57 protein-coding genes and 1 tRNA gene (2 of these 58 running past the window's edge) are annotated in these 54,825 nt (G+C 63.3%); 25 read left to right on the forward strand and 33 right to left on the reverse strand.

Annotated elements, in window-relative coordinates; all coding sequences use genetic code 11:
• Nucleotides 1-313, forward strand: the 3' portion of a protein-coding gene (locus JQ553_RS25880; RefSeq protein WP_212502854.1) for a peroxiredoxin. The gene continues 173 nt to the left of window position 1, outside the view; 313 of the gene's 486 nt are visible here — the last part of the coding sequence; its start codon lies off the left edge, out of view; the stop codon is at nt 311-313.
• A 195-nt stretch (nt 314-508) separates the two neighbouring features.
• Here JQ553_RS25880 and JQ553_RS25885 read toward each other — a convergent pair whose 3' ends face one another.
• Entirely contained in the window at nt 509-898 is a 390-nt protein-coding gene (locus tag JQ553_RS25885; protein ID WP_212502855.1) for a cupin domain-containing protein, read from the reverse strand.
• Between the two features lie 206 nt (nt 899-1,104).
• On the opposite strand from JQ553_RS25885, the gene JQ553_RS25890 reads away from it, so the two are divergent.
• Nucleotides 1,105-2,355 (forward strand): acyl-CoA dehydrogenase family protein, encoded by a 1,251-nt coding sequence (locus tag JQ553_RS25890; RefSeq protein ID WP_249144586.1) that lies wholly within the window; start codon nt 1,105-1,107, stop codon nt 2,353-2,355.
• Here the strand turns inward: JQ553_RS25890 and rnhA are convergent.
• Genes rnhA through ispH form a run of 3 tightly spaced genes read right to left on the reverse strand, consistent with a single transcriptional unit; the run spans nt 2,350 to nt 4,759 of the window.
• Nucleotides 2,350-2,802: a ribonuclease HI gene (gene rnhA, locus JQ553_RS25895; RefSeq protein ID WP_212502856.1), complete on the reverse strand. Its 453-nt coding sequence runs from the start codon at nt 2,800-2,802 to the stop codon at nt 2,350-2,352. The genes JQ553_RS25890 and rnhA overlap by 6 nt on opposite strands.
• The gene (locus JQ553_RS25900; RefSeq protein WP_212502857.1) at nt 2,799-3,779 is read right to left on the reverse strand and encodes a homoserine kinase; all 981 of its coding nucleotides are present in this window, start codon (nt 3,777-3,779) and stop codon (nt 2,799-2,801) included. The genes rnhA and JQ553_RS25900 overlap by 4 nt, the downstream gene beginning before the upstream one ends.
• A 5-nt stretch (nt 3,780-3,784) precedes the next feature.
• A complete protein-coding gene (gene ispH / locus JQ553_RS25905; protein ID WP_212502975.1) occupies nt 3,785-4,759 on the reverse strand; it encodes a 4-hydroxy-3-methylbut-2-enyl diphosphate reductase in 975 nt (324 codons plus the stop codon).
• Between the two features lie 216 nt (nt 4,760-4,975).
• Between ispH and JQ553_RS25910 the strand changes: the two genes are divergently transcribed.
• Nucleotides 4,976-5,671 carry a DUF1013 domain-containing protein gene (locus tag JQ553_RS25910; RefSeq protein ID WP_212502858.1) on the forward strand — a complete coding sequence of 232 codons (696 nt, stop codon included), beginning with the start codon at nt 4,976-4,978 and terminating at the stop codon, nt 5,669-5,671.
• Nucleotides 5,672-5,879: 208 nt separating this feature from the next.
• On the opposite strand, the gene JQ553_RS25915 is transcribed toward JQ553_RS25910, so the two are convergent.
• The 4 genes from JQ553_RS25915 to JQ553_RS25930 form a co-directional block, all read right to left on the reverse strand.
• Entirely contained in the window at nt 5,880-6,086 is a 207-nt protein-coding gene (locus JQ553_RS25915) for a DUF6494 family protein (RefSeq protein WP_212502859.1), read from the reverse strand.
• A gap of 14 nt (nt 6,087-6,100) precedes the next feature.
• Nucleotides 6,101-6,373 carry a hypothetical protein gene (locus tag JQ553_RS25920; RefSeq protein WP_212502860.1) on the reverse strand — a complete coding sequence of 91 codons (273 nt, stop codon included), beginning with the start codon at nt 6,371-6,373 and terminating at the stop codon, nt 6,101-6,103.
• A gap of 161 nt (nt 6,374-6,534) precedes the next feature.
• The gene (locus JQ553_RS25925; protein ID WP_212502861.1) at nt 6,535-8,445 is read right to left on the reverse strand and encodes a propionyl-CoA synthetase; all 1,911 of its coding nucleotides are present in this window, start codon (nt 8,443-8,445) and stop codon (nt 6,535-6,537) included.
• A 78-nt stretch (nt 8,446-8,523) separates the two neighbouring features.
• Entirely contained in the window at nt 8,524-9,258 is a 735-nt protein-coding gene (locus JQ553_RS25930) for a hypothetical protein (protein ID WP_212502976.1), read from the reverse strand.
• Nucleotides 9,259-9,433: 175 nt separating this feature from the next.
• On the opposite strand from JQ553_RS25930, the gene JQ553_RS25935 reads away from it, so the two are divergent.
• Together JQ553_RS25935 and JQ553_RS25940 are read left to right on the forward strand one after the other, a co-directional pair.
• Complete coding sequence (locus JQ553_RS25935; RefSeq protein ID WP_212502862.1) at nt 9,434-10,978, forward strand: sodium:proton antiporter; 1,545 nt, start codon at nt 9,434-9,436, stop codon at nt 10,976-10,978.
• A 70-nt stretch (nt 10,979-11,048) separates the two neighbouring features.
• Entirely contained in the window at nt 11,049-11,819 is a 771-nt protein-coding gene (locus JQ553_RS25940) for a hypothetical protein (RefSeq protein WP_212502863.1), read from the forward strand.
• A 7-nt stretch (nt 11,820-11,826) separates the two neighbouring features.
• Here the strand turns inward: JQ553_RS25940 and JQ553_RS25945 are convergent, their stop codons facing one another.
• Complete coding sequence (locus JQ553_RS25945; RefSeq protein WP_212502864.1) at nt 11,827-12,633, reverse strand: SDR family NAD(P)-dependent oxidoreductase; 807 nt, start codon at nt 12,631-12,633, stop codon at nt 11,827-11,829.
• A gap of 242 nt (nt 12,634-12,875) precedes the next feature.
• Between JQ553_RS25945 and JQ553_RS25950 the strand changes: the two genes are divergently transcribed.
• From JQ553_RS25950 to JQ553_RS25960, 3 genes are all read left to right on the forward strand, one after another.
• Nucleotides 12,876-14,909 (forward strand): TRAP transporter fused permease subunit, encoded by a 2,034-nt coding sequence (locus JQ553_RS25950; RefSeq protein ID WP_212502865.1) that lies wholly within the window; start codon nt 12,876-12,878, stop codon nt 14,907-14,909.
• Between the two features lie 21 nt (nt 14,910-14,930).
• Nucleotides 14,931-15,905 (forward strand): TAXI family TRAP transporter solute-binding subunit, encoded by a 975-nt coding sequence (locus JQ553_RS25955; protein WP_212502866.1) that lies wholly within the window; start codon nt 14,931-14,933, stop codon nt 15,903-15,905.
• 768 nt (nt 15,906-16,673) lie between these two features.
• Nucleotides 16,674-17,891 (forward strand): EAL domain-containing protein, encoded by a 1,218-nt coding sequence (locus tag JQ553_RS25960; protein WP_212502867.1) that lies wholly within the window; start codon nt 16,674-16,676, stop codon nt 17,889-17,891.
• An 18-nt stretch (nt 17,892-17,909) separates the two neighbouring features.
• On the opposite strand, the gene JQ553_RS25965 is transcribed toward JQ553_RS25960, so the two are convergent.
• Nucleotides 17,910-18,389: a hypothetical protein gene (locus tag JQ553_RS25965; RefSeq protein ID WP_212502868.1), complete on the reverse strand. Its 480-nt coding sequence runs from the start codon at nt 18,387-18,389 to the stop codon at nt 17,910-17,912.
• Between the two features lie 191 nt (nt 18,390-18,580).
• On the opposite strand from JQ553_RS25965, the gene JQ553_RS25970 reads away from it, so the two are divergent.
• On the forward strand, nt 18,581-18,880 hold the full coding sequence (locus JQ553_RS25970) for a hypothetical protein (protein ID WP_212502869.1): 300 nt from the start codon (nt 18,581-18,583) through the stop codon (nt 18,878-18,880).
• A gap of 47 nt (nt 18,881-18,927) precedes the next feature.
• On the opposite strand, the gene JQ553_RS25975 is transcribed toward JQ553_RS25970, so the two are convergent.
• Nucleotides 18,928-20,127, reverse strand: coding sequence for a hypothetical protein (locus JQ553_RS25975; RefSeq protein WP_212502870.1), 1,200 nt, complete (start codon nt 20,125-20,127; stop codon nt 18,928-18,930).
• Between the two features lie 134 nt (nt 20,128-20,261).
• On the opposite strand from JQ553_RS25975, the gene JQ553_RS25980 reads away from it, so the two are divergent.
• On the forward strand, nt 20,262-20,501 hold the full coding sequence (locus JQ553_RS25980; protein ID WP_212502980.1) for a hypothetical protein: 240 nt from the start codon (nt 20,262-20,264) through the stop codon (nt 20,499-20,501).
• 3 nt (nt 20,502-20,504) lie between these two features.
• Here the strand turns inward: JQ553_RS25980 and JQ553_RS25985 are convergent, their stop codons facing one another.
• Nucleotides 20,505-21,473 (reverse strand): tripartite tricarboxylate transporter substrate binding protein, encoded by a 969-nt coding sequence (locus JQ553_RS25985; protein ID WP_212502871.1) that lies wholly within the window; start codon nt 21,471-21,473, stop codon nt 20,505-20,507.
• Nucleotides 21,474-21,484: 11 nt separating this feature from the next.
• Entirely contained in the window at nt 21,485-22,114 is a 630-nt protein-coding gene (locus JQ553_RS25990) for a CoA pyrophosphatase (protein WP_212502872.1), read from the reverse strand.
• Nucleotides 22,115-22,191: 77 nt separating this feature from the next.
• Between JQ553_RS25990 and JQ553_RS25995 the strand changes: the two genes are divergently transcribed.
• From JQ553_RS25995 to JQ553_RS26025, 7 genes are all read left to right on the forward strand, one after another.
• Nucleotides 22,192-22,617, forward strand: coding sequence for a PaaI family thioesterase (locus JQ553_RS25995; RefSeq protein ID WP_212502873.1), 426 nt, complete (start codon nt 22,192-22,194; stop codon nt 22,615-22,617).
• 12 nt (nt 22,618-22,629) lie between these two features.
• On the forward strand, nt 22,630-23,649 hold the full coding sequence (locus JQ553_RS26000; protein WP_212502874.1) for an aldo/keto reductase: 1,020 nt from the start codon (nt 22,630-22,632) through the stop codon (nt 23,647-23,649).
• Nucleotides 23,650-23,686: 37 nt separating this feature from the next.
• On the forward strand, nt 23,687-23,860 hold the full coding sequence (locus JQ553_RS26005; protein ID WP_212502875.1) for a hypothetical protein: 174 nt from the start codon (nt 23,687-23,689) through the stop codon (nt 23,858-23,860).
• A gap of 165 nt (nt 23,861-24,025) precedes the next feature.
• A complete protein-coding gene (locus JQ553_RS26010; RefSeq protein WP_212502876.1) occupies nt 24,026-24,253 on the forward strand; it encodes a hypothetical protein in 228 nt (75 codons plus the stop codon).
• 35 nt (nt 24,254-24,288) lie between these two features.
• A complete protein-coding gene (locus tag JQ553_RS26015; RefSeq protein ID WP_212502877.1) occupies nt 24,289-25,425 on the forward strand; it encodes a TRAP transporter substrate-binding protein in 1,137 nt (378 codons plus the stop codon).
• A gap of 105 nt (nt 25,426-25,530) precedes the next feature.
• The gene (locus JQ553_RS26020; protein WP_212502878.1) at nt 25,531-26,199 is read left to right on the forward strand and encodes a TRAP transporter small permease subunit; all 669 of its coding nucleotides are present in this window, start codon (nt 25,531-25,533) and stop codon (nt 26,197-26,199) included.
• Nucleotides 26,196-28,082 (forward strand): TRAP transporter large permease subunit, encoded by a 1,887-nt coding sequence (locus JQ553_RS26025; protein ID WP_212502879.1) that lies wholly within the window; start codon nt 26,196-26,198, stop codon nt 28,080-28,082. The genes JQ553_RS26020 and JQ553_RS26025 overlap by 4 nt, the downstream gene beginning before the upstream one ends.
• A 59-nt stretch (nt 28,083-28,141) precedes the next feature.
• On the opposite strand, the gene katG is transcribed toward JQ553_RS26025, so the two are convergent.
• Nucleotides 28,142-30,328, reverse strand: coding sequence for a catalase/peroxidase HPI (katG, locus tag JQ553_RS26030; protein ID WP_212502880.1), 2,187 nt, complete (start codon nt 30,326-30,328; stop codon nt 28,142-28,144).
• Nucleotides 30,329-30,447: 119 nt separating this feature from the next.
• On the opposite strand from katG, the gene JQ553_RS26035 reads away from it, so the two are divergent.
• Nucleotides 30,448-31,404: a LysR substrate-binding domain-containing protein gene (locus JQ553_RS26035; RefSeq protein WP_212502881.1), complete on the forward strand. Its 957-nt coding sequence runs from the start codon at nt 30,448-30,450 to the stop codon at nt 31,402-31,404.
• 821 nt (nt 31,405-32,225) lie between these two features.
• Here the strand turns inward: JQ553_RS26035 and JQ553_RS26040 are convergent.
• Both JQ553_RS26040 and JQ553_RS26045 read right to left on the reverse strand, forming a co-directional pair.
• A complete protein-coding gene (locus tag JQ553_RS26040) occupies nt 32,226-32,573 on the reverse strand; it encodes a hypothetical protein (RefSeq protein ID WP_212502882.1) in 348 nt (115 codons plus the stop codon).
• A gap of 323 nt (nt 32,574-32,896) precedes the next feature.
• Entirely contained in the window at nt 32,897-34,201 is a 1,305-nt protein-coding gene (locus JQ553_RS26045) for a sorbosone dehydrogenase family protein (RefSeq protein ID WP_212502883.1), read from the reverse strand.
• Between the two features lie 466 nt (nt 34,202-34,667).
• On the opposite strand from JQ553_RS26045, the gene JQ553_RS26050 reads away from it, so the two are divergent.
• The gene (locus JQ553_RS26050) at nt 34,668-34,958 is read left to right on the forward strand and encodes a hypothetical protein (protein ID WP_212502884.1); all 291 of its coding nucleotides are present in this window, start codon (nt 34,668-34,670) and stop codon (nt 34,956-34,958) included.
• Nucleotides 34,959-35,049: 91 nt separating this feature from the next.
• On the opposite strand, the gene JQ553_RS26055 is transcribed toward JQ553_RS26050, so the two are convergent.
• Nucleotides 35,050-36,315 carry a serine hydrolase gene (locus JQ553_RS26055; protein ID WP_212502885.1) on the reverse strand — a complete coding sequence of 422 codons (1,266 nt, stop codon included), beginning with the start codon at nt 36,313-36,315 and terminating at the stop codon, nt 35,050-35,052.
• A gap of 261 nt (nt 36,316-36,576) precedes the next feature.
• Between JQ553_RS26055 and JQ553_RS26060 the strand changes: the two genes are divergently transcribed.
• Complete coding sequence (locus JQ553_RS26060) at nt 36,577-36,831, forward strand: hypothetical protein (protein WP_212502886.1); 255 nt, start codon at nt 36,577-36,579, stop codon at nt 36,829-36,831.
• A 28-nt stretch (nt 36,832-36,859) separates the two neighbouring features.
• Entirely contained in the window at nt 36,860-37,306 is a 447-nt protein-coding gene (locus tag JQ553_RS26065) for a hypothetical protein (RefSeq protein WP_212502887.1), read from the forward strand.
• 172 nt (nt 37,307-37,478) lie between these two features.
• Here JQ553_RS26065 and JQ553_RS26070 read toward each other — a convergent pair whose 3' ends face one another.
• The 4 genes from JQ553_RS26070 to JQ553_RS26085 form a co-directional block, all read right to left on the reverse strand.
• On the reverse strand, nt 37,479-38,420 hold the full coding sequence (locus JQ553_RS26070) for a D-2-hydroxyacid dehydrogenase family protein (RefSeq protein WP_312015201.1): 942 nt from the start codon (nt 38,418-38,420) through the stop codon (nt 37,479-37,481).
• A gap of 12 nt (nt 38,421-38,432) precedes the next feature.
• The gene (locus JQ553_RS26075; RefSeq protein WP_212502889.1) at nt 38,433-39,272 is read right to left on the reverse strand and encodes an alpha/beta fold hydrolase; all 840 of its coding nucleotides are present in this window, start codon (nt 39,270-39,272) and stop codon (nt 38,433-38,435) included.
• Between the two features lie 278 nt (nt 39,273-39,550).
• A complete protein-coding gene (locus JQ553_RS26080) occupies nt 39,551-40,126 on the reverse strand; it encodes a carboxymuconolactone decarboxylase family protein (protein ID WP_212502890.1) in 576 nt (191 codons plus the stop codon).
• A 448-nt stretch (nt 40,127-40,574) separates the two neighbouring features.
• Nucleotides 40,575-40,808, reverse strand: a complete 234-nt coding sequence (locus JQ553_RS26085) for a hypothetical protein (RefSeq protein WP_212502891.1) — start codon at nt 40,806-40,808, stop codon at nt 40,575-40,577.
• 112 nt (nt 40,809-40,920) lie between these two features.
• Here JQ553_RS26085 and JQ553_RS26090 point away from each other — a divergent pair, with 112 nt between their 5' ends.
• From JQ553_RS26090 to JQ553_RS26105, 4 genes are all read left to right on the forward strand, one after another.
• Nucleotides 40,921-41,802: a LysR family transcriptional regulator gene (locus JQ553_RS26090; RefSeq protein ID WP_212502892.1), complete on the forward strand. Its 882-nt coding sequence runs from the start codon at nt 40,921-40,923 to the stop codon at nt 41,800-41,802.
• A 156-nt stretch (nt 41,803-41,958) separates the two neighbouring features.
• A complete protein-coding gene (locus JQ553_RS26095; protein WP_212502893.1) occupies nt 41,959-42,312 on the forward strand; it encodes a hypothetical protein in 354 nt (117 codons plus the stop codon).
• Nucleotides 42,313-42,465: 153 nt separating this feature from the next.
• Nucleotides 42,466-43,140: a peroxiredoxin-like family protein gene (locus JQ553_RS26100; protein ID WP_212502894.1), complete on the forward strand. Its 675-nt coding sequence runs from the start codon at nt 42,466-42,468 to the stop codon at nt 43,138-43,140.
• 81 nt (nt 43,141-43,221) lie between these two features.
• A complete protein-coding gene (locus JQ553_RS26105) occupies nt 43,222-44,325 on the forward strand; it encodes an alkene reductase (RefSeq protein ID WP_212502895.1) in 1,104 nt (367 codons plus the stop codon).
• A gap of 106 nt (nt 44,326-44,431) precedes the next feature.
• On the opposite strand, the gene JQ553_RS26110 is transcribed toward JQ553_RS26105, so the two are convergent.
• The 12 genes from JQ553_RS26110 to JQ553_RS26165 all read right to left on the reverse strand — a co-directional run.
• Complete coding sequence (locus JQ553_RS26110; protein ID WP_212502896.1) at nt 44,432-44,965, reverse strand: DUF1097 domain-containing protein; 534 nt, start codon at nt 44,963-44,965, stop codon at nt 44,432-44,434.
• A 72-nt stretch (nt 44,966-45,037) separates the two neighbouring features.
• Nucleotides 45,038-46,324: an amidohydrolase family protein gene (locus JQ553_RS26115; RefSeq protein WP_212502897.1), complete on the reverse strand. Its 1,287-nt coding sequence runs from the start codon at nt 46,322-46,324 to the stop codon at nt 45,038-45,040.
• Between the two features lie 23 nt (nt 46,325-46,347).
• Complete coding sequence (gene ggt, locus JQ553_RS26120; RefSeq protein WP_249144587.1) at nt 46,348-47,901, reverse strand: gamma-glutamyltransferase; 1,554 nt, start codon at nt 47,899-47,901, stop codon at nt 46,348-46,350.
• Between the two features lie 177 nt (nt 47,902-48,078).
• On the reverse strand, nt 48,079-48,714 hold the full coding sequence (locus tag JQ553_RS26125) for a response regulator transcription factor (RefSeq protein WP_212502899.1): 636 nt from the start codon (nt 48,712-48,714) through the stop codon (nt 48,079-48,081).
• Complete coding sequence (locus JQ553_RS26130) at nt 48,711-49,784, reverse strand: PAS domain-containing protein (protein WP_212502900.1); 1,074 nt, start codon at nt 49,782-49,784, stop codon at nt 48,711-48,713. Before JQ553_RS26130 ends, JQ553_RS26125 begins: the two co-directional genes overlap by 4 nt.
• 181 nt (nt 49,785-49,965) lie before the next feature.
• Nucleotides 49,966-51,261, reverse strand: a complete 1,296-nt coding sequence (locus JQ553_RS26135; protein WP_212502901.1) for a hypothetical protein — start codon at nt 51,259-51,261, stop codon at nt 49,966-49,968.
• Nucleotides 51,262-51,626: 365 nt separating this feature from the next.
• Nucleotides 51,627-51,702, reverse strand: a tRNA-Phe gene (locus JQ553_RS26140).
• 222 nt (nt 51,703-51,924) lie between these two features.
• A complete protein-coding gene (locus tag JQ553_RS26145; protein WP_212502902.1) occupies nt 51,925-52,902 on the reverse strand; it encodes a tripartite tricarboxylate transporter substrate binding protein in 978 nt (325 codons plus the stop codon).
• 114 nt (nt 52,903-53,016) lie between these two features.
• Entirely contained in the window at nt 53,017-53,199 is a 183-nt protein-coding gene (yacG, locus tag JQ553_RS26150) for a DNA gyrase inhibitor YacG (RefSeq protein WP_212502903.1), read from the reverse strand.
• 89 nt (nt 53,200-53,288) lie between these two features.
• Nucleotides 53,289-53,918, reverse strand: a complete 630-nt coding sequence (locus JQ553_RS26155; protein WP_212502904.1) for a Maf-like protein — start codon at nt 53,916-53,918, stop codon at nt 53,289-53,291.
• Between the two features lie 211 nt (nt 53,919-54,129).
• A complete protein-coding gene (locus tag JQ553_RS26160; protein WP_212502905.1) occupies nt 54,130-54,597 on the reverse strand; it encodes a low molecular weight phosphatase family protein in 468 nt (155 codons plus the stop codon).
• A gap of 54 nt (nt 54,598-54,651) precedes the next feature.
• Nucleotides 54,652-54,825: the final stretch of a UPF0262 family protein gene (locus tag JQ553_RS26165; protein ID WP_212502906.1), read on the reverse strand. Its footprint extends 330 nt past the window's final position; 174 of the gene's 504 nt are visible here — the last part of the coding sequence; its start codon lies off the right edge, out of view; the stop codon is at nt 54,652-54,654.

The raw sequence follows: 54,825 nt of genomic DNA on the forward strand, positions 1-54,825 counted from the left end.
TCTGAACGCGTACGCCATCAAGGACAAGGGCGTCAACACGATCGCGATCGTCTCGGTCAACGATGCCTTCGTGATGAACGCCTGGAAGCGCGACACCGACCAGCGCGACGAAGCGACCTTCCTCGCCGACGGAAATGCCGAATTCACCAAGGCGATCGGCATGGAGCTCGACGCTTCCGCCAACGGGCTCGGGATCCGCTCCAAGCGCTACTCGATGCTGGTCGAGGACGGCGTGGTGAAGAAGCTCAACCTCGAACCCGCTCCGGGCAAGGTCGAGGTTTCCGGCGGCGACACGCTGCTCGCTCAGCTCTGAATTAGGATCGGCTACAGCGTTTTTTCGAGCGAAATGGATGCCGGTTCGCGTAAACGAAAACGCGGGAATCGAAAGCTTCGGTTCTGATTCAATCAGAACCGACAATGCTCTAGCCAAAGTTAAAGCCGTCATCGCCCGATTTCGCAGGTGGTGACGGCTGGGCTTGCAGCAAGGTGCAACGCTCCACGCGCAAGTTCACGCAGTGGCTTTCCACACACCGTCGACGAAAATCGCCTCATCCGTGCCTGGCCATGGCGGCATCGTCACCCCGACGATCACCAGAGGTTCCGCATCGCCGGCGCGAAATTGAAAGTGCGTGCCGACCGGGAGCGCGATCGAAACTCCCGCTTCTACATCGTCGATCACTTCTTCGTCGTTGAGCTTGCGCCACATCCGCCCGCGGCCGGAAACGAAGTACCAGATTTCATCGACCGTCCGGTGAACGACGGCTTTCGACACCGCCTTCGCCGGCAAGGTGAACAGCGCCATACCTCCGCGAGTCGTCTGACACAACACGCGAACCTCCGATCCGTCCGGCGCCGTGACGTCAGGTGCAGCAGCAATTCGTTTGGTCGCAAGCATCATATTCTACTCTCCAGGCCAGTTCAGATATTTCCTTGTCGGTTCTGTGACGAGAGCGCGCCAGCCGATCGGTCGTCGATCGATGATCATTCTTACATGATCGTGACGACGATGGCTTTCGGCGTCGCGTTGAAATGAGTTGGCCGAAACTCATTTGCCGCGCATTTTGGCAAGAATTTGCGTCCCTTGGAAACTGGTGAGTCTTGTCCATGAATCCCACGAGCGTTGCTTTCGATCGCCTCGGACATCCCGATGCAAAGGCAAACGCCGTGCCCATGACAGATATAACCAACCGCCTGCTTTCAGATATCCAGGCGCTGGCACCGGAAGTCACGGCACGCACAGCGGAGATCGAGGCCGGACGTCGGATTCCTCTCGATCTGGTGGAAAAGCTGCGATCTATCGGGATTTTCCGCGCGCTCGCGCCGCGAAGCCACGGCGGGCTCGAGCTCGATATGCCGGCGGCGATCGCCATCATGGAAGCGCTCAGCAAGATCGACGGCTCGATCGGCTGGGTCACAATGATTGGGATGGGATCCGCTATCATTGCGCCTCTCACCTCGCAGAAAATTTTCGAACGTATCTACGCGAAGGGTCCCGATGTAATCTTTGGCGGCTCTGTCCAACCTGTAGGAACTGCCGAAGCGGTCGATGGCAGTTGGCGAGTCAATGGACGCTGGCCGTTTGCGAGCGGCTGCCAGCATTGCGACTGGATGTTCGGACTATGTGTCATGTCCGAAGGTGGCAAACCACTGCCTGGGCCATTGGGCGAGAACGGTCCGCCGATGGTCCGAAGCTTCGTGCTTCCGGCACGGGAGTGGCAGATCGAGGACACATGGTACGTCGCGGGCCTGAAGGGCACCGGGAGCCATCACATTTCGCTCAAGGACAAGATGGTCCCTGCGGACAATTTTCTCGATCTGGCGAACAGCCAATCGTGCATAGCGGGACCGCTCTACCAAACCGTATCGCAGTTTATTCCCCTTATGCACATTCCTGCTGCGACCGGCGTGGCTGCGGGCGCATTGGACGAACTCGTACAGCTTGCCAATACCGGGCGGCAACAGCAGCGCGCCGTCGCACCGATGCGGGATTTGGAGACCTTTCAGTATGAACTCGGCCGGATCGAAGCTGACCTAAAGGCAGTTCGGGCGTATGCGTATGCTCAAGTTGAAAGCCATTGGCGCCATGCGCTCGCTGGAACGCTGAAGGACAACGTGCTTCTCGCAGAAGGCGCCCAAGCCGCGACCTGGACTACGGCAGCCTGCGTTCGCATCGCCGAGGATTGCTTCAGGCTGGGCGGCGGCAGCGCGCTATATGAGTCTTCCCCGCTGCAACGGCGAATGCGCGACCTTCAGGCCGTGGCGCAACATGCCGCCGTGAATCAACGAAACTACGGAAATTCGGGCAGGCAGTTGCTGGGCATTTCGGACGGACGTATGGCTACAAGTCCGTTATAAGCGGCTGCGATTTTCCGCCAATCCGTCACGCGCCAGTTGATCGGCACGCTCGTTTTCGTCATGGCCGGCGTGCCCCTTGATCCAGTGCCAGCGCACCTCATGGGGCTTTAGGGCTGCATCCAATCGCTGCCACAGTTCGACATTCTTGACCGGCTTCTTGTCGGCTGTGCGCCAGCCGTTCTTCTTCCAGCCATGGATCCAGCCCGTGATGCCCTGGCGGACATACTGGCTGTCGGTAGTGACGTCGACGACGCACGGTTTCTTAAGCGCCTCAAGCGCCGAGATCGCCGCCACCAGCTCCATGCGGTTGTTGGTGGTGTGCGCCTCACCGCCCTTCAACTCCTTCTCGACGTCGCCGAATCTCAGGATCGCGCCCCAGCCGCCCGGCCCGGGGTTCCCGGAACAGGCGCCATCAGTGAAGATCGTGACATGCGGCTTGTCGTTCACGCCGCGCACCCTGCCGGCGTGACGCCGTAGTCGCGCAACCCCGCGACGTTCTGCTGGAAGCGCAGCTTGCGCACATATTCCAGCGGGTCCTTGGGCTTCACCAGCGCACCGTCCGGTACGTTGAGGAAATCAACCAGACGCGTGAGCAGAAAGCGCATCGCGGCGCCGCGCGCGAGCAGCGGAAGCGCAGCCTGTTCCGCCGCTGCCAGCGGACGCTCGCGACCGTAGGAATTGAGCAGCGCGCGCGCCTTGGTGACGTTGAAGGAATGATCCGGCTCGAAACACCAGGCGTTCAGGCAGATGGCAACGTCATAGGCAAGAATGTCGTTGCAGGCGAACGGGAAATCGATCAGGCCCGACAGCTTGTTGCCGAGGAAGAACACGTTGTCTGGAAACAAGTCGGCATGGATGACGCCGAGCGGCAGGTCATTCGGCCAATTCGCTTCGAGATGATCGAGCTCGCGTGTGATGAAATCGGAGAGGCCCGCCTGCACGCTATCGGCCCGCGCGCAGGCAAGATCGAACAGAGGCCGCCAGCCGCCGACCGACAGCGGGTTTTTCCGGATCAGGGGAAAGTCGCGCCCGGCGAGATGCATCCTGGCAAGCGCATCGCCGACCCCGGCGCAATGCATCGCGTTCGGCCGCCGCGGCCACATGCCCTCGAGGAAATTGATGATCGCGGCCGGTCGGCCGGCCAGCCGGCTATAGACCTCGCCGTTACGATTCCTCGCCGGCTGTGGGCAAGAGACGCCGCGCTCGGCGAGATGCGCCATCAGCGACAGAAAATACGGCAGGTCGCCCTCCGCCACGCGCTTCTCGTAGAGCGTGAGGATGTAGGCGCCCAGGCTCGTGTGCAGCAGGAAGTTCGAATTCTCCACGCCCTCGGCGATACCCTTGTAGGAGAGCAGTTCGCCGATATCGTAGCTCTTGAGGAATTCCGCGAGATCTTCGGCGGCAACGTCGGTGTAGACCGCCATATGGTTTATTCCGCGGCGGCAGCGTCGGGCCGCAGCGAGCGCGGCAGCGGAAAGAACTCGTTCTCTTCCGCGGCCGAGACCGTCTCCACGTGCAGTTCGTAGCGCTCGGCGAAGGCGCCCATGATTTCCTCGACGATCACCTCCGGCGCGGATGCGCCTGCCGTGATGCCGAGGCTCCTGATGCCTTCAAAGCGATCCCAGTCGATGTCGCTCGCGCGTTGGGCAAGCACGGCGATGGGGCAGCCCTCACGCTCGGCGACCTCGCGCAGGCGCTGCGAGTTCGACGAGTTCGGCGCGCCGACCACGATCAGAGCGTCGACCACTGGCGCCACCTTCTTCACCGCGAGCTGGCGATTTGTGGTGGCATAGCAAATGTCTTCCTTGTGCGGGCCGTTGATGTTCGGGAAGCGCTCCTTGAGCAGCGTCACGATTTCGGCCGTGTCGTCGATCGACAGCGTGGTCTGGGTCACAAAGGCGAGGTTGTCCGGGTCCTTCGGGGCGAAGGTCTTGGCGTCCTCGGCGGTCTCGATCAGCGTGACCGCGCCGGCCGGGAGCTGGCCGAGGGTGCCGACCACCTCGGGATGGTGCGAATGCCCGATCAGTAGGATTTCCCGACCCCGCTTGAAATGGATCGCAGCCTCGCGGTGGACCTTGGTCACCAGCGGGCAGGTCGCGTCCAGCGAGAAGAAATTGCGGGCCTTGGCCTCGGCCGGCACCGATTTGGGAACCCCGTGGGCGGAAAACACCACGGGCGCGTTGGTATCGTCGGGGATTTCGGCCAACTCCTCGACAAAAATCGCCCCCTTGGTCTTCAGGCTGTCCACGACGTATTTGTTATGGACGATCTCGTGCCGGACATAGACCGGAGCGCCATAAATGGTGAGCGCCCGTTCCACCGTGTCGATGGCCCGGACAACCCCGGCGCAGAAGCCACGCGGGGAACAAAGCACGATTCTAAGCTCTGGTTTTTTCGCTGACATGGGCCAATCCCGGGACCGAATCACCCCTCGCCGGCGGGCGGGGAACGGCCAATTCGATAAGCACTTGGGACTGCTTTCGGGCGCTGTCAAGGCACTTTTCGTGGCCCATTGCGCCATTACCCCAGGAAGGCTTATATAGGCCGCATAATTCCCGTCATCACCGATGACTACCAGCTTCGCCTCCGAGAGGTGGGCGAAGCGCCAAGGAGATTTGCCATGAGCAACGCACCGCTGATGCCGAAGGCGACTGCCGTGTGGCTGGTTGATAATACCGCTCTGACCTTCGATCAGGTGGCCGATTTCACCAAGATGCACCCGCTGGAGGTCCGCGCCATCGCCGACGGCGACGCCGCCCAGGGCATCAAGGGCATGGATCCGATTTCCAACGGCCAGTTGACCCGCGAGGAGATCGAAAGGGGCGAGAAAGACCCGAACTACCGCCTCAAGCTCGAGCAGAGCAAGGTGGTGCTGCCATCTTCGGCCAAGAAGAAGGGCCCGCGCTACACGCCGGTGTCGCGCCGCCACGAGCGCCCGAGCGCGATCCTGTGGCTGGTGCGCAACCATCCCGAACTGAAGGACGCGCAGATCATGCGGCTCGTCGGCACCACCAAAACCACGATCGCCAGCGTGCGCGACCGCACCCACTGGAACGCCTCGACGCTGACGCCGATGGATCCGGTCACCCTCGGCCTGTGCTCGCAGATCGAGCTCGATTTCGAGGTGCAGCGCGCCGCCAAGGAAAAGCCAGCCGCGACTGTCTATGGCGGCGCCACGCTGCTGCCGGCCTCGGAGACCACGCGCAAGGAGCCCGAATACGAGCACACCGAAAAGCAGCAGGACGACCTCAATGTCGATGCGGTGTTCGCCAAGCTGAAGACGATCGGCGGCAAGAAGGCCGACGACGAAGAGTGAGCGCGTAGCCCACGGCCATCGAAATACCAAACGCGGCGGCAACCCGCCGCGTTTTTTGTTGTGGCATAGATGAACGCGGCGGACCGGAGGAAAGCTTTAGCTAAACCCGGAATTTTGATTCGAGGAGCAATACCGCTTTCGACAAGCGTCCCGCCCGCGCTCCGGGCAGTCCACGAGCATCGGCATCGCGAGAGTGCGTCGGCTGGTGTCAGCCGAGTTCGATCTCGCCGGATATTTCATGTGTAAGACTGAGACCATCGATGGTGAGCACAGTCTTAGCCGGAAGCTTCTCGTTACCTTTGAGCCGGCCACTTGCCACGGCCTCGCGCACCGCTCTCTCAACTTCGCGCTGGGAAGTAATGCCGACCTTCTTGAGGAATCCGCGAAGGCTGGCGTTGAAAACGTCCTCGTTCATCATCGCCTCCTGATTTACCGCCGGTCCGGATTGTTCAGCATGTATTCGCCGAGATCGCGCTGCCTGCGATCCGTGCGCGCCTCCGCGCGCTGGCGCTGGACGTCGCGGTCCTTGCGGCAGGCAACATACTCGGACGAGCCGACCTTGACCGTGCCGTTGGCCTGGCAAAATTGATCGTCGTCGCCCATGCTTTCCGCGACCGGCGATTGCCCGCGCTCCAGGCAGCCCGCGAGCAGCGGCAATGCAAGCAGCAAGGCGAGTGACGCGCGGGCAGAAATGGATCGCATCCGTGGTTCCGTTCCGTCGTTGCAACTTGGCGTGCGATGCGGGAATGACCCGGCAATCCATCAAAATCAAGGCCGTTCTTGCGCTCAATTCTGTCCGAAGCGGCGGTCATTGAGCGACATTCGACCCTTCGCCCTGCGCGGCGCGCAGCCGGTGTTCCAGCTCACACCTTGCCCTTGAGCGCATCGCCGATCTCGTCGAGCACCTTTGCGTCCTCGATCGTGGCCGGCATGCTCCAGGGCTCGCCGTCGGCGATCTTCTTGATGGTGCCGCGCAAAATCTTTCCGGAGCGCGTCTTCGGCAGCCGCGCCACCGTGATCGCGAGCTTGAACGCGGCGACGGGGCCAAGCTTTTCGCGCACCAGCGCCACGACCTCCTTCTCGACCTCATCAGGCGTCTTCGTCACGCCCGCCTTGAGCACCAGGAAGCCGCAGGGCACCTCGCCCTTGATCGCATCCTTGATGCCGAGCACGGCGCATTCGGCGACGTCGGGATGCGACGCCAAAATCTCTTCCATGCCACCGGTGGAGAGCCGGTGACCGGCGACATTGATGATGTCGTCGGTGCGGCCCATTACCCAGACGTAGCCGTCCTCATCCTTGTAGCCGGCATCCGATGTCTTGTAGTAACCGGGGAACTCCGAGAGATAGGCGCCCTTGAAACGCTCATCCTGCTCCCACAGCGTCGGCAGGCAGGCCGGCGGCATCGGGAGCTTGATCACGATCGAACCCATGGCGCCTTCCGGCACAGGCCGCGCGGCCTCGTCGACGACGTCGACCTGATAGCCCGGCATCGGCACCGTCGGCGAGCCGTGCTTGACCGGCAGCATGCCTAAGCCCACCGGATTCCCGGCGATGCACCAGCCGGTCTCTGTCTGCCACCAGTGATCGATGACCGGCACCGTCAACTGCCTCTCGGCCCATTCCACCGTCGGCGGATCGGCGCGCTCGCCGGCGAGAAACAGCGTACGGAATTTCGAAAGATCGTATTGCCGGATGAACTTACCTTCCGGGTCTTCCTTACGGATGGCGCGGAATGCTGTCGGAGCCGTGAACAGCGCCACCGCTCCGTGCTCGGAAATCACCCGCCAGAACGCGCCGGCGTCGGGCGTGCCAACCGGCTTGCCCTCATACATGATCGAGGTCGCGCCTTGGAACAGCGGGCCATAGACGATGTAGCTGTGACCGACCACCCAGCCGATGTCGGAGCCGCACCACCAGACCTCGCCGGGTTTCACGCCGTAGAGATTGTACATCGACCATTTCACCGCGACGAGGTGCCCACCATTGTCGCGCACCACGCCCTTGGGAATGCCTGTCGTGCCCGAGGTGTACAGAATGTAGAGCGGATCGGTCGCGAGTACCGGCGCGCAGGACGCGGCCTTGCCGGCATCCAGCGCGGCGCGGCGCAAGGATGCCCAGTCATGATCGCGGCCTGACGTGAGATCACAGCCGTGCTGCGGCCGCTGCAGGACGATGCAGGCTTCGGGCTTCGCGCTCGCAAGCTTGATGGCTTCGTCGAGCAACGGCTTGTATTGCACGATGCGCCCGGGCTCGAGTCCGCAGCTTGCGGAGAGGATCAGCTTCGGCTTGGCATCGTCGATGCGGCTTGCCAACTCCTTTGCCGCGAATCCGCCGAACACCACGCTGTGTACCGCACCGATCCGCGCGCAGGCGAGCATCGCGACCACCGCCTCGGGCACCATCGGCATGTAGAGGATGACACGATCGCCCTTGGTGACGCCGAAATCCTGCATGACGGCGGCAAGCGTCTGCACTTCCTTCAGCAGCTCGGCATAGGTGAATTTGGTGACCGTGTTGGTGAGCGGGGAATCGTGGATCAGCGCCATTTGGTCGGCGCGGCCCCCGCCGACATGGCGATCGAGCGCGTTGTAGCAGGTGTTGACTACGGCGCCGGCGAACCAGCGGCCATACGGACCCATCGCAGGGTCGAAGACCTTCTTTGCAGGCTCGACCCAATCGATCTCGCGCGCCGCTTCCGCCCAAAACCCCTCAGGGTCTCGAAGCGAGCGGGCATATACCTCATGATACCGGCTCTTTTGCTGGATGTTCATGACGTTTCCCCTCACGTATTTCCGCCATTGTCACGGGAAGCGCGGGCGTTTCAAGCCGAAAACGCACCGACTTTGGCGCTAATGGCCCTCGGCTCCGTTCAGCCGTTCCAGCCGCGCGCGCATCGCCTTGCGCAGGTCATAGCCGGATTTGCCGAACTCGCGGTTGCGGCGGGCGATGAAGTCGTCCTGTTCGCGCTGACGCGCGCGCGCCTCTGGCGCGCTTCGGGCCTCGCGCACCGCCCTGACGCTGGAGGCGTTGATCTCGCGGTCGAGGTCGGCAAGTTCGGGATTGGCACAGATCGCCTTTTCCACCGCACGGCGGGCCTTGCGGCAATCGAAACTCGGCTTGCCGGCAACCGCCATCAACGCGCCGAGCCGCTCCAGTTCCAGCGACAGCGATTTGTAGTTGGCCTTGGCGGCCGGGTGATTGCGATTGAGCTTGAGCGCGGCGCCGAAATCCATGATCGCCTTTGGCCGGTCACCCTTCCTGCGCCACAACTCGCCGCGAGCATTGTAGGCGTCGGCGAGCGACGGATCGAGCCCCAGCACGGTGTCGTAGTCCGCGATCGCACGATCGATCATCTGCTTATGATCATAAGCCGAAGCGCGCGCGGTCAGCGCCTTGATCCGGTCGGACTTCTCCGCCTTCTCATTGTCGAGAAACGCGCTGCAGACCTCGATGATCTTGTCGTCGTCGGCTGCACCGGAAGCAGCAAGGCAAGGCGACGGGTCGGCCTGGATGTCCGCCGTCGGCTCGGTGCCGGTTGCGCTTGCGCGGCTCGCCGTCAGCATACACGGCAGCCAGGCCAGCATGAGCGACAGGGCCAGATATCCACAATAGCGTCGCATCTCAATCGACGTCTGAGCGTCTTTTCTCCTGTGCCCGGTCGGACCAAGCGGTCCGTCATCCGGACAGCCAGCAATTTGCTGCAAGACCACACGCTGGACTATACGTCAATTCGACGATCGACTTCGTAGGGGCCTTGCCTTGCTGGTATTCGAATGGATCATCGGACTTCTGCTCGCCGCGGTCGCGCTGTCGGGGCTGGCGCGGCGCATCAAGGTACCCTACCCGATCTTCCTCGCCATCGGCGGCGTGCTGCTGGCACTGCTGCCGTCGGGCCCGCCCTGGACGCTGGAGCCGAAACTGACGCTGGCGCTGTTCGTGGCGCCCGTGCTGCTCGATGCCGCCTACGACACCTCGCTGCGCGACCTTCGCAACAATTGGCTGCCGGTCTCGACGCTGGTGCTCGTCGCGGTCGGCGTGACGACCACCGCTGTCGCGGTGGTCGCGCACTGGCTTCGCCCGGAGATGCCGTGGGCCGTCGCAATCGCGCTCGGCGCCATCGTGGCGCCGCCAGACGCCGCGGCGGCCACCGCGATCCTGCGCCAGGTCAGCCTGCCCTATCGCATCCAGAAGATCCTCGAGGGAGAGAGCCTGCTCAACGATGCAAGCGCGCTCCTGATCTATCGTGTCTGCGTCGGCCTGGTTGCCGCAGAGCACATGAAGGTGCGCGAATTCGTTCCCGCTGTTGCATTTGCCCTCCTGGGAAGCCTCGTCGCCGGCTTCCTGTTCGCGCGGGTCTCATTGGCGATCATGCGCCGTATCACCGAAGCGCCGAGCGCGATCATCACGCAATTCGCCGGCACCTTCATGGTGTGGATCGTCGCCGAGCACATCGGACTGTCCGGAATACTCACTATCGTCGCCTATGCGATCACCATCGCCCGCACCGCGCCGGCCCGCATGACGGCGCGGCTGCGCGTGTCGTCGTATGCGGTGTGGGAGACGGTGGTGTTCGTGCTCAACGTGCTGGCCTTCATAATGATCGGGCTGCAGCTGCGCCCGATCTGGTCCGGACTCGATGAGGTCGTGCGCCTCGAATATTGCAGATTTGCCGCCGCGATCCTCGCCGCCGTGATCGTCGCCCGCATCGCCTGGGTGATGCCATACGGCGCCTTCCTGCGCGCTTTGGAGGCGCACGGCCTGCTTCCTCCGCGTGCGACAAATGCGGTACCGACAGTGGGACGCGGCATCGTCGTTTCCTGGTGCGGGATGCGCGGCATCGTCACGCTGGCGGCCGCGTTCGCCTTGCCCGAAATGTTCCCGTTTCGCGATCTGATTCTGTTGACGGCCTTTGCCGTCGTGCTGGGGTCACTCGTGATCCAGGGCCTGACGCTGCGACCGCTGATTCTGGCATTGAAATTTGACAACGAGGATCCCGTTGCACACGAGGCCGCGCACGCCCGCTCGGTCGCCTATCGCGCAGCGCTCGACGCGATCGAGAGCGATCCGTCAGAAGAGGCCGAGATTCTCCGGCTCGAATATCGGGCCGTCCTGCTGCGCGCCGAGACCGAGCCCGACGGCGGCGTCGCCACGAGCGAACTTCCGGCCGACCCGTTGCGCCGCCGTGCCATCGTCGCAGCGCGGGCGGCGCTTTTAAAGATGCGCGACTCCGAGGAGATCGGCGATGACGCCTTTCACCAGGTCGAGGAAGAGCTCGACCGCGCCGAGCTCGGCGCGCAGGCGTGACGGCGCCGCAAGCCTATTGTAACTCAAGTTTTAATTGAACCATCCTCGGCTTTTGTCAGACTGAAGCATCATGACAATCGTTCTCGATCGCAATTCGTCGCGCGCCTCGGTGAAAGCCGGGGCGCAATACTTTTATTTCTACATGGCCCTGTCCTGCATGGCGGTCGCCTTTATCGGCTTTGCGCCTACCTACTGGGTACCGATGGCGAGGGGCTCGCTGTCGTCACCACCCGTCGTGCACTTGCATGGCCTGTTGTTCTTCGCCTGGACGATCTATTTCGTGTTCCAGAGTTGGCTTGCGTCCACCGGACGAATCGCCCGACACCGCAGCACCGGACTGATCGGCGTGTCCCTCGCGACCGCCATGACGATCATGGGCTTCATGGTTTCGGTCAGCGTCATGAAGCGGTCGGCAGCAGTCGGCCAGGCCGACGAGGGCCTCGCCTTTGCGATCGTTCCGCTCAGCGGCATTCTGTTCTTTGCGGTGGTGTTTGCGCTGGCCCTCGTCCATCTGCGCGACCGTGAGACGCACAAGCGCCTGATGCTGCTCGCCGCAATTTCCATCCTCGACGCAGCGGTCGCGCGCTGGTTCCTGACCTTCCTCGCACCTCCCGGTCCGCCCGGCCCGCCGCCGGTCTCGGTGACGATCGCGCCCGCTCTCGTCGCGTATCTCCTGCTGGTCGTCGCGATCGTGTTCGACTGGCGTACGCGGGGGCGGCCGCATCCCGCCTATCTCTATGGCGGGGCCGCGCTCATCGCCGTGAAGTTCCTGAACTGGCCGATCAGCACCACGGCAGCCTGGCATTCATTCGCGGGCGGGATCCTGACGCTCGCACAGTAGCCCTTCTTTAGGCTCCCGACTTGCAGGTGATGCCGCCATCGACCACGAGCTCGGTGCCGGTGACATATTTCGACTCGTCGGAAGCGAGAAACAGCGCCGCGTTGGCGACGTCCCAGGCGTCGCCCATGTGCCCCATCGGCACCTGCGCGTCACGGGCGCGCCACATCGCCTCCACATCGCCGTTGGCATAGCTCCGCGCGAGGCCGGCCGAATGCGCGACCATCGGCGTCTTCATCAGCCCGGGCAGGATCGCGTTCACGCGCACATGCCTTGACGCGAATTCGACCGCCGTGCTGCGCGTCATCTGATTCATCGCCGCCTTGCTCGCATTGTAGCTGACATAGGAAATCCCGACATGTCGGATGGAGGCGATCGAGGAGATGTTGATGATCGAGCCGCCGCCCTGTTTCACCATTACGGGAATGACATGCTTCATCGCCAGGTAGGCGCTCTTGAGATTGACGGCGAAGACGCGATCCCATTCGGCCTCCGCCAGGTCGACCACGCTGCCGACCTCGGCGATGCCGACATTGTTGTCGAGCACGTCGATGCGATCGTAGGCCTTCAGGCATGCCGCGACCATCGCCTCGACCTCGGCTGCGCGCGAGACGTCGGCGGTGTATGCGGTCGCCTCGCCGCCTTCGCCGGTAATGATCTTCACCGTCTCTTCCGCCGCTGCGGCGTTGCGATCGACGCAAAACACGCTGGCGCCTTCGCGCGCGAAGGTCACTGCGGTCGCCTTGCCATTGCCCCAGCCGGGCCCGATCGAGCCCGCGCCGACCACCATCGCAACCTTGCTCTTGAGCCGATCCATCGGTCGTTCTCCCTTTTTTTGTCAATGCAGCCGAGGTTGAGCGAACCAGGAAAACTGGCCGGACGAAACTGTCCGGTCAACCCGATCCGGCAGACATGCCCGATGCAGTCCCCGCATGTCCCATCATCCAAAAGTCGCAGGCTTAAGGCCTCTTGCCACGCTTGTCCAAACCGGCATGAATGCCCCGCACAAGTACCCGGCGATTCAGCCGGGGCGCACACAATTACGTTTCTGGGGGAAGCATGACTGCAGAAGGCCGATCGTCAGGGAATTCGTCGCCCAATGACGATGTCGTCGCGGTTTCCGACGAGGCGCTGCAGAAGGCGGAATCATTCGTCGAGGCCGAGGAAGGCGCAACCAATCGGCTGATGGGCTGGGCAGGACGGATTTCGACCACCATCGCGGTGGTGATGAGCCTGTTTCATCTCTACGCGGCCTACGCAATCGTTCCCACCCAGGAACTTCGTTACACCCATGTCGCCTTCACGCTGGTGCTGAGCTTCCTGCTGTTTCCACTGGCGACGCGGTTTCGCAACCGCGTGCGCTGGTGGGACGTCGTGCCGGGCATCATTGCGGTCGCAACCATCGTCTATGCGCTATGGGGAGGTGAAGACTTTACCGACCGCGCCACCACACCGGACCGCTGGGACGTCATTGTCGGCATCGTCTTCATCGTGTTGCTGCTGGAGGCGACGCGGCGTACCACCGGACCGATCATGCCGGTGGTGTCGATCCTGTTCATCGCCTATGCGATGCTTGGCCCACACCTGCCGGCGCCCTGGACCCACCGCGGATACGATGTGACGCGTCTGGTCGGCCATCTCTTCATTACGCTGGAAGGCATTTTCGGCGTAGCGGTCGACGTGTCGGCGACCCTGATCATCCTGTTCACGATCTACGGCGCCTTCCTGCAGCAATCCGGCGCCGGAAAGTTCTTCATCGACTTCTCTCTGGCGCTGATGGGTGGCAAGCCGAACAGCGCGGGACGAACGGTCGTGCTGTCGTCGTTCCTGCTCGGTGGCCCGTCGGGCTCGGGCGTCGCCACCACCGTGATGATCGGCACCGTCGCCTATCCCATGCTGGCCAAGGCGGGCTTTGAGAAGAACGCCGCCGGCGGGCTGTTGGCGGCCGGTGGCCTGGGTGCGATCCTGTCACCGCCGGTGCTCGGCGCAGCCGCCTTCCTGATCGCAGAGTTTCTCAAGATCAGCTATCTCGACGTGATCTGGATGGCGACCATCCCGACGTGCCTCTATTACATGTCGCTGCTGTTCATGGTCGAACTGGACGCCCGCAGGTTTGGCGCCAAAGACGTCAGCTTCACGCAGGAGCTGACGCTCGGCCAGATGACGAAGCGTTACGGCTTCCACTTCATCTCGCTGCTGGCTGTCGTCGTCTTCATGATCATCGGCTATTCGCCGTCGCTGTCGGTGTTCTATGCCGTCCTGGTCACCTTCGCGCTGAGCTTCCTGCGCAAGGACACGGCGCTGGTACCGTCGAAGCTCGTGAAGGCGCTGGCCGACGGCTCGATCGGCGCGCTCAATGCCGCCACCACCTGCGCTTGCGCAGGCATCGTCGTCGGCATCGTGACGCTGACGGGCCTCGGCCTCAAATTTTCGTCGATCGTGATCAGCTATGCCGGCGGCAGTCTGCTGCTGACCGCCATTTACACCTCGCTTATCGTCTGGATCATCGGTCTCGCGGTTCCGGTGACCGCCTCCTACATCATCTGCGCGGTGATCGCGGCGCCTGCGCTGATCAAGCTCGGCGTGCCCGATTACGCCGCACACATGTTCATCTTCTACTACGCCGTGTTGTCGGAGGTTTCGCCGCCAACCGCGCTTTCGCCTTTCGCGGCCGCCGCCATCACCGGCGGCGATCCCTACCGAACCACGCTGCAATCGTGGAAATACACGCTGCCGGCCTTCCTGGTGCCGTTCGTGTTCGTGCTCGACCCGCAAGGTGTCGGTCTCCTGCTGGCGATCCCGAAGGGGGGATCCTGGGTCGATATCCTCGAAATCACGATCAAGACGACTTTCGGTCTGCTGGCGCTTGCCGCGTTCGCCCAGAACTGGGCACTGCGACAAAATACGCCGGTCGAGCGTGGCCTGCTTCTGCTATCCGGACTGCTGCTGGTGTTCCCGAGTTTGATCGAAGCGATCGTCGAATGGATGATTGGCCGAGATATCAGCTACACCTACGTGCCTGGTCTCGTCATCGGCCTTGGGGTGTTGCTGTGGCAGGCCAGAACGCCGGCGAGACCGGCGCTTACGACTTAATTTATTCAGGGAGTGATCGAGATGAAAATAATGAAGAAGACCGCGGCGGTGCTGGCTGTGACGATGACGGCCGGTCTCGCTTTCGCTGGCATCGTCCATGCGCAGCAGAAGGCCATGTCGATCGGCACCGGCGGCACCGGCGGCGTCTACTACCCGCTTGGCGGCGCGATCGCCAACGTGCTCTCGAAGAGCCTTCCCAACGTGCAGGCTACCGCCGAGGTCACCGGCGGGTCGGTCGACAATCTCAAGCTGATCGGCACCGGGCAAAGCGAGATGGGCTTCACCATGGCCGACGCCGCGCTGGACGCGATGCAGGGTCATGACAAGTTCAAGAACAACAAGGTTCCTCTGCAGGCACTGCTCGTCGTCTATCCCAACCGGATGCATGTGGTGACGGTCGAGGGTACCGGAATCCAGACCATGGCCGACCTCAAGGGCAAGCGGGTTTCGACGGGGTCACCGGGCAGCGCCACCGAAGTGATGGCGTTCCGTGTCATCGAGGCCGCCGGTCTTGACAAGGACAAGGACATGAAGCGCGAGCGGCTCGGCGTTGCCGAATCCGTCAACGCTATCAAGGACCGCAAGATCGATGCATTTTTCTGGGTCGGCGGCATCCCGACCGCGGCGGTGACGGATCTGGCGGCCACCCCCGGTATCAAGATGAAGCTGATCGACCATGGCGACCTGGCCGAGAAGATGAATGCCAAATATGGCAAGCTCTATTCCTCCAGCATGATCAAGGCGGGCTCGTACCCAGGCTACGACAAGGACAATTCCATCACCGAAGTCTGGAACCTGATCGTCACCGGCGACAAGATGAGCAACGACGACGCCTATACGATCGTCAAGACGCTGGTGGAGAAGAAGGCCGACATCGTCGCCGTGCACAAGGAAGCCGAGAGCTTTTCGCTCGACAATCAAGTGCAGGATCGCTCCCCGATCCCCTTCCATCCCGGCGCGTTGAAATATTTCAAGGAAAAGGGCATCGGCGGTTAAGGCATGATCCGGAAAAGCGCGTAGCGGTTTTCCGAAAAGGTCATGCTCAATGAAAGAGCGAGAGCGCGATGGCGATTTGTTCTCATCTCTTCGTGTTCTAACGGACGTCCACCGCAAGGTTTCCACCCGCAGGGCGGTGCAGTTTGCTCCGCCCTGTTTCTTCGCCGGCTGCCGGCAGCACCGCCGATGACGCGGTTCTGGTCGGATGCCGGGCGGACATCTGGGCCGCAAGTCGATTTTCGCGGCGGCTCCGGGGCGTGCTCGTGATCCGCGGCGCGCTCCGCTGTCCGACGATCGTCACTGGCTCGATTCGGTGCAACTACCCGACGGATGCCGGAGACATTGCCATCGACGGTATCGATGCCCGCACCCGCGCGCGAGCCGCCGAAGGCTGCGTCACGCGACATGGCGCAGCCGTCTTCGCACACGTGACATCTCCCCATTTGACCCGTGTCGGTGTCCGACATTGGCACAGAGTCACGGCCGAAGCGGCGCCCGAACACAGAGATTAACGCGGTCTCTTGATGAGACATGGCGCGAGCATTGCGGGCGAGAGGGACGCGCTGGTCAATCGCGGCCGTGAACAATGGATGACGCATTTATTACGGTCGCTCTGGTCGCGCCGGACGTCGCTTCGCTCGCAATTTGATTCAAATTTGCGGTTTTAAGGTTATCGAAGCAATCAGCGGGCCGTCCCCAAAATTCCATGATTACCGCCGCAGCGGCGATGTACGAATCTGTCGGGGTCAATTCGTGGACATGGCGGGCATGAATCACATAAGTCACATCGGACACGGACGAAGGGGCTGGTTCGGCCATCGCAAACTGACGCCACGCGCCTGCGTCGCTGACAGCAAACGGCACCTGCGGACTTTCCTTGCAGATGCCCTCGAGGAACTCGGATTCGTCACCAGCGAATGCGACCAGGCCAACGAGCTTGACGCGGTGCTCGATACGGAGCGACCCGATCTATTGGTGCTCGGCGTGTCGGTCGATGGGATCGAAGTCAGTAAAATTCTCGAAACCTTGGTGAGAAAGGAGTTCACCGGCAAGGTTCTCGTGATCGGCCAGCCGGAGTCCATCATAGTAAAGGCCGTTAGACAAATTGGCGACGAATACGGTATCTCGATGCTGCCCGCATTGCCGACGCCGTTCAGCGCCGGCACGCTCCGCGATTGCCTTGCGTCGTTGTTGCCGGTCGAACCTGCGCCGAGCCCGGCAGTGGATGTTGCCGAGGCGCTGAAGGCCGGCTGGCTTGAACTCTGGTATCAACAGAAGATCCATCTGCGCACGCTGGTTCCGAGCGGCGCCGAAGCGCTGGTGCGGATGCGGCATCCAACATGGGGCGTCGTTCCGCCCGCCTATTTCATTCCCGATGACGGCGATCCGCACTTTGGAGCCCTGTCCGAATTCGTGATCGGCCGCGCGATCGAGGACTGGCACTATCTTCTGGAGCAAAAGGGGCCGGTCGATCTCTCGATCAATCTGCCGGTCACGTTTCTCGCCGACGCCCACACGATGCACGAGCTCTGCCGTCGGATGCCGGATCATCCCGCCTTCGCCGGCCTCATCATCGAACTGGACAGCGCCGAGGTGATCGACAATCTGGACCTCGTGATCGGGGTCGCAAGACAGGTGCGCCTGCACAACATCGCGATCTCGATCGACAATGTCGGCGCGAACTGGCCTTCGCTGATGGGACTTTCGAGCTTTCCGTTCGTCGAACTGAAGGTCGATCAGCAGTTCGTCGCCGGCTGTGCGGATGACCGGCTCAGGCAAACGGTGTGCCGCCGGATCGTCGAACTCGCCCGCGGCAATGGCGCGCGCGTGGTCGCACAAGGCGTCGAGACGCGCTCGGATTTCCTCGCAGCTCACGCGATGGACTTCGATCTGGTCCAGGGCTACCTGTTCGGTAAGCCAATGGGCGTCAGGAAGTTTGCTCGCTCACGCGTATCCCTGGCATCGGGATCCGAGCCAAAACCATGACGATGACGCGGATCGGCCTCACTGGAACGTCATGTCGAGGCATTTTGAAATGTCGGACCCTAGGCCGGACGAGATGATGATGCAGCCGCGTATCTTCTGGCTGTTGTTGTCGCTCGCCCAGATCGCATAGCCACCGGGACCAAAGAACGAGTTGGTGTTCGGCGGCTCGGTCTCGGTCGCGTCGAAGGAGTAGTTGCCGTCGGTGTCGAAGATACGCGGCTTCCTGGTGCAGCTGCCGTCGGCCTGCACATTGATGACCTCCTTGTTGTCCCGCGTCAGCGCCAGCGAAACCTGGCAGCGGAAATACTCCGAGGTCTTTGCGTTGAACAGATAGGCATACGACCTGCACGTCGCGGTGTTGAGCTTGCCGGCCGCCAGGCCGCGGCTGCAGGAAATCCGCTGGTTGTTGGAGAGCTTGAAATCGTCCGCCTGCGCAAGGGGCGCCAGCACCATGAACGACGCCGCAATACCGAAGCCGATTTTCATGACGTGGTTCATTGTGATTCATCCCCAAGCTGTTTTTTGGCAATGAGTGTTGTAGACGAGAAACGGAACATAGTCGCGAAGTGGGCAATCGCAAAGTCGCGGAAAAGCGTCGGCCACAACCCCTACTTCGTCGTATTGACGACACGTTCGCGTTCGTGATTTGTTCAAAAGACAGGGCGATGTTTCGGCTGAGAGGGTGGATCATGGCACGTTTTTCGATCAGGACCGTTTTGACAGCGGCAGCGTTTGCCGCGCTGACCACATCCGCATTTGCGCAGGCCGCGACACCGTGGGAGCTGAAATCCGACATGGGTTATGCCTATGACAAGGAAGGCAAGACCTTTTCCTACAAGATGGGCACCAACAATGCCGGCACCCTCCTGAAGGGTGCAAAGAAAGTGCCGAAGGGCACATTGTTCTTCATCGGCCAGAACGGCCAGCTCTACATGCGCACGGGCCCCTATCTCGAGGGCGACGGCAAGTTCATGTTCGGGTCCAACTGAGATTGCAGCCTGGTTTGCTCCATCCTCCCGTCTATGGAGGGTGGAAGTCAGAACGCGCCCGCGAGATCCTTCGCGCCCGGCTTGTTGCTGTTGAAGTCCATCCGTTCGTTGGTGACCGCTAACAGCCTCGCCACCGTGTTGTTGCGAATTGCGACCGGGTTGCGTTCGTAGCCCGAGCGCTGGAAGAAATTCGAGGTCGGCACCTGCTCGCGCATCGCCTGCGGCATGGTCACCATGTCGAGCCCGGTGCCGTCGCCGGTCAGATTCATCATCTCAAGCTCGGCGGCGGTAAGCGGACGGGTGTAGCCCTTGGCACGGGCGAAGATTACCGACGTCAGGAGCTTGTGGGTCTGAAGCATCGGGCCGACGTCGATGTCGAGCACCATGGCGTGAACGGCCCAGCCTTGCGGCGTATCGGCAAGCCGCTCATGCGCCGACCAGTCGTCCGGCACCGTGCGCGTGAACGCGACCATTTTCTTCAGCACCGCGAGCTTGTGATCCATCGCCTTGCGCGCCGGTCCTGACAAGGTTGCGGTCCGCTCTGCCAGGGCCTTGACGAATTCATGGCCCTGCTCCGCCATCAGCTCGACGCTGTTGGTGGTGAGGAGCTGATTGTAGCCGACCGCGGTCGAGATCGCCCGCGTTCCGGGGCCGCGATAGCCGGATTGCATGTCGTGATTGCCGCTGCCGCCGGTCTCGAATGAATAGACCCGCACCGCCTGTTCCGGCGTCAGGCCCGCCGCTCGCGCGTACCGGGCATAGGCACGCTTGAAATCCATCTCGGTCGCGGGACGCTCCGGCGTGAACTGAAATTGCTCGGCTGCCGCCTTGACGAAATCCGCAACCAGCGGGATCGATTTGCGCGGTGGACGCGGCTTCTCTTCCTCCTCTTCCGGGGCCGGATTCACTGGCCGCTTCGGGCCTTCATAGACCGGCGGCTGCGTCAGAACGTAATCGTCGAGCGTGACTTGCGCGCGCTCGCGCCGCTTGGCGTTACGGGCGCGCCGCTTCTCAGCGATTGCGCTCCAATAGGTGCCTGCCTCCTCCTCGAACGTGGCGCGGGCTTCCTGGTATTCCCTGAGCTTGCGACGATATTCGGCAATCGCCTGGGGCGATGCCGCCTGGGCCATCGCGTCCGCGGTCGACGAAGGCAGCCGGCCGGAATCGCCCGCCGTTACAGGCACCGCGCCCGCGGTCAACGCAAGCGCGACAAATCCAGGACACAGGCGAATCAAGTGCGGGCGCATTGTTCGGTTGTAGCAAGCGACGACACGAAGTCAGCCAGGATTTGAATCGTTCAAGAGCGACGGGATGCCGCGATCAGGCCCAGAATAAGCGCAAAGATGGGGTGTTATCCCAGGATTAGGGCATGGAGACTGCCATGAGGATTGCCGTCTGGCTTGCCGCCACAGGCGCGTTGGCGTTCGCAGCCCCCGCGCGCGCCGAGCTTCCGGATTGCGCCGTGTTTCCGGACACGCATTCGCGGTTTGCATGCTACCTCAACATATCGCGGGCGCCGACGCCGGAACCCGAGACGATGTCGAAGCCACAGGCCGCGAAAACCAACACGGCGAAAACCAAGACTGCGAAAACGCGGAGCCACAGGCAGGTCAGCCAATAACCCCTACTCCTGCTCGACCCCGCTGGCCTTGACCAGTTGCGCCCACTTCCGCTCGTCCTTGTCGATGAAATCGGCGTAGTCCTCGGGCGCACCCGGCGTGATGTCGGTGCCGTCATTATCGAGTTGCCGCTTCACCTCCTCCGATGCCAGCGCCTCGCGCAGCGCCTTGTTGAGCTTGTCGATGATCGGCCGCGGCGTGCCGGCCGGCGCCGCCAGGCCGTAATAGAGCGAGGCGTCGAAGCCGGGCAATCCGGCTTCCGCGATCGTCGGGACGTCGGGCAGCAGGCTGGAGCGCGCCGCGCTGGTCACGGCGAGCGCGCGCAGCTTGCCCGCGGCCACATTGGTGTGGGACGCGGGGATCGGCGCGAACGCCATCGGGATGTGCCCACCGAGCAGATCGGTGAGCGCCGGTCCGGTGCCCTTGTAGGGAATGTGCATCAGCGTAATGCCGGCGGCGCGCGCGAAATATTCGCCGGTGATGTGGCTTGCGGTGCCGGCGCCGGCCGATCCGAAATTGACCTTCCCCGGATTGGCCTTGGCGTAGGCGATCAGTTCCGCAATCGACTTCGCGGGAAACGACGGATGCACCACCAGCGAGTTTGGCGCGTTGCCGATCATGCCGATCGGCGCGAAATCCTTGCGCGGATCGTAGCCGACATTCTTGTAGAGCGATGGGCCAATCGCCAGCGTGCCGGTGTAGCCGAGCACGAGCGTATAGCCATCCGGATCGCTTTTCGCGACCGCCTTGGTGCCGACGGTGCCGCCTGCGCCCGGGCGATTGTCGATCACCACCTTCTCGCCGAGCAGCTCGCCCATCTTCTCGGCGACGCCGCGACCGACGATGGAGGTGCTGCCGCCGGGCGCGAACGGAATCACAAGGGTGATCGGCCGCGACGGGTAGTTTTGCGCACGCGCTGGATGCGACACCGCAACGAGGCCAAGTGCTGCAAGCGCAATGATCGATTTTTTCATTCGTTTTCTCCCTATTTCCAGGCGAACACCGGCTGCTCCAGATCGGCGACGCGGGTGCTGCGTCCGGCCAGAACTTCGCTGAACTGGTAGATCAGGGCCGCCGTCGGCGCGTGAATGTGCTGGCCAGCAAGACGGAAACGGATCACGCGCCGCGAGCTCTCGGGGATCGAGACGAAGCTGAAGGCATCGCGGGCCTCGATCGCATCGAGCCCAATGCGGTGAACGGAGGCGACCTCGTCAGGGTTCGGCGTCATCTCGGCGGTCTCGCCCGCCCACACCACGACCGGCGTGATCAGATAGCCCGACCGCGTCGGATAATCGTCGAGCAGACCGAGCACATCGCCTTCGCTGAGCGCCAGCCCGAGTTCCTCGTCAAGCTCGCGCAACGCTGCTTGCGTCTGCGTCTCGCCGGCATCGCAACGACCGCCCGGCAGCGCCCATTGCGCGCGGTGGGAGCGCAGGCTGGCGCTGCGGCGGGTCAACAGGAAGGCCGTGCCATTGCCGTCATCGCCTTCGGTCAGCGCGATTGCGACCGCCGCGCGCTTCAGCGCCGGTGCCGCATCCGCCGGCGCCAGGCGCGCGAACCCCGCGCAAAGCTCTGCGATATTCCGCCGGGTGGCATCGTCAAATGAACGGGTCATTGACCTTGACTACAACAGTCCCGCGCCTGATGAAATGACCGGAAGCGCATTGCCGCCGCAACCATGGACCACACGACATGACCGCCAAGGCCGCGGACAGACTCAAATCCGACGGCTGGACGATCGTCGACACCACGGGCTTCCTGCATCTGGTCGGCCCGCTGTGGCGGCGGATGGCCAACGAAGTGCCTGAATATGCGCTTGTCACCGAGGACAAGCATCACAACCGTCGCGGCCTGGTACAGGGTGGCGTCATCATGACCTTCGCCGACCGCTCCTGCGGCATGACCGCGCGTCACGTCTCGGGCAAGCCGACGCTTGCGACGGTGCAGCTCGATACCCATTTCGTCGAGGCCGGCAAGATCGGCGAGATCCTGGTCACCCGCCCCCGCGTGGTGCGTTCGACGCGCAGCCTGATTTTCATCACCGCCGAAGTGACGGTCGACAAGCGATGCATCGCGATGGTCAATGGTGTGTTCAAGATATTGAAGAATGAAAGCTAGGGAGTATCCCTGATGCAATACCGCCAGCTCGGCCGCAGCGGCCTGAAGATTTCTCCGATCTGCCTGGGCACCATGATGTTCGGCGGACCGACGAACGAGGCCACCTCGTCGCGGATTATCGCCAAGGCGCGCGAGGCCGGCATCAACTTCATCGACAGCGCCGACGCCTATAATGGCGGCAAGTCCGAGGAGGTTGTCGGCCGGGCGATCTCCAACACCAGGACCAACTGGATCCTCGCCACCAAGCTCGCCAACGCGATCGGCGACGATCCAAATCACGGCGGGCTGTCGCGGCGCTGGGTGCTGCAGGCAGCCGACGAAAGCCTGCGGCGGCTCGGCACCGACTACATCGACATCTACTATCTGCACAAGGAAGACCACACGACACCGCTCGACGAGACCGTGCGCGCGATGGGCGACCTGATCCGCTCCGGCAAGGTGCGCTATTTCGGCGTCTCCAACCATCGCGCCTGGCGCCTCGCGGAAATTTGCAATATCTGCGACCGGCTCGGCATCGACCGCCCGATCGTCAGCCAGCCCTATTACAACGCCATGAACCGCATGCCCGAGGTCGAGCATTTCCCGGCCTGCGCCTTCTACGGCCTCGGCATCGTCCCCTACAGCCCGCTGGCGCGCGGCGTGCTGACCGGCAAATACGCACCCGACGCCGCTCCGGATGCAGACACCCGCGCAGGCCGCAACGACAAGCGCATGATGCAGACCGAATGGCGCCCGGAATCGCTCAAGCTCGCGCAGGAGATCAAGCGTCACGCCGAGGCGCGCGGCATCACCGCCGGGCAGTTCGCGGTATCGTGGGTGCTGAACTCGTCGTTCGTCAGCGCGGTGATTGCCGGCCCGCGCACCGAGGAACAGTGGGACGACTACATCCGCGCGCTCGACTACCGCTTCACCGCGGAGGACGAGGAGCTGATCGATCGCCTCGTCGTCACCGGCCATCCCTCGACGCCGGGGTTCAACGACCCGGCCTATCCGATCGAAGGTCGACGGGCGCGGACGGAGCGGCCCCGATAACAGCGTCGCCCTCGAGGCGCGGGCCGTCATCTCGGCGTTGCCGAAGCTCGGCTTCGCATCTTCCGAATTGCGCAGCGACGAAGTTGGCGTCACCATCATCGCAGCACAACGCGAATGCTGGCGCTGCCATGAATTCCAATCTGCTGGAATGGATCGCGGCCTTGCTGGTTTGTTGCACGAGCCTGACCGCGATCTATCAATCTTCGTCTGAACCGATCGGGTGCACGATTCAGTCGGCGACGACCAGCCCGGCACCATCGCCATCCCTGTCGACGAAGAGGCGAGACCCGGAGATCGAAGCGATAATCCGGGACATGATGCTTCACGACTGAAGCAGACGAACAGTCACCGGACACCTTCGATTTGGAGCCAGGGGATGCCGGCCGTGGACATCATCCAGGAGCCGTCTGCGGTCATTTCGCGCGGCGAGATTGACGGGAATTCGCGCCGCCTCGGTGGCCCGGCGCGCATCATTCGGGGTGAAATAAATCGAAAGTCGTATGCGCTTGTTGCGCAGCTCCGCGTCCAAGCGTCGCATCATCCCGATCATTCTTGCCAAACCTCCGTGCAGGTCTTTGTCTCTCCAAACAAACAAGAAAGTTGATCCGACGAGGATCGCCATTCAGGGGAGGGAGAGACATGACCAAGTCGAACAAGGGCGGCGCGTCGAGTCGACGCCGCTTCCTGAAGGTTGCCGCCGCGGGAGCAGCGGCGACCGTTGCCGCGCCCACCATCGTCAGCGCGCAGGGCCCGATCAGCATGCGCTGGCAGAGCACCTGGCCGGCCAAGGATATCTTCCACGAATACGCGCTCGACTACGCCAAGAAGGTCAACGACATGACCGGCGGCGATCTCAAGATCGAGGTCCTTCCGGCCGGCGCCGTGGTGCCTGCCTTCGGCCTGCTTGACGCGGTCTCGAAAGGCACGCTCGACGGCGGGCATGGCGTGCTGGCCTACCACTATGGCAAGCAGAATGCCCTGGCGCTGTGGGGCTCGGGTCCGGGCTATGCGATGGACGCCAACATGCTGCTGGCCTGGCACAAATACGGCGGCGGCAAGGAGCTGCTTGAAAAGCTGTACGCATCGATCGGCGCCAATGTCGTCTCGTTCCCGTATGGACCGATGCCGACCCAGCCGCTCGGCTGGTACAAGAAGCCGATGGCCAAGGTGGAGGACTTCCAGGGCCTTAAATTCCGTACCGTCGGCATCTCCATCGACGTGTTCAGCGGCCTTGGCGCCGCCGTCAACGCACTGCCGGGCGGCGAGATCGTATCGGCGATGGACCGCGGCCTGCTGGATGCCGCCGAGTTCAACAATGCGACGTCGGATCGCGTGCTCGGCTTCCCCGACGTTTCCAAGATCTGCATGCTGCAGAGCTATCACCAGAACGCCGAGCAGCTCGAGATCATGTTCAACAAAACGAAATTCGACGGCTTGCCGGACAAGATGAAGGCGATCATCGCCAATGCCGTCGACGCGGCGAGCCAGGACATGGCCTGGAAGGCGATCGATCGCTACTCGAAGGACTACGAGGAGATGCAGACCAAGGACAAGGTCAAGTTTTACAAGACGCCGGATTCGATCCTCCAGAAGCAGCTGGATATTTTCGATCAGGTCGCGGAGAAGAAATCGGCGGAGAATGCCTTGTTCAAGGAAATCATCGAGTCGCAGCTGGCATTTGCCAAGCGCGCGACGCAGTGGGAGCAGGATACGGTGGTCAACCGACGGATGGCCTATAATCACTATTTCGGTCCGAACGCCAAGAAGAAGACCTGACCGGATCGACCGCATGTTCCAAGCGTCATCCGGGACGATGATCCCGGATGACGTCCGTAGTATTTTCAACGCCACACTGGCGCCCGATTTGCGGTGGCAACGCACATGAACGCCGAGCGTTTTCTGCACACCATTGACGGTATCAGTACCTGGACCGGCAAGCTCGCGGCATGGCTGGTCGTGGGTCTGATGGCTCTGGTCTGCGCCGAAGTGTTCAAGCGCTACATCCTCAACATGCCGACGGCCTGGATCTTCGACGCCTCGAACATGCTGTACGGCACGCTGTTCATGATCGCCGGCGCCTATACGCTGGCGCAAAACGCCCACGTCCGCGGCGACTTTCTCTACAGCTCGATGCGGCCGCGCACGCAAGCCGCGCTCGATCTGGTGCTCTACTTCGTCTTCTTCCTGCCCGGTATCGCGGCGCTAGTTTACGCAGGGTGGGACTACGCCATGGATTCCTGGCGTATCAACGAGCATTCCAATGTGACCGCCGAGGGTCCGCCGGTCTACCAATTCAAGTTCATGATCCCCCTGGCGGGAGCACTGGTGCTGCTGCAAGGCGCGGCGGAAATCGCCCGCGCCGTCATCTGTCTGAAGACCGGCGTCTGGCCGAGCCGGCTCGCGGACGTCTCCGAGATCGATGTCGTCGAGGAGCAGCTGGCGCACAGCGAATATGTCGATGAGGAGGCGCGCAAGGTCGCGATCGCGCGCGCGCAGAACATCGAGGAGAGCGCGCGGCAGCGCGGCATGGGCGGGGACTTGCAGCGATGAGCGATCCGGCACTCGGGCTTTTGATGCTCGTCCTCATCGTGGTCGTCATCATGATGGGCTTCCCGACCGCCTTCACCCTGATGGGGCTGGGGATGTTTTTCGGGTTCTTCGCCTACCACCGCGGCGGCGAGGCCTGGGGCGACAACCACATATTCGACCTGATGGTCCAGCGCACCTACGGCGCGATGACCAACGACGTCCTGATCTCGATTCCGCTGTTCGTGTTGATGGGCTACGTGATGGAGCGCGGCGCGCTGGTCGACAAGATGTTCTATTCGATCCAGCTTGCCTTTCGTCGTGTGCCGGCTTCGCTCGCGGTCGCAACCCTGATCGTCTGCACCTTCTGGGGCATCGCCAGCGGGCTGGTCGGCGCGGTCGTCGTGCTGATGGGCGTGATCGCCTTCAACCCGATGCTGAAGGCCGGCTACGACGTCAAGCTCGCGTCCGGAGTCATCACCGCCGGCGGCACCCTCGGCATCCTGATCCCGCCATCGGTAATGATCATTGTCTACGCGGCGGTCGCCGGCCAGTCGGTGGTGAAGCTCTATGCGGCGGCGATGTTTCCGGGCTTCTTCCTGGCCTTCCTCTATCTCATCTACGTGATCGGCTGGGCGCTGCTCAACCCGAAGATCGCGCCGAAGCTGCCCGACAGCGAGACCCGCGTGCCGGTGCGGCCGTGGATTGCCAAGCTGCAGCAGGCCTATTCCCGCAAGATGCTGCCGGCGCTGATCGCTGCGGTCGTGGCGCCGGCGAAGGCGCTGAAGATCGTCGATGACGGCATCCACCTCTCCTATCCGCGGCTGGTCAAGAATCTCGGTTTCGCGCTGGTGCCGCTGGTGCTGACGGCGGCCACGCTGTGGGCGACCTGGTGGTATGTGGTGATCCATCAGCAGCCGGACCTGCCGCCGCCGGTCGCGGCCGCGCAGCAGAAGGTCCAGGAGACGTTGCAGCCGCTCGGCGCCGGCGCCGGCGCGCCGGCCGCGGAGGAGGAGAAGCTGGAGGAACTCGGCTCGGGCGGGCGATCCGGCGACGCCGGCCGGAAGGAGCCGGAGACGCTGCAGCAGATGGGCAGCGCCGAACTCAGGAGCCAAGTCAAGGCCGTCCCCGCCGACACCGGGCCGCCGCCGGAGTTCTACACCTACTTCGCCTTCGTCGCCGGCATCTGCGCCCTGCTGCTGCTGTACTACTACTGGATCATGGAGGCCGAGCAATTCGAGGTGCTCCGGCTCCTCATCTCCTCGGTGATGCCGCTCGGCATCCTCACCGCGGTCGTGCTCGCCGTGATCCTGTTCGGCATCACCACCGCGACCGAATCGGCCGCCGTTGGCGCCGCAGGCGCGTTCCTGCTCGCGTTCCAGGCGCGGACGCTCGACTGGAAGCGCACCAAGGAGGCGGTGTTCCTGACCGCCAAGACCACCTCGATGGTGTGTTGGCTGTTCGTCGGCTCCGCGCTGTTCTCGGCGGTGTTCGCGATCCTCGGCGGCCAGGCGCTGCTGGAAAGCTGGGTGTTGTCGCTGAACATGACGCCGATCCAGTTCATGATCCTGTCGCAGGCGATCATCTTCATCCTCGGCTGGCCGCTGGAATGGACCGAGATCATCGTGATCTTCGTGCCGATCTTCCTGCCGATGCTGAAGCACTTCAACATCGACCCGGTCCTGTGGGGCGTGCTGGTGTTCGTGAACCTGCAGGCCGCGTTCCTCTCGCCGCCGGTGGCAATGTCGGCGTTCTATCTGAAGGGCGTCGCGCCAAAGCACGTCACGCTGAACCAGATCTTCTCCGGCATGATGCCCTACATGCTGATCGTCATCATCTGCATGGTGCTTATGTATATCTGGCCCGGCCTCACGCTGTGGCTGCCGAACTATCTGTACGGAAGCTGAGCTCCAGGCGGAGGGGTATCGGGGCGGCGCGGCAGATCGCGCCGTCCCGTTTTTTGTCGTCAGTGCTTCGCGAGCTCGAAGCGGTCGAGGTTCATCACCTTGCTCCACGCCGCGACGAAGTCCTTTACGAACTTCTCCCTGGCGTCTGCGGCCCCGTAGACCTCGGCAAACGCGCGCAGCTGCGAGTGCGAGCCGAAGATCAGGTCGGCACGGGTGCCGGTCCACTTGACCGCATTGGTCTTGCGGTCGCGGCCTTCATAGACGCCCTCGCCGACATGGCTCCACTGCGTGGCCATGTCGAGCAGGTTGAGGAAGAAGTCGTTGGTCAGCGTCCCCGGCTTGCCCGTGAAGACACCGTGCTTGGACTTCCTGGCGTTGGCACCGAGCACGCGCAGCCCGCCGACCAGAACCGTCAGCTCCGGTCCCGTCAGCCGCAGCAGTTGCGCGCGGTCCACCAACGCCTCCTCAGGCATCATGAACTGCTGCTTGCCGCTGACATAGTTGCGGAAGCCGTCGGCCCGCGGCTCGAGCGGCGCAAAGGAGTCGACATCCGTCTGCTCCTGCGACGCATCGGTGCGGCCGGGTGTGAAGGGCACCTTCACATCCGTGCCGCCGTCCTTCGCAGCCTTCTCGACCGCAACACAGCCGCCGAGAACGATCAGGTCAGCCAGCGAAACCTTCTTGCCGCCCTTCTGAGCTGCGTTGAACTCCTTCTGGATGGCTTCGAGCTTCGAAAGCACGGTCTTGAGCTGCGCCGGCTCGTTGACCTCCCAGTCCTTCTGCGGACTGAGGCGAATGCGCGCACCGTTCGCGCCGCCGCGCTTGTCGGATCCGCGGAAGGTGGACGCCGACGCCCAGGCCGTCGATACCAGTTCGGAGACCGACAGACCTGACGCGAGGATTTTCGCCTTCAGGGCTTCGACATCCTTGTCGTCGATCACGGGATGATCGAACGCCGGGATCGGGTCCTGCCAGATCAGCGTCTCCTTCGGCACCAGCGGGCCGAGGTAGCGCGCGATCGGCCCCATGTCGCGGTGGGTGAGCTTGAACCATGCGCGGGCAAACGCGTCCGCGAACTGATCCGGGTGCTCGTAGAACCGCCGCGAAATCTTCTCGTAGGCCGGGTCGACGCGCAGCGAGAGATCGGTGGTCAGCATGGTCGGGACACGCTTCTTCGACGGGTCGAACGGGTCAGGAATGATGGCTTCCGCGCCCTTCGCCTTCCATTGCTTCGCGCCCGCCGGGCTCGCCGTCAGCTCCCATTCATACTTGAACAGGTTCTCGAAGAAGTAGTTGCTCCACTTGGTCGGAGTTTGCGTCCAGACGACTTCGGGGCCGCCGGTGATCGCATCAGCCCCGATGCCCGTGCCATGCTTGCTCTTCCACCCGAGGCCTTGATCCTCGAGCGCGCCCGCTTCCGGCTCCGGACCGATGGAGGACGGATCGCCTGCGCCGTGGGTCTTGCCGAAGGTGTGGCCGCCGGCAATCAGCGCGACGGTCTCCTCGTCGTTCATCGCCATGCGGAAGAACGTCTCGCGGATGTCCTTTGCCGCGGCGAGCGGGTCCGGGTTGCCGTTCGGGCCTTCCGGATTGACGTAGATGAGACCCATCTGGACCGCCCCGAGCGGCTCCGAGAGCTGGCGCTCGCCGCTGTAGCGTTCGTCGCCGAGCCAGGTGCCTTCGGGCCCCCAATACAGCTCTTCGGGCTCCCAGACATCGGCGCGGCCGCCCGCGAAGCCGAACGTCTTGAAACCCATCGACTCGAGGGCGACGTTGCCTGCGAGAATCATCAGATCGGCCCACGAGATCTTGCGGCCGTACTTCTGCTTGATCGGCCAGAGCAGCCGGCGTGCCTTGTCGAGATTGGCGTTATCAGGCCAGCTGTTCAGCGGGGCAAAGCGCTGCTGGCCGGCGCCGGCGCCGCCGCGACCGTCGGTGATGCGATAAGTGCCTGCGCTGTGCCACGCCATCCGGATCATGAGGCCGCCGTAGTGGCCATAGTCGGCGGGCCACCACTCCTGGGACTCGGTCATCAGGGCGTGCAGGTCCTTGATTACAGCATTCAGGTCGAGCGTCTTGAACTCCTTGGCATAGTCGAACTCCTTGCCCATCGGATCGGACAGACCGGAATTGCGATGCAGCACCTGGACGTCGAGCGTGTTCGGCCACCAGTCGCGATTCGTACGTGTGCGAGGGCTGCCGGTGAATGGGCATTTGCCCGCGCCTTCGTCGGTTTTTGCATCCATTTTTCTTCTCCAAAGGTGGTGGATTGTGGAATGTGCTCGAAGCTTTCCAAGAACGATTCTACGCAACCCATTCCATCAGGTGAAATTGACTTTAATGATCGCTGCAATAAGATTATCTGATGATAAATGTCACACTCCGGCAACTTCGATATTTCGATGCGCTGGCCCGCCACGGCCATTTCGGACGCGCCGCGGAGGCTTGCGCGATCTCCCAGCCGGCGCTCTCGATGCAGATTCGGGAACTCGAAGAGGCCGTTGGCGGCGTGCTGATCGAGCGCGGCGCGCGGCAGGTCGCGCTGACCAGGTTCGGCGAGGAACTGTTGCATCGCGTGCGCGACATCCTGCGCTCCGTCGATGAGCTCGGCGATTTCGCGCGGGCTTCGCGCGACAGGCTTGCGGGGCGCTTGCGCGTCGGCATGATCCCAACGATCGCGCCCTATCTCCTGCCCAAGGTGATCGAGAATTTGGGCCGGCTGCATCCCGAGCTCGACATTCACGTCCGCGAGACACTGACGCCGAAACTGATCAAGGAGGTTGCCGACGGCCGGCTCGACACCGCGATCGTGGCGCTGCCGGTGTCGGAACCGTCGCTGATCGAGGTCGCGCTGTTCTCGGAGAGCTTTCTTCTGGTGCGGCCGGGCGAGTATGCGGGAACGCCGGTTCCGAGCAGCGAGAGCCTGCGCGAGATGCGGCTGTTGCTGCTCGAGGAGGGACACTGCTTCCGCGACCAGGCGCTGTCGTTCTGCAACATGCAGTCGTCGCCGCGCGAGGTGCTGGATGCAAGCTCGCTGTCGACGCTCGTGCAGATGGTCGGCGCCGGCATCGGCGTCACGCTGATCCCGGAAATGGCTGTGGCGGTGGAGACCCGATCTGCGCGTGTCGCAGTCTCGCGCTTCAGAAATCCGCAGCCCTCGCGTACCATCGGCATGGTCTGGCGCAAGACGAGCCCGCTTGCCGGACAGTTGCAACAGATTTCCGAGGTGGTCCGACTCTCGGCCGACGCGCTGCGCGCGACGGGGAATGGTGGTGCGAGAGAGACGCCGGCGAAGCGCGTGGCGGCAGCGAAGCGGAAGTAACGAGCCCGGAGGGCACTCATCCCTCATTGCGAGCCAACGGGGTGCGCGAATGCGCGCGCGCGATGACGAGCTCCGCGAGGCAATCCGTAGCACCACACGTTGAGAGATGGATTGGTCCGGCGCTTCACTGCAAAATTGCTTTGCAATCTTGTCGCGAGCTCCTCGCGCTGACGGCTTGCCACGATTATCGAACCCGTCATCCTGAGAGCGGCACGAACCTCGAAGGATGCACGGCCCGGCTGGTCGCCGTACATCCTTCGAGACTCGCGCAAGAGCGCGCTCCTCAGGAGGACGGGGATACAATTGAGCATGCGTCCACCTTCTCGCAGCATGTTTTGCCCGAGTTTTGCGTCACTTTCCGCCCTCAGTAAGTTGAGGGCACAGGGAAAGCCGGGTGCCGATCGCACCCATGGGCCCGGTGCAACAAAAAGCACCGGGGGTAGGACCACAGGTGTAACCGGAAACAACCCGGCTTTCCCTGCGCGATGGTTTTACGGTGTCCTCCGTGCTCTTCCCGGTGAGACCAGCTTTGTTGTCACCGTCGCCAGTGAGAAGCTTGCTTCTCGCTGACTTGACACCTGCATCGGGGCGTCAGAACCACACGACTTCGCCGTCCGCCTCTCGCGTGCTCGTCAATCACACGCTCAAGCGTCCACCGCATCTCGACCCAACGCCCGTGACGATCGCGAAGCGCCCCTCGATCGGGTGAGACGGGCGGAATTGAACACCTGATTTGCCCGACGACGGAAGCGAAATATTTTTCGACTGAGGACTGGACGGGCTTTCGAGTGATTTGCCCGTCGTGTCGAATTTACCACAACTCACTTCGCCCTGAGCGCCTTCTCGTGGGCCTCCAGCGCCGATGCCATCAGCTTCGGCAGGTTCTTGGCGTAGAGCTCGATGAATGTCGCATCGCCGCAGGCGTCCGGATTGCGCGCGGCCTGCTCAGCGATGCGCGCGGCCTTGGCCTCGCATTTTGCGAACATGTGCCAAAACCAGTCCGCGTTCTCGGAAAGCGCGGCCTTGTTCTTCTTGATCACGGCGGCCCCGACCGCGCTCATCGCGCTTACGGCGCCCGCGCTCAGCGTGCTGATGGCGTGCGGGTTGAGGATATCTTCGCGCGCCTGCGCGTGGGCATTGGCCGCGGTCGCTCGTCCCTTGTTCGGCATGCTCGGCTCCCTGTTCTACTCGCTCGATGCGAGCGAGCATCGGCCCGGGAAGTTGACGAACACTCAAGAGATTTGGGGTGAAAAACGTTTGGGATTCTGCTCCGGTTTTATGATTTTCAGAGACATCCGGGAACTTCATTTGGTCGCGAGTTCCGCTTTCAGGAAGCTGACGGAGCGGTCGATCGCGTCATCAGCGGCGGAGCTGGTCCGGACAGGCCACAAGATCGAATCGCATCATGATCTCATCTCTTTGCTTGAGCATGATCTCCGCGCAAGCGCTCCGCGTTCGTCGCGAGGGAACTTTTCCGGATCATGTGCCAGCCTCACCGCTCGCCGGTCACACGCCAGATCACGTTGCCGACATCGTCGGCCACCAGCAGCGAGCCGTCGGGGCCGAGCGCGACGCCGACCGGCCGGCCATAGGAGACCTTCTCGTCTGCTGCGAGGAAGCCGGACAGGATGTCGCGCGCGGGACCTGACGGGCGGCCGTTCTCGAACGGCACGAACACGACCTTATAGCCTGACAGCGTCGAGCGATTCCACGAACCGTGCTGGCCAATCACCATGCCGTCCGGAAAGCCCGGCAGCGTGCCTGATGGCATCCAGCACAGCCCGAGCGAAGCGGTGTGGCCGCCGAGCGCGTAGTCCGGCTGTATTGCCTTCGCAACCATTGCTGGATCCTGCGGCACCCGGTCGTCAACCGTCTGGCCCCAGTAGCAATAGGGCCAGCCGTAGAAGCCGCCGTCGTGCACCGAGGTGAGATAATCGGGTGGCGTCTCGTCGCCGAGGCCGTCGCGCTCGTTGACGACGGTCCAGAGCACGTTTGCCGTCGGCTCCCATGCGAGCCCCACCGCGTTGCGCAGGCCGCTCGCAAAGATGCGGCTCTTGCCGCTTGCAATATCCAATTCGTAGATCGCGGCGCGACCCTGCTCGACCTCCATGCCGCTCTCGGCGATGTTGCTGAGCGAGCCGACGCCGGCATAGAGCTTCGTGCCGTCAGCACTCGCCAGCAAGCTGCGCGTCCAATGCCCCCCGGGCTTGAAGGCAACGAGCTTTTTCCCCGCCGCGGTGATGCGGTCCGCGCCCGCCGCGTAGGGAAACGCGACCACGCCGTCGGTATTGCCGACGTAGAAGGTGTCGCCGACCAGCGCCATGCCGAATGGCTGGCTCAGTCCCTCCATGAACGCGCCGCGCGTTTCGGCAACGCCGTCACCGTCCTTGTCGCGCAATAGCGTGATGCGGTTGGCGCTGGCGCCGAGCGCGGCCGCGCGCCGCATCGTCGCCTGCATCGCATAGTGGAACAGCGTCCTGACCGGGCCTGCGATCTGCGTCGCCTCGGCCACCAGCACGTCGCCATTGGGCAGCACGTCGATCCAGCGCGGATGGTCGAGGCCATCAGCGAATGCGTTGACCTTGAGCCCGGGCGCCGCGGTCGGCTTCTGCCCGGGATCCCAGCCCCTTGCCGTCGGCATCTTCAGCGTCGGGATCGCGCCTTGCGGCTTCGCCGTGGGAATCTCCGGCGCATCGCCCCAGGCCGGCTTGGGCTGCGCGCCCTGCTGCCGGCGCCACAGCAGCGCACCGGCGCCGACCAGCGCAACGATGCGCGCGAAAGTGTGGGACATGCTCATGAGATTCCTCTGTGATGTTGCGCGGACGCGTTGCAGCCCCGAACGGCTGGTTGACCCCGCCGATCACTTACCCACCCGGAACCCGAAGCAGCTTTGGCACAATGGCGAACCGGTGGACAACAATTATACGATCTTTGTGGCCGGCACCGAATCACCGAGACTGCATGCGCGTTCCTGTCAGAACGCTTCCTCCCTGACACCTTTGCCCGCCGCACTGGCGGGCTCCCTTTCCGACCGGTACACACGACCGTTGCGCGGAGCGGGCGCTATAGCCAACATGGCATAACGGGTCAGCGCACAGCGCAACGCTGCTCATCCGCCCGATGTCCCCGCTTCATGATCAAGCCGATCGCCACCGAGACAGGCTGAGGCGCGTTCACGTACTCGCGTACGCGAATTGATCGGGAAATCCGGAACGCCGTTCACGTCACCGTCGTTGGTTTCGACACCAGCATGGAGCATGTGAATGCAACAGAAGATCAAGATCCTGTCCCTCGTCGCGGCGTCGCTGATTGCAACGACGGCCGGTGCGTTCGCGCAAGGTTACGACGCTTACGGTAACCCCGTGGGGTGGGACCGAGCCGGTCCGCGATACGAGTCCGTTCAACCGCGGGCGATGTACTACCCGGGTCAGCAATATCAATATTACGGGTCGCCGAATGGCACCAACCACCCGACACCGAGTTCGACGCAGGGCGATGTCGGTCCTGACGGTAACAACAACGGCACGCTGACCGGCCGTTACAGGCAGTGGTAACCACAGACAAGGTTGAGGCCCATCGCTCTGGTTGAACGATGGGCCCTTTTCCTTTTTCGCCGAGCGAAATCTCACAAGGCGGTGATGATGCTCACTTCACCATCGCGCCATAGACGATGTCCTGCACCTGCTCGCGATAATATTTGCGAAGTTCGCCGGGCGCCGCCGTTCCCACCACCACGACGAGGCGTTCCTTCGGATCGCAGAAGAACTGCGTACCGTAGGCGCCATTCCAGGTGAACTCGCCGGGATTGCCCGGCACCGAGGACAGGCCCTCGGTGGTGCGCACGGCCACGCCAAGACCGAAGCCGAAGCCGCCGCGATGCGGTTCGAGATTCGCGACGTTGTTCTTGATCTCCGGCCCGAGATGGTTGGAGGTCATGTGGTGAACCGTCTTGGGGCTCAGGATACGCTTGCCGTCGAGTTCGCCGCCGTCGAGCAGCATCTGACCGAAGCGGACATAGTCGCCCACAGTGGCGAAAGCGCAGGCCCCGCCACAGTCAAATTTGGTTTGCGCATCGAGAAGCTTGATCGCCTGCGGCTTGCCGGTCAGCGGATCGTTGGGGAACGGACGGGCGAGACGTTCGCGCTGGCCCTCGGCGGGGTGGAAAGTGGCGTCTCTCATGCCAAGCGGCTGCCAGACAGTGGCGGCGAGATAGTCGCCAAGCCGCTGTCCCGACACTTTCTCGACGACGGCGCCCAGCACGTCAATCGAGAAGCCATATTCGAATTCGGTCGACGGCTGATGCGCCAGCGGCAGCTTCGTCATGCGATCGACGAAGGCCTGCGTATCGCCCTCGAGCGCGGGCGCGGTGCCGTCAGGATAGAGGCGCGCGAGCGGGCTCGAGGAGTCCGGCCGTCCGCCGTACATCAGGCCGGAGGTGTGTCGATAAAGGTCGTGAATGAAGATCGGCGACGCCTGCGGATCCATCTTCAACGAACCATCCGCCTGCGGCACGCCAACTTTCATGTCGGCGAAGCCCGGATAATAGTCCGCCAGTTTCGCCTGCAGCGGCAGGCGGCCCTGCTCCATCAGCGTCAATCCCGCAACCGCGGCCATCGGCTTCGTCATCGAGGCGAGCGCGAACACGGCATCTATCGGCATCGCCGTGCCTTTCGCCGGGTCAAGCTCGCCATAGGCCTTGTAGTGCACGAGCTTGCCGTCGCGCGCGATCGCAACCACCGCACCGGGCACGCGCTTGGCCGCGATCTCGCGGGCGAAGAAATCGTCCATCCGCGACAGGCCAGCTTGCGAAAAGCCGACTTCGTCCGGCTTTGCCTCAGGCAGCGGCGCCGCATGGGCGACATCGAAAACGACGCCGGCGGCAACAGCCGCGGCAATTGCGAGTTTCTTCATTGGTTCCTCCCAAACAGGGCTCGGGCGATTGTTTTGAAGTTCAGTGCCCGCGGGTCATAGGCTTAGATCACGCGCGAAAGAGCGGCAACGGCTTTATGCCGTTCCTATGAGATCGCCTCACCTCCGCCCTCGAAATAATATTCGCGCCAAAAGATATTGGACCGACAAGCTTCGCAAGCGCGCCACGCCGACCGATTGCCGACTTTGCCGACAGCCGAAACCGGAGTGTGCCGACTGCGTCAATCAGAAGGAAACGCCAACATGAAGCTCGTCGAACCTCCCTCGTGCAGTTCGCCCTCGATCGTCGTCTTTGTCGGCAGAAACCGCAGGGGACAGTGGGTTGCGCAGCAACAGAACGGACTCTATGGCGGGCTGTTCGTCAGCCGCGCGCAGGCCATCAAATACGCCCTGTTCGAGAACGGCCGGCATCCGGAGACCATCGTCGAACTGTCGCGCGAGATCGAGCTCGACTTGGGCACGCAGCCGCAAGCCGGCATCGCGCGTCGCGCCGCCTGACACCGCGCACTCCTCAAGGAGTATTCCAGTGCTCCAGCTTCATTCTTCCACGTCCGAGCGCGACCAGGTGGTCGACACCATAATCACGCTCACGCATCTGTCGAATCTCAATCGCGCGATTGTCGCGGGCCTCGACAGCACAGAGCTGTATGTCGACCTGCGCCGGCGCGGCTTCGTCCGGATCGGACTGCCCTCGACGTTCCGCTTGCGCAAGGCGGTTTGCGCGGTTGGCCTCATCACCGTGCGGGACTCGTTCGCCGAGTTCGAGTCGGCGCTGGCCCAGGTCGCGCCGTCTCTCGGCACCAGCGCGATGATCGCCGTGCTGATCAGGTCGGACCCGAGCGGATTTGCGTTGAATATCCGCAAGAAGCTCGAACAGCTCGGCTTCCGTATCGAGGCGGGCGTCAGGTGCCATCGGGGCCTCGTGCTTTCTGCCGGCCGGCAGGCCTTCGGCCACATGGAATGCGCGGCGTAAGGCGCCGCACATTCAGCCTTCACCCCCGACGCGCGATGAGATGAGGATTCGTCATCGGCCTCCGGCAGGCCGCTTGCTCCCTGAGACCGGCACGTTGTTCGGAACGATCTTGTTTTGATTGGACCCGTTCACGGCAAGACCCCATCTTCGATGAGATTTTGCTCGTCGAGTCCTACGCCGACGTGGCGTTCGCCTCGATCCACTTGGCGATGTTGGTTGCGGCGTCGCCGTAGAACGTCCGATAAAGGTCTTCGGTGACGTAGCCGATGTGAGGCGTCGCGAGAACGTTCTCCAGCTTCCGGAACGGGTGGTCGGGAGGCAACGGCTCGACGTCGAATACGTCGATTGCGGCACCGGCGATCCGGCGTGCCTGCAGCGCGGCGATCAGAGCTGCCTCATCGACGATCGGACCACGCGATGAGTTGACGAGTCTCGCCGTCGGCTTCATCAGTCCGAGTTCGGGCGCGCCGACCAGCCCCCTGGTGCGCTTGCTCAGCACGAGATGGATTGTCACGATGTCGGCCTCGCGAAACAGCGTTTGCTTGCCGACGAGCGTTGCGCCTGCGGCGCCTGCTCTCTCCTCGGTCAGGTTCTCGCTCCACGCGATCACCTTCATGCCGAAGGCAAGACCGATGCGCGCGACTTCGCTTCCGATATTGCCGAGGCCCAGCACGCCCAGGGTCGTGCCCCGCAGGTTGGCGCCGAGCCCTGTTTGCCACCCGCCCGCCCTGAGCGAAGCTGCTTCGCGGTCGATGCCCCGCATGCTCGCCATGATCAACAACCAGGCGAATTCGATGGTGGGAGTGGCATCATAGCCGGTCGAAGTGACCTCGATGCCGAGATCGGCTGCGATCCTGGCGTCGATCGAGGCGTTTCGCGGTCCCGTCGAGGCGATGAGCTTGAGGTTCGGCAGTTGGCGCAAGATCTCCCCTGGAAGCGGTGTGCGCTCGCGCATGACGCACACAACGTCGAATGGCAGCAGCCGCTCGACGACCGCCGAGGGATCGGCGACGTGGTCGTTGAAAACGACGATCTCGGCTTGCTGCCGGACGGCCGACCAATCAGCGAGCCGGAGCGCCACATTCTGGTAGTCGTCGAGGATCGCAACCTTCATCGGCATTCTCCCTCATGTAACCTGATGCTCCGCAGCGAAGAACTCGGCCAGGGCCGCTGCCACTGCCTTTGGATCGTTCTCCATCGGAATGTGACCGGCCGACTTGATGCGGACGAGTCTCGTTTCCGGAATCTCGCGCGCGTAGCGTTCGGCATAGTCGATCGTCTGGAATCCGTCGTCCTCTCCCCAAAGCAGAAGCTTTGGCGTCGTGGATTCGAGCAGCGCCGGCAGCATCTCCATGGTGTAGCGGTGGTCTGCGGCGCCCGCGAGCGCCAGCCATGAGCGGGCAACCCTTGGGTCCTTCCATGGATCGAGATATTCATTGATCTCGGCTTCGCTGGCGGGACGCCCGAGCGACTTTACGACCGACACGCGGCGCGCGGCAACAACATCGTCTCGCGTCGTAGCAGCGGCCACCGCCGGATCCCGGAAGCGGGCAACGCCGGGGACGGGCCAGGAATCGTACATGACGCCGTTCACGACGGCCACGCGCGGCACTTCCACCTCCTTTGCGAGCATCAGATGCTGCGCCACGCCTCCGCCGATATCGTGGCCGGCGACCATGACGGGACCCTTCTGGCCGAGCGCTTTCAGGAAATGCAGCAGCCAGCCCGACAGACGCGGGACCGACGCCTCGGCCACGGCGAGTTCGCCTCCGGAGCGGCCGAAGCCGGGAAAATCGACCGCCACCGGACGAAGGCCGGCGGCGGCTATTCCCTCGAGCACGGGCTGCCAGACTCGACTCCAATAGGTGCCATGCAGCAACAGCAGCAAGGGACCGCCCTCTCCGGCAGTGAGATAGCTGACCGGGATGCCGCCCACCTCGATTGTCTCGCGCCTTGCTCTTGACATCGCTCTGCTCCTTGTCCTGCGTTTGTCGAATGCAACCGGCGGAGCCTGGAAGGTCGCGGCGGCGCCGCGTTGGACGTGCGGACTAGGCGCTATTCCGCCGGGGAATGAAGGCTTGGCCGCGCTCGTCCTGCGGTGAGCGCGGCCGGCGGCCTCCCGTGTTTGGGGCTATTGCTGCGCGCGCACCACATCCTGCCGGAGCAGATAGAGCGATACGGCCGCTTCGCGCCGAGCTCAGGCCGCCCTCGCCAGCTGCGCGAGGGCGGCCCGGTGGAGTCCGGTCAGGCGGCAGGCCGGAGCTTGCCGGGCGCGGTCCATTCAGCGCCCTTCATGAAGGAATCGTTCGGCGTGTCCGCGAGATGGTTGGTGTAGTTGGAGATGAGCTTGGTCGCGGCGATCACCAGCACGTCGAGCACCGACTGATTGTCGTAGCCGGCCGCCTTGAAGGCTGCGACGTCGGCCTCGCTCACAAAACCGCGCTGGCGGGTGATCTTGGCGGCAAATTCGCGCAACGCCTCCAGCTTCGCATCGGCAATCGGACGACCCTCGCGGACCGCCGCGATTGTCGCGTTGTCAACCTTCGCCATGCGCGAAAGGTTGGTATGGCCGGCCATGCAATAGGTGCACTCGTTCTCGTAGATGATGGCGAGATAGGCGATGTTGCGCTCCTGCGGCGTGAAACTGGTCTTCTCGGCGATGTCCCAGAGAGCGTTGTAGGCCTCGAGCGCCGCCGGGCTCTCGGCGAGAACGCGATGCAGATTGGGCACAAAGCCCCAGGCCTTCTGGACGCCGTTGAGCATCTCGGCGGAGGCAGCCGGCGCGCTGGCGGTTTCGTGAAGCTTGAATCCGTTGATCATTTCTGTTCTCCGTTTTGAGCATCGAACGATGCATCGCCACCATCATCCATTCCCGGATGCCGCAGCAGACCCGACGTAGTGATATCGCTCATTCCGTTTGGGAATGAATGTCCCGGAAGGGCTATTGCAGACGCGAGCCTCGCGCTGTTCTTGTTTGAAGGCGAATTAAACGTTGTGAGAAGTTGTTAAGACGTGGGCGGCTGCACCGGGGAAGCGCGACCAGTTGAATGGCTGTCCGCTTGGGGATGATTGGGCAAGCAGTGCGATGTGCGCCTACAGGCTCGGCGCAGCACAGACATTGAGACGCCGCTGCCAAATATTCACGCGAGAAATAGGAGTTATTACGAGGAGCGGCTGCCGCAATCGTTCCTTGCACGCAGTTGCCGATTCACTTCGCTTGTCTTGCCTTTGGCAGCGGGCCGAAACCGCACGGACGGGCCCGTGCTCTTCATCCCCGGCCCTGGAAGATGCAGCGTAGCAGCATCTCCAGATGGGGCGCGGCAATGACGGCAAGGCTCGCTATCGCACTGCCCGTCATCGCATAAACAAATAATGCAGTTCTTGCGACTCCGCTCACCGACTGAATTGCCTCGAAGGCCACGGCCTTCGCGTAAGTCATGCGGTTCGAGCCTGCATTGGCGATCAGGGCCGGCGTCGCGATCGGGTGTGGACAGGTGGTCATCGCTCTCTCTCCTTCGCCGGGCAACCGCTCGGATGGCTGGAGAGATGGCCCAATTCTCGCCCCGCATGGCAGATAGGGCGGAGCGATATGGCTCATTCCTGCGGAGAATAGGATGGATCGACTGGCTTCAATGGAGACATTCGTGCGGGTCGTCGAAACCGGCTCGTTCTCCGGGGCGGCCCGGCAACTTCGGGTAGGGCAACCGGCAGTCTCGAAGTCGGTCGCGCAGCTGGAGGAGTATCTCGGCGTCAAGCTGCTGACCCGCTCGACGCGCGGCCTCACCCCGACGGAGGCCGGGCTCGGCTATCTCGAGCGGGCCCGGCGGGCCCTCGAGGAAGCGGCCGAGGCCGAACGCGCCGCGCGCGGAGCAGGCGCCGGGTTGAAAGGCAGATTGCGCGTCTGCGCCGCCGTCACCTTCGCGCGCATCCATCTCATTCCGCTGTTGCCGGGATTTCTGGCGCTTCATCCCGAGCTCGACCTGGAAGTGCTGCTGGACGACCGTCACATCGACCTCGTCCAGGAGGGGATCGACGTGGCGCTTCGGATGGGAAAGATGACGGACTCGGCGCTGACCGCTCGCCGCATCGCAAGGTGCAAGCGCCTCGTGCTCGGCACACCCGCTTATTTCGAGCGTGCCGGCATGCCTTCAACTCCAAGCGAGCTCAGCAAGCATCAGGCCGTCGTCTATCTCCAGGGAGAGGGCAGCATCTGGTCGTTTCGACGCGAAAGCACCGAATTGGCCGTCACCGTTCAAAGCCGGTTGCGGGTGACCGCCGCGGAGGGCGTGAGAGCCGCTGTTCTCGCCGACGTCGGCCTCACCATCGCATCGGAGTGGATGTTCAGCCCCGAGCTTCGATCCGGCGCCGTCCGTGCCGTGCTTCTGGAATGGGATCTTCCTGCGCTCGACCTGTGGGCCGTGCTTCCCACCGGACGCGCCGCGACCGCCAAGGCACGGGCGTTCGTGGATTTCTTCGAGCGTGCGTTCAACGCGTGATCGCGCAGGCCTCCGCTTGGCGGCAGGCGGCGCCGGCGGCGGAAAGACGAACGAGCATGTTTTCGATCCGGCGCAGCATTCAAGGTTTCGGGGCGATCAGTAGGGTGTCACTCAACGGAGTTGCTCATCCCGAGCCTCCTTCCAAGGAGTGTCGCAATGTCCCGCACCTCGTTCCTGAAGCACTCGATCCGCATCGCCGCAGCCGCTTTCCTGTTTGCCGGCCTGCTGTCGCCGGCACATGCGGCCAACCAACAGGACGCCGCGAGCGTCTACCCAGTTCTACCGGTCAGCGCATCGGCTCACGACAGCGTCAACGAGACCGGGTCGACCGTGGCACATAACCGCGCGCTGAAGCTGACCTCGCGCCGCCCCTGGCTTGCTCCGGTCGGCCACCGCCAACCGCGCCGGGCCGAGATCTCCCAATCCGAGACGCTCTCGACATGGGAGGAGCAGCAGAAGCAGCTCGACGCGCAGCTGGACCGCAAGCTGGTCATCTGCCGCGGGTGCTGATCTCCCGCGGGGCCCTTATTCCTGACGGGAATAAGGGCTAGTCCGCCGGCCCGGCTACCCCGCACGGCCGTCTCCTCTAGTTTCCTGCGTGTGAACTTCAACGAATCGGACGGCGTCGCCGTCCTCCGCGCAAACGCTAATTGGAGACCCGTTATGTCGCTTCAAGCCAAGCTCGATGCTTTCAAGGCCGATTTCGAAGCCGGAAAGCCGCCCTACAGTGTTCCCCGCAGCGTCATCGAGACGATGCACCGCGCCACTGCTGAACTGATCCAGTCCGGGGCCGCCCGGCGCGCAAGGAAGGCCGGCGACATCGCCCCTCCCTTCTCGCTGAAGGACCCGGAAGGCAATGCGGTCTCTTCGGCGAATCTGCTGAGGCGCGGCCCGCTGGTGCTCAGCTTCTACCGCGGCGTCTGGTGTCCGTATTGCAATATGGAGTTGCAGGCGCTCGAAGCAGCAAAGCCGGAATTCGACAAATACGGCGCTTCGCTGGTCGCGATCTCGCCGCAGACCGCGCCGAACAGCCGGAAGTCGGTCCGTCAGAACAAGCTGTCCTTCCCGATCCTGTCGGACGTGAAAGGCCAGGTTGGCGACGCGTTCGGGCTCCGCTTCCACCTCCAGGATTATCTGGTCGAGCTCTACAAGCAGTTGAAGAACGATCTGCCGACCTTCAACGACGATCCGAGTTGGACGCTGCCGATGCCGGCCCGCTACGTGATCGGTCAGGATGGCGTGATCCTCTATTCCGAAGTCAATCCCGACTACACCCGCCGGCCCGAACCTGAAGACATGATCCCGGTCCTTCAGCGGGCAACCGCCGTCAAGGCGTAACGGCGCATGAGGCGGCCGGTGGGGCGCGATCCTTTCGCGACCACCGGCCGCTGTCCTCCCATCCGATCCAAGGAAACGACAATGTCCAAACTGTTCACGCCGGCGCAGCTCGGCCTCTATCAACTGTCCCATCGCGTCGTCATGGCGCCGCTGACGCGCATGCGCTCCGACCCCGGCGATATTCCGAGCGAACTGATGGTCGAATATTACACCCAGCGCGCCTCCGAGGGCGGACTGATCATCTCCGAAGCTACCCCGGTCTCGATCCGCGGCAACGGCTATGCCGGGGCGCCAGGCATCTACGCGGATACGCAGATCGCCGGATGGCGGCGCGTCACCGACGCGATCCACGCCAAGGGCGGCCGCATCTTCCAGCAATTGTGGCATGTCGGCCGGCAGTCGCATGTCGACTTGCAGCCGAACGGCGAAGCACCGGTCGCGCCTTCCGCGATCGCCGCCGAGGGCTACGCCTACACCAGGCGCGGCGAGGCTCCGTTCTCGCTGCCGCGCGCCCTCGAGCGGCATGAAATCCCCGGCATCATCGAGGAGTTCCGGGCCGGCGCCGAGCGCGCGTTGCGTGCGGGTTTCGATGGCGTCGAGATTCACGGCGCCAACGGCTACCTGCCCGATCAATTCCTGCAGGACGGGACCAACAAGCGCATCGACGATTACGGCGGCCCGATCGAGAATCGCGCCCGCTTCCTGCTCGAGGTCACCGAGGCGGCGATCTCGGCCTGGGGCGCGGATCGTGTCGGCATGCGGATCTCGCCGAGCGGCAAATATGGATCCATGTCGGACAGCAATCCGCCGGCAACCTTCGGCTATGTCGCAAAAGAGCTCGATCGCCTGGGCATCGCCTACCTCCATGTCGTCGAGCCGCGCATCAAGGGCACCGAGGAGATCTCGGATGGCCAGGCGCCGCTGGCCGCCCAGCATCTGCGGACGAAATTCTCGCGGACCCTGATCGCTGCCGGCGGCTTCGCGCCGGATTCGGCGGAAGCCATCGTCGCGGCCGGCGACGCCGACCTCGTCGCCTTCGGCCGTCACTTCATCGCCAATCCGGACCTGCCCGAGCGGCTGCGGCGCGGCCTCAAGCTCAACCGCTACGACCGCTCGACCTTCTATGGCGGCGATGCGCGCGGCTACACCGATTATCCGACGGCCCGCGTCGCATCGGTAGCCTGACGGATGTGCACGACCGCCCTGGCTGGTGTTGAACTCCCTTAAAACAGAGGGCGCCGTCCACGGGACGGCGCCCTCGCGTTTGAGGAGATTTGATGCATTAGCGCTTCTAGGACACCGCCTGCTGCGCGCGGCCGATCGGCGCGGCCTCCGTGTGGTGATGGTGATGAGCGCCGAGATTGGCGGTCAGCCATGCATAGGCCGGCCCGATGGCGTTCATGAGAAGCGTGGCGCCCAGCGCAACCAGCAGGTTGCCGGGCGCGGGCCCAAAGCCTCCGAAGAAGGTTGCGAAGTACGACGCGAAGCCAAAGAACATTCCAGGCACGAAGCTGAGCGCCGGTATCCGTCCAAGCGACATCATCGCACCGTTGAGGCTGAACAGGATGATGCACTGTGCCAGGACGAACGAGCTTCCCTCGAAATACTGCGAGGCGAGCTTGAAGCAGGCGACGATCAGGCACGCGACGATCGCGCCGATCGGCATCGTCACCCAGATCTTCCTCAGCGTATCGGGCTTGGGACCGCCCGCAGCGAAGGTGCCGGCCCAGGAAATGAAGATTGCCCACGGCGGAAGATGAGCCGGCGTAAAAAGCGTGGTCACTGCAAGCAGCGAAGCGACAATTTCGGCGGGTGGTTTTCTCATGGCGTTTTCCTTTGGCGTTCCTTTGCTGTTGATGTTGTTCAGTGCCGGTCTTGTGCCGGCTTGAGGGTCAGGTCAGGCGTGGGCATGGGCGTGCTCGGCCTTGGCATGACCGCAGGCACGACAGATCTTGCTCTCGTATTTGGTGACGACGGTGATCCGGCCGCGCTTGAATACCCAGGAGCGCGGCGGCAGATCGAGCAGGCAATCGGCGACCGCATATGTGTCGAGGATCATCAGATCCGCCTGCTTGCCGACGGCGAGCCCATATCGCCCGGCGATGCCGACGGCGCGCGCGGCGTTGCTGGTGCTCATCTTGATGATGTCGGCCTGATGCTCGGGCGTGCCGAACTGGATCAGATGGGCGAGAAGGTTGCCGATCTGCAGCGGATCGGCCTTGCCAAACGGCGTGAAGGCGTTGCGGACATTGTTCGACGAGTAGGCGACATTGACACCCGCGGCATGCAGCGCCCGCACCGGCGTCAGGCCGCGCCGCGGATTTGCCTCGTCGCGACGGCCGCCGAGATAGGTGTCGGTTGCGGGCAGTGTCACGATGTGAATGTCCGCCTCGCGGAGCAGCTCGGCGATCGGCTTCAGCGCATCCGGTCTCAGCGAGCCGAGGCTCGTGACGTGACCCAGCGCGACCCGCCCCTGGTAGCCGGTTTCAATGGTCTTGCGCGCGACGTACTCGGTGGTCGCAAAACGGCGGTCCTGGGTGTCGTCGGCGAAGTCGACGTGCATATCGATGGCGAGGCCGTGTTTCTGCGCGAGATCGAACACCCTGTCGATGTGGCCGCGTGTATCCTCCCAGCTGACCTCGTTGTACGGACAACCACCGACGACATCGGCGCCGAGATCGATCGCATTCTCCATGAGATCCTGCACGCCGGCGGTCTTCAGCCAGCCCTCCTGCGGGAAAGCGACGATCTGCAGCTCCAGCAGGTCGCGATACTCTTCCCTGAGCTGAAGTGCGGTCTCTACCCCGATCAGACCCTGGATCGGATCGACGTCGGGATGTGCGCGGACCAGCACCGTGCCGTTCCTGACGGCCATGTCGAGGACCTGGCGGGAGCGATCGAGAACGTCCTGCCGCTCCTGCTTCGATTTCAGGATGCCGGTCACGCGAATGGCTTCATCGAGCGTTCCGAAACGTGCCGGCATCCGGCGATGCAGGAAGGCCTTGTCGAGGTGCAGATGCGGCTCGATGAAGCCTGGCAGGGCGACGCGCCCCGCGGCATCGATCTCCTGATCGATCTGCCTCTCGATCTTCTCCTCAATGGCAACGATCCGTCCATCGGTGATTCCGATGTCCATGAGCGGCTGCTCGTCGCTGACCCTTACCCGGCGGATGATGATGTCCATTTTTGTGTTTCCTCCCGATTTTTTTAGAAGCCCAAGGCGACGCCCTCTCCCCGGATATCGGCGCCGCCTTCGAAGAATGGCGACCATGGTCCCCTCAGCCGAATGGCCTGGGCCGTCCCCATACGCGTATGCGGCCAGCCGACCCGCTCGACCGGATGTCCGTAGCGGCGCAGTCCGTCGAACACCGCATCCGGTGCACTGCCTTCGAGCAGGAGCTGGTTGGATGCATCTCCCCAGGAGCGGCCATAGAGCAGACGGGGCGCGTCGAGCGCCGATTGGACATCGAGGTCGAAATCGACAACCCTGGTGACCAGCGCGGTCTGAGCCTGTGGCTGAACCTCTCCGCCCTGGCTGCCATAGACGAGATAGGGCCGGCCATCCTTGCAGAGCATGCCGGACATCAGCGTGGACGCCGATTGCTTTCCGGGCTTCAGGAAGTTCGGATGCTGCGGATCGAGCGAGAAGAAGCTGCCGCGATTCTGCAGCATCACGCCCGATGCCGGATCGAGCACGCAGGCACCGAAGTCGAAATACAGGCTCTGCACCATGCCGACTGCGTTGCCTTCGTCGTCGGCGACACAGATGAAAGTCGTGTCGCTGCCGGAACGAGGGCTCACCGTTTCGCGCCCGATCTCCTTCAGCCACGCCGCTCGTTCGACCGAGGCGAGACGCGGATCGAGCAGCTCCGGAACGGGGACCTGATGAAACAACGGGTCGGCGAGATGGCGGTCGCGCTTCTCGAAAGCCCATTTGGTCGCCTGGATCAGCGCGCTGTAGAATTCCGGCGATGTCGGCCCGAGCTTGCCAAGATCCAACTCTTCGAGAAAATTGAGGATCAACAGACCGGCGATCCCTTGCGAGGGCGGCGGCAACTGGAACGCATCGAACCCGCGGTAGCGCGTCGTGATGGGATTGACCCATCGCGCGCGATATTCCTCGAAATCTTCCGCGGTCAGGGCGCCGCCGATCTGGTCGAGATAGGCAGCGATGCTGCGGCCGGTCACGTCATAGAAGGAGCGCAGGCCGCGCGAGGCCATGCGCTCGAGCGTTGCGGCAAGCGCGCTCTGGGTCAGGCGCGCGCCCGGCAAATACGGCCTTCCGCCATCGAGGAACACCTGCGCGGCACCGGGGTCGGAGGCCAGCTCGTGACGATCGTCGTGGATCCATGTCGCGAGGTCGTTGCTGACCGGTGTTCCCCGGCGCGCATACTCGATGGCCGGCTGCAGCAGCTCCGCGATCGGCAGCCGGCCGAAGCGCTCATGCGCAAGACGCCAGCTATCGACTGCTCCGGGTACGGTGATGGCGGCGCGAGGACCGCGATGGGGAATGCGATTTTCCGCAGCATAGCTGTTGGCATCAACGCTGCGACCGCACGGTCCGCTGCCGTTCAGCGCCTGCACGTTGCCTGAGCGGGCATCGTAGATCAGCCAGAAGGCGTCGCCGCCGATGCCGATCATGTGGGGCAGCACCACGCCGAGCGTCGAGGCCGCGCAGATCGCGGCGTCAACAGCGCTGCCGCCCCGCTTGAGCACGTCGAGCGCGGCACCCGACCCCAGATAATGGGCCGTGGCGACCATGCCCCGTTCCGATCGACACACCGCCCGCGAGGGTCTCATGGCAAAGCTCCAACCGATCGACGACCGATGGGAGCCTAGGAGGATTCGAATTGGCGGAAAATCAGTGGTGTCCTAGCGCGATCTAGGAATATTCCTAGGCAGCTATGGCCTTCGCGAGCGAAACGGAGCGCGCCGATGCTATGGCCGCGGATCAAGCTGATGGCGCAACGCGTAGCGCACCAGGTCGGCGGTGGTTTCGGCCTGCATCTTGTTCAGGAGGTTCGTCTTGTGAGTGCTGGCCGTCTTGATGCTCAGGCCAAGTTGGCGCGCGATGTCGGACATTTTCCGACCAAGCACCAGGAGATCGAACACTTCGCGTTCGCGCGGCGTCAGTCGCGTATGGGGCAATGGTTCGCTCGGCGCGCGCGCCTGGCGAATCAGGCTTTGCGATGCTGCCGAGCTGATGAACAACTCTCCCTTGACGACCTTGCGGATCGCGAGGATGAGCTGGTCGAACGCGCTGTTCTTGGTGACATAGCCGGCAGCGCCAGCCTTCAGCGCCTCGACGATATACTGGTCCTCCTCGTGCATGCTCAGCACGATCACGCGCCATTTTTCGTTTGCGGCGAGCTCGCGCAACAGCGAGATTCCGCTGCGACCGGGCATGGTGAGATCCAAGAGCACGATGTCGCAGGATGACGAAGCGAGCTGCGCCAAAAGCTCGTCCCCGTTGGTCGCCTCGCCGGCGATCTTGAAATCGGCCTCTTCCGCAAGCATCTGCTTCAGTCCTTCGCGGAAGATCGTGTGGTCGTCGGCGATAAAGATCCGGATCATGGCGAGGGCGCCGTTGCAGGCTTGTCGATCGACAGCGGCAGTCTCACGGAGATGCGAGTCCCGCGCCCGGGCGCACTGTCGATCTCCATCGATCCGCCGAGCATGTGGGCGCGTTCGCTCATGCCGATGAGTCCGAGCCGCTCCCGTTTGGATGGCGTAACATCCATGCCACGCCCGTCGTCGCTGATATCGAGCTGCAATTCGTTGGCGGAATGGCGCGCCACAATCCGCGCCGATGTTGCGCCGCTGTGCCGCACGATATTCGTCAGGGCCTCCTGCACGATACGAAACGCGGCGGTGCTGACGTCCTTGGAATACGCGACGTCGGTCCGGTCCAGCGAAAGCTCGATCGCGAGCGGGCTCCGTTCGGACAGATTCTGCGTCAGCCATTGGATGGCCGACACCAGCCCCAGCTCATCGAGGATCATCGGGCGCAGATCAGCGGCGATGCGCTGCAGGTCGGCCACCGAATGGTCAACGATCTGCACCAGCCGGTCGACACGTGTTCGCAATAGCGTCGGCTCGGAAGGAAGACGTTCCTTGAGCCAGCCCAGCTCCATTTTCAACGCCGTCAGCGTCTGGCCGAGCTCATCGTGAAGCTCGCGGGAAATGCGGGCACGTTCGGCCTCGCGAACCGATTGCAGATAGTTCGACAATTCCCGCAGCTGAGTTCGGGATTTGATCAACTCGCTCTCGGCCGCCTTCCGCTCCGAAATATCGCGGGAGATGCCGACCGTGCCGACGATGCGACCGGCCTGGTCGCGAATCGGCGACTTGATCGTCTCGAACCAGCGAGGGGTACCGGACGGATCGGGCCGCGTCTCTTCGTAACGGCGCCTCCGGCCGCTCTTGAGCACCGCGCGATCCGTTCGCAGGTAGACCTCGGCGATCTCCGCGGGCCAGATCTCGTCGGGCCGCTTGCCGAGCACCAGTCTCTCCGGCATGCCCAGAATCTCGAGATAGGCGGTGTTGACCGCGAGGTACCGGCAGTCGCGGTCCTTCAACCACGCCATGTCAGGAATATTGTCGAGCAGCGCACGCTGCTGCTGCTGGGTGTCCTGGCTCGTCATCGTCCCCTAATACCACGATGCTTTCAGTGGGGGACATCATCCTGCAAGTTCTGCAGGCTGCGCCGATCCGAGGACGCAGTCCAGGATGCGTCGCAGCAAACGGTGAAATGCAGACCTGGCGGTGGAGCGGCGCCGGGCCCTGCGCGACGGCGACTTTGATGCTTGCAGGCGAGAAGGCCGCTCACTTCCCCAGGGCGTCGCGAAAGGTGCCCGGGGTAAGATTGGAAAAATTGATCTGGCTCTTGGTCAACGTCGTCTGGAACTTGTTCTTGTCGCCGTCGTCCGTCATCAAATTGAATTTGGATGTTGCGGAAGAGTGCGCCAGCCCCACCGAGTGTCCGAATTCATGGGCGAGGACGCTCATGTCGGGCGTTGTGATCTGGCTGATGTAGATGACGTCAGCCGTCAACCCCGCGAGCTCCTTCGTGGGATCGGGGAGGCCGATTGCCCAGATGAAAACGACGTGGCGATCCGCCGGGCCAATTTGCAGCGTGGCCTTTTCCTTCATCGTCGGCGCGATCGCTTGCAGCAAACCGAATGGAGGTTCATCTCCGAGGTCGATCGTGATCGGCAGCCGCTGGCCGCCGAACGGCCTGAAGGTGATGTTGGCTTGCGACTCCCAGATCTTTTGCGCGGTGGCCGCGAACTGCTCCGGCGTTCCCGCTTGCTGAAAATCATGCTTGCCGTCGGTCAGGATGGTGAACCCGAGCGAGAAGCGCTTTTGTTCCAGCACGGCGATTTCGAGTGTCGCCTCGACCTGATTGGTCGCGTTGTTGATCGCCTGCAGCACTGCTCCGCCAAATCCTCGTCCATGGAGCAACACTTCCCGGACCATCAGCGCACCCGACTGGATTTCCTCCATCGCGACAATGTGCGCGACATCGGCGTTCCCGTTCACGCCCGCCAGCTTGAACCGAAGCGTGGGCGTTCCGCCCGCAAAGCCCGGATCGAGAATGCGCAACGAGCGCTTGCCGCCGACCGGGACCATCTGGAACGACAGCCCCGGCGTTTTGTCTCTCCGCGGATCGGAATCGAAACCATTTCCGTCGAACACAGGGCCGAGCGGCGTAAATCGGGCTCCCGTGAGGCCTTGGACCCCCTGGCGCAGCCTGGGCGACGACGCCGGGACGAACTTCGCGCCCCGCCGCTCGACCGGAGCCGGCTTGAGCTTGATGAGTTCGGCGTCCATGGCCGCAATCGTCATCTTGCCCACGATGTTGTCGGGCTTCGTCTGATAGGTGAAGTTGATGATCTTGCGCTTGGTCTTGTAGGCAAGAACGGCAGACGCCGTGCTCTGGCCGTAACGCACGCCCGTCAGCTCCACGGGTTCGATCGAGGCGCCGTCGAGGAGCCGCAATGCCACTTGAATCCGCCCGACATGTTCGCCCGAGTCGTTAGGCGTGACGTGCGCTGAATCCTGCGTCAAGCAGCGCTCCAGCCGCTGGTTGCCTTTGAACAACTCGGACTGAAGGGCCATTGCAAGTCTCCACTGGCATCAAGACATGCGGAAGGCAGGATCGAAAAGCGAAAGCGTGCAGATGTACCAAAATGGTAGCGTGGGAACCGGGGTGCCGCAATCTGGGCAGGGACGATCAGCGGCCATGTGCCGTTGAGCTGCTCATCCGGTCATGAAAGCGCAGACCACGTCTGCAACGGATCGCATGAGTTGTCAGAGGTGGGAATCCAACCGGAAAGCGTATGGATGGAAAGTCGGTTCGGTGTTCGACGCTACCCGGAATCCTGCCAATGTGAGAGCCGCTTGTGGCTCGTCACTGCATTCAGCAGAGCTTCATGTGACGTGAAATCGGGAATCGAACCGCTGGCACAGGTGGGCGGAAGTCATGGTGCCCAGGGGCGGGATCGAACCACCGACACTGCGATTTTCAGTCGCATGCTCTACCAACTGAGCTACCTGGGCATGCTGCGGGGCCCAAGAAGGCCGAAGCGAGCGGGCGGTTTATAGAGAGGTCAGGCGGCCGTGTCCACCCGGCTTTGCGGTTGGCTTTGCCGGGCGTGACGCGACTTCGACACAACGATCAACATATTGAAAGACAATGACTATTCGATGCAAATACCGAAGCGGTTACGCCGATTGCGAGATTGTCCGTTATGTCCATGAATTGCGGCGCGGCTGCCTGCCTCAGTTTTCCATCTTGATCTTGGCATCGCGGATCACCGGACCCCATTTGTCGGTCTCGGCGCGCAGGAAGCTCGCCAGCTCCTGCGGCGTCGAGCCTTTGGGGTTTGCGCCGAGCTCCTCGAAGCGGGCCTTGACCGGCGGATAGACCAGGGCCGCGTTGGTGTCGGCATTGATTCTGGCGACCACGTCGGGCGGCGTCCTGGCGGGGACGAAGAAGGCGAACCACGAAAACACGTCGAAGCCGGGCACGCCGGCCTCATCGAGCGTCGGGATATCAGGCACCACGGCGACGCGCTGCCTGGTCGTCACCGCGAGCGCGCGCACATGGCCGCTCTTCGCGTGCTGCAAGATCGAGGGCATGTTGTCGAAGATGACGTCGACGCGGCCCGGTATCAGGTCGTTGATGGCGGGCGCACCGCCGCGATAGGGGATGTGGGTCATCTCCACCTTGGCGAGCCGCTTGAACAGCTCGCCGCTCAGATGCAGCGTGGTGCCGTTGCCCGACGAGGCATAGGTGACCTTGCCGCGGTTGTCGTTGCAGAAGGCGATGAACTCCTTGACCGACCTGGCAGGCGAGGAGTTCGGCACGCACATCAGGTTCGGCTGCGTGATCAGCGTCGTCACCGGCGCAAAATCCTTCACCGGATCGTAGCTGAGCGAAGCATAGAGGAACGGGTTGGTGGCCATGCCCGGGCCGACGATGAAGATGGTGTAGCCGTCCGGATCGGAATGGGCGACCATATCGGCCGCGATATTGCCGCCGGCACCCGGCTTGTTCTCCACCACGACCGATTGGCCCCAGACCTCCTGCAGGCGGTTGCCGACGAGGCGCGCCGTGATGTCGGTCGAGCCGCCCGGGGTGAACGGCACCACCACCTTGACCGGCTTGACCGGCCAGTCCCCCGCTCTCGCGCGCGGGATCAGGAGCAACGGGGCTGCGATGGCGGCAAGGCGGATGACGTGACGGCGGCTCGGCATGGGCGCTGTCCCTCCAGACGTGATCGCCCGATTGCCTCAGGTCGTGCTGTTGGCGCGGAGTGTGGCGAGAGGTGCGACGGAAATCAATGCGGACCGACGCGCGCGGCGTGCACCCTATTCGACGTCGTCCACCTCGTCCTCCCGGCCGGGGATGAGATAGCGGCCAGAGAGCCAGCGGTTGAGATCGACGTCCCGGCAGCGCGGGGAACAGAACGGGCGGAAAGCCTGCTCGGCGGGCTTACCGCAGATCGGGCAGGCCTTCGTCTTGGCAGCGGGTTTGTGAGCCGGGTCATCCATGGCTGATGCGGCCTATACGAAGTGGACGCTCAAGCGCCCAATGCCTGCAAGGTTGCTCGGCACTGACCGAGCGACGGCGGCGCACGCCCTCACGCCCCGACCGTGTTGAGCCAGCCGTAGCGGATCGGAAAGCCCTCACCGCCAAGCAGCGTCATGGTCTCGTACAATGGCAGGCCGACCACGTTGGTGTAGGAGCCGACCATCTTGACCACGAAGGATCCGGCAATGCCCTGCACCGCGTAGCCGCCGGCCTTGCCGCGCCATTCGCCGGAGCCGATATAGGCCTGGATGTCGTCCTCGCTAAGGCGCTTGAAACGGACGCGCGTCTCGACCAGGCGCTGGCGGAACGCCTCGCGCGGCGTCACCACGCAGATTGCGGTGTAGACGCGATGGTTGCGACCTGACAACAGCCGCAGGCATTGCGCGGCCTCATCGACCAGATTGGCCTTGGGCAGGATACGGCGGCCGACCGCGACCACGGTGTCGGCGGCGATGATGAAGGAGCCGCGCAGGTCATCGTCGAGATGCACCGATTTCAGCGCCACGTCGGCCTTCGCCCGCGCCAGGCGGTTGGCACAGGCGCGCGGCAGCTCTCCCCGCCGCGGGGTCTCGTCGACCTCGGCCGGCCGCAGCGCGTCGGGCTCGATACCGGCCTGGTTGAGCAGCGCAAGCCGCCGCGGCGAACCGGAAGCAAGAACGAATTTGGGGCGGCCTAGCATGCGGGCTTTTGGGCTGGGAATCGGGGGGATGGACGCGCGCGGAACGTATCGGATGGGGCTCGGTTTCACAACCGGGGAACCGGCTGCGAATCATGTCGCTGGTCGAGGCAAGCCCCGATAAGCACAGCAGTTTGTCAGTCTGGCGACACGGCCAGAGGCAGGTCGGCCGGAAGTGCGCAAACTCTGCGCCTCTCCCCGGAATATGCGGCAGCTATCCGCTCGCAGCCGCGACCTTGGCAAAGCGGCGGCGGATGCGGAGCAGGAGGGCGTCGCAGACCTCCCGGTAGGCGGCGAGCTTCTGCTCGCGATTGCCGCTGGCGCCGGTCGGATCATGCGTCGGCCAGTACTCGACATCGGCGGCGAGCGTGCGGGTGAGATCGAGCGCCTTGTGGTGTGCCTCGGGCGAGAGGGTGATGATGAGATCGAAGTTCAGCCCCTCCCAGTCCTCGAGCTCCTCGAAGGTGGTCGGCTTGTGAGTCGAGATGTCCTGGCCGAGTTCGGCCATCACGGCGACCGCGAACGGATCGAGCTCGCCCTTCTTGACGCCGGCCGAGCGTACATAGAGGCCCTGCGGAAACATCTGCTGCAGCATGCTTTGGGCCATCGGCGACCGCACGCTGTTGAAGCCGCATGCGAACAGCACGGCCTGCGGATCGCGCGCGCGCAGCGGCGCCACCATGCGATCAGGCTTTTTTCGAAGGGGCTGTCACCCCATCGCGAACAATCCTGACCATCATGCGCCCTCACCCTTCCAGTGCAGCACGGTGATCAGCGTGAACAGCCGCCGTGCGGTCTCGAAGTCGATGCGCACCTTGCCCTTGAGGCGTTCCTGCAGCGTGCGCGAGCCCTCGTCGTGGATGCCGCGCCGGCCCATGTCGATCGCCTCGATCTTGTCGGGAGTAGCCGT

This window comes from Bradyrhizobium lablabi (assembly GCF_018131005.1).
Classification (GTDB): domain Bacteria; phylum Pseudomonadota; class Alphaproteobacteria; order Rhizobiales; family Xanthobacteraceae; genus Bradyrhizobium; species Bradyrhizobium lablabi_D.

What these genes read in the sequence shown, in the direction of transcription:
- JQ553_RS25885 (WP_212502855.1), bottom strand. Translation starts at nt 898, where the DNA reads ATGATGCTTGCGACCAAACGAATTGCTGCTGCACCTGACGTCACGGCG.
- JQ553_RS25890 (WP_249144586.1), top strand. Translation starts at nt 1,105, where the DNA reads ATGAATCCCACGAGCGTTGCTTTCGATCGCCTCGGACATCCCGATGCA.
- JQ553_RS25900 (WP_212502857.1), bottom strand. Translation starts at nt 3,779, where the DNA reads ATGGCGGTCTACACCGACGTTGCCGCCGAAGATCTCGCGGAATTCCTC.
- ispH (WP_212502975.1), bottom strand. Translation starts at nt 4,759, where the DNA reads ATGTCAGCGAAAAAACCAGAGCTTAGAATCGTGCTTTGTTCCCCGCGT.
- JQ553_RS25910 (WP_212502858.1), top strand. Translation starts at nt 4,976, where the DNA reads ATGAGCAACGCACCGCTGATGCCGAAGGCGACTGCCGTGTGGCTGGTT.
- JQ553_RS25915 (WP_212502859.1), bottom strand. Translation starts at nt 6,086, where the DNA reads ATGAACGAGGACGTTTTCAACGCCAGCCTTCGCGGATTCCTCAAGAAG.
- JQ553_RS25920 (WP_212502860.1), bottom strand. Translation starts at nt 6,373, where the DNA reads ATGCGATCCATTTCTGCCCGCGCGTCACTCGCCTTGCTGCTTGCATTG.
- JQ553_RS25925 (WP_212502861.1), bottom strand. Translation starts at nt 8,445, where the DNA reads ATGAACATCCAGCAAAAGAGCCGGTATCATGAGGTATATGCCCGCTCG.
- JQ553_RS25930 (WP_212502976.1), bottom strand. Translation starts at nt 9,258, where the DNA reads ATGCTGGCCTGGCTGCCGTGTATGCTGACGGCGAGCCGCGCAAGCGCA.
- JQ553_RS25940 (WP_212502863.1), top strand. Translation starts at nt 11,049, where the DNA reads ATGACAATCGTTCTCGATCGCAATTCGTCGCGCGCCTCGGTGAAAGCC.
- JQ553_RS25945 (WP_212502864.1), bottom strand. Translation starts at nt 12,633, where the DNA reads ATGGATCGGCTCAAGAGCAAGGTTGCGATGGTGGTCGGCGCGGGCTCG.
- JQ553_RS25950 (WP_212502865.1), top strand. Translation starts at nt 12,876, where the DNA reads ATGACTGCAGAAGGCCGATCGTCAGGGAATTCGTCGCCCAATGACGAT.
- JQ553_RS25955 (WP_212502866.1), top strand. Translation starts at nt 14,931, where the DNA reads ATGAAAATAATGAAGAAGACCGCGGCGGTGCTGGCTGTGACGATGACG.
- JQ553_RS25960 (WP_212502867.1), top strand. Translation starts at nt 16,674, where the DNA reads ATGAATCACATAAGTCACATCGGACACGGACGAAGGGGCTGGTTCGGC.
- JQ553_RS25965 (WP_212502868.1), bottom strand. Translation starts at nt 18,389, where the DNA reads ATGAACCACGTCATGAAAATCGGCTTCGGTATTGCGGCGTCGTTCATG.
- JQ553_RS25970 (WP_212502869.1), top strand. Translation starts at nt 18,581, where the DNA reads ATGGCACGTTTTTCGATCAGGACCGTTTTGACAGCGGCAGCGTTTGCC.
- JQ553_RS25975 (WP_212502870.1), bottom strand. Translation starts at nt 20,127, where the DNA reads ATGCGCCCGCACTTGATTCGCCTGTGTCCTGGATTTGTCGCGCTTGCG.
- JQ553_RS25980 (WP_212502980.1), top strand. Translation starts at nt 20,262, where the DNA reads ATGAGGATTGCCGTCTGGCTTGCCGCCACAGGCGCGTTGGCGTTCGCA.
- JQ553_RS25985 (WP_212502871.1), bottom strand. Translation starts at nt 21,473, where the DNA reads ATGAAAAAATCGATCATTGCGCTTGCAGCACTTGGCCTCGTTGCGGTG.
- JQ553_RS25990 (WP_212502872.1), bottom strand. Translation starts at nt 22,114, where the DNA reads ATGACCCGTTCATTTGACGATGCCACCCGGCGGAATATCGCAGAGCTT.
- JQ553_RS25995 (WP_212502873.1), top strand. Translation starts at nt 22,192, where the DNA reads ATGACCGCCAAGGCCGCGGACAGACTCAAATCCGACGGCTGGACGATC.
- JQ553_RS26000 (WP_212502874.1), top strand. Translation starts at nt 22,630, where the DNA reads ATGCAATACCGCCAGCTCGGCCGCAGCGGCCTGAAGATTTCTCCGATC.
- JQ553_RS26010 (WP_212502876.1), top strand. Translation starts at nt 24,026, where the DNA reads ATGCCGGCCGTGGACATCATCCAGGAGCCGTCTGCGGTCATTTCGCGC.
- JQ553_RS26015 (WP_212502877.1), top strand. Translation starts at nt 24,289, where the DNA reads ATGACCAAGTCGAACAAGGGCGGCGCGTCGAGTCGACGCCGCTTCCTG.
- JQ553_RS26020 (WP_212502878.1), top strand. Translation starts at nt 25,531, where the DNA reads ATGAACGCCGAGCGTTTTCTGCACACCATTGACGGTATCAGTACCTGG.
- JQ553_RS26025 (WP_212502879.1), top strand. Translation starts at nt 26,196, where the DNA reads ATGAGCGATCCGGCACTCGGGCTTTTGATGCTCGTCCTCATCGTGGTC.
- katG (WP_212502880.1), bottom strand. Translation starts at nt 30,328, where the DNA reads ATGGATGCAAAAACCGACGAAGGCGCGGGCAAATGCCCATTCACCGGC.
- JQ553_RS26035 (WP_212502881.1), top strand. Translation starts at nt 30,448, where the DNA reads ATGATAAATGTCACACTCCGGCAACTTCGATATTTCGATGCGCTGGCC.
- JQ553_RS26040 (WP_212502882.1), bottom strand. Translation starts at nt 32,573, where the DNA reads ATGCCGAACAAGGGACGAGCGACCGCGGCCAATGCCCACGCGCAGGCG.
- JQ553_RS26045 (WP_212502883.1), bottom strand. Translation starts at nt 34,201, where the DNA reads ATGAGCATGTCCCACACTTTCGCGCGCATCGTTGCGCTGGTCGGCGCC.
- JQ553_RS26050 (WP_212502884.1), top strand. Translation starts at nt 34,668, where the DNA reads ATGCAACAGAAGATCAAGATCCTGTCCCTCGTCGCGGCGTCGCTGATT.
- JQ553_RS26055 (WP_212502885.1), bottom strand. Translation starts at nt 36,315, where the DNA reads ATGAAGAAACTCGCAATTGCCGCGGCTGTTGCCGCCGGCGTCGTTTTC.
- JQ553_RS26060 (WP_212502886.1), top strand. Translation starts at nt 36,577, where the DNA reads ATGAAGCTCGTCGAACCTCCCTCGTGCAGTTCGCCCTCGATCGTCGTC.
- JQ553_RS26070 (WP_312015201.1), bottom strand. Translation starts at nt 38,420, where the DNA reads ATGAAGGTTGCGATCCTCGACGACTACCAGAATGTGGCGCTCCGGCTC.
- JQ553_RS26075 (WP_212502889.1), bottom strand. Translation starts at nt 39,272, where the DNA reads ATGTCAAGAGCAAGGCGCGAGACAATCGAGGTGGGCGGCATCCCGGTC.
- JQ553_RS26080 (WP_212502890.1), bottom strand. Translation starts at nt 40,126, where the DNA reads ATGATCAACGGATTCAAGCTTCACGAAACCGCCAGCGCGCCGGCTGCC.
- JQ553_RS26085 (WP_212502891.1), bottom strand. Translation starts at nt 40,808, where the DNA reads ATGACCACCTGTCCACACCCGATCGCGACGCCGGCCCTGATCGCCAAT.
- JQ553_RS26090 (WP_212502892.1), top strand. Translation starts at nt 40,921, where the DNA reads ATGGATCGACTGGCTTCAATGGAGACATTCGTGCGGGTCGTCGAAACC.
- JQ553_RS26095 (WP_212502893.1), top strand. Translation starts at nt 41,959, where the DNA reads ATGTCCCGCACCTCGTTCCTGAAGCACTCGATCCGCATCGCCGCAGCC.
- JQ553_RS26100 (WP_212502894.1), top strand. Translation starts at nt 42,466, where the DNA reads ATGTCGCTTCAAGCCAAGCTCGATGCTTTCAAGGCCGATTTCGAAGCC.
- JQ553_RS26105 (WP_212502895.1), top strand. Translation starts at nt 43,222, where the DNA reads ATGTCCAAACTGTTCACGCCGGCGCAGCTCGGCCTCTATCAACTGTCC.
- JQ553_RS26110 (WP_212502896.1), bottom strand. Translation starts at nt 44,965, where the DNA reads ATGAGAAAACCACCCGCCGAAATTGTCGCTTCGCTGCTTGCAGTGACC.
- JQ553_RS26115 (WP_212502897.1), bottom strand. Translation starts at nt 46,324, where the DNA reads ATGGACATCATCATCCGCCGGGTAAGGGTCAGCGACGAGCAGCCGCTC.
- ggt (WP_249144587.1), bottom strand. Translation starts at nt 47,901, where the DNA reads ATGGTCGCCACGGCCCATTATCTGGGGTCGGGTGCCGCGCTCGACGTG.
- JQ553_RS26125 (WP_212502899.1), bottom strand. Translation starts at nt 48,714, where the DNA reads ATGATCCGGATCTTTATCGCCGACGACCACACGATCTTCCGCGAAGGA.
- JQ553_RS26130 (WP_212502900.1), bottom strand. Translation starts at nt 49,784, where the DNA reads ATGACGAGCCAGGACACCCAGCAGCAGCAGCGTGCGCTGCTCGACAAT.
- JQ553_RS26135 (WP_212502901.1), bottom strand. Translation starts at nt 51,261, where the DNA reads ATGGCCCTTCAGTCCGAGTTGTTCAAAGGCAACCAGCGGCTGGAGCGC.
- JQ553_RS26145 (WP_212502902.1), bottom strand. Translation starts at nt 52,902, where the DNA reads ATGCCGAGCCGCCGTCACGTCATCCGCCTTGCCGCCATCGCAGCCCCG.
- yacG (WP_212502903.1), bottom strand. Translation starts at nt 53,199, where the DNA reads ATGGATGACCCGGCTCACAAACCCGCTGCCAAGACGAAGGCCTGCCCG.
- JQ553_RS26155 (WP_212502904.1), bottom strand. Translation starts at nt 53,918, where the DNA reads ATGCTAGGCCGCCCCAAATTCGTTCTTGCTTCCGGTTCGCCGCGGCGG.
- JQ553_RS26160 (WP_212502905.1), bottom strand. Translation starts at nt 54,597, where the DNA reads ATGGTGGCGCCGCTGCGCGCGCGCGATCCGCAGGCCGTGCTGTTCGCA.